This is a genomic window from Butyricimonas synergistica DSM 23225 (genome assembly GCF_000379665.1).
GTDB lineage: Bacteria > Bacteroidota > Bacteroidia > Bacteroidales > Marinifilaceae > Butyricimonas > Butyricimonas synergistica.
On record NZ_KB903368.1, the window covers coordinates 1 to 57,671 of the forward strand.

At 44.3% G+C, this 57,671-nt stretch carries 44 protein-coding genes, 1 rRNA gene and 1 pseudogene (1 of these 46 running past the window's edge); 35 read left to right on the forward strand and 11 right to left on the reverse strand.

Annotation, left to right across the window (positions count from 1 at the left end):
* The first annotated feature begins 135 nt into the window (after positions 1-135).
* Together rrf and A3CY_RS23430 are read left to right on the forward strand one after the other, a co-directional pair.
* Positions 136-246 (forward strand): 5S ribosomal RNA (rrf, locus tag A3CY_RS0114200).
* A gap of 209 nt (positions 247-455) precedes the next feature.
* Positions 456-587: a hypothetical protein gene (locus tag A3CY_RS23430; protein ID WP_018338594.1), complete on the forward strand. Its 132-nt coding sequence runs from the start codon at positions 456-458 to the stop codon at positions 585-587.
* Positions 588-636: 49 nt separating this feature from the next.
* Here the strand turns inward: A3CY_RS23430 and A3CY_RS0114210 are convergent, their stop codons facing one another.
* The 4 genes from A3CY_RS0114210 to rsmA form a co-directional block, all read right to left on the reverse strand.
* On the reverse strand, positions 637-1,986 hold the full coding sequence (locus A3CY_RS0114210) for a deoxyguanosinetriphosphate triphosphohydrolase (protein ID WP_148375191.1): 1,350 nt from the start codon (positions 1,984-1,986) through the stop codon (positions 637-639).
* Positions 1,987-2,102: 116 nt separating this feature from the next.
* The gene (locus A3CY_RS0114215) at positions 2,103-3,410 is read right to left on the reverse strand and encodes an acetyl-CoA hydrolase/transferase family protein (protein WP_018338596.1); all 1,308 of its coding nucleotides are present in this window, start codon (positions 3,408-3,410) and stop codon (positions 2,103-2,105) included.
* A gap of 138 nt (positions 3,411-3,548) precedes the next feature.
* On the reverse strand, positions 3,549-4,916 hold the full coding sequence (mgtE, locus tag A3CY_RS0114220; RefSeq protein ID WP_018338597.1) for a magnesium transporter: 1,368 nt from the start codon (positions 4,914-4,916) through the stop codon (positions 3,549-3,551).
* A gap of 27 nt (positions 4,917-4,943) precedes the next feature.
* Positions 4,944-5,732 carry a 16S rRNA (adenine(1518)-N(6)/adenine(1519)-N(6))-dimethyltransferase RsmA gene (rsmA, locus tag A3CY_RS0114225; protein WP_018338598.1) on the reverse strand — a complete coding sequence of 263 codons (789 nt, stop codon included), beginning with the start codon at positions 5,730-5,732 and terminating at the stop codon, positions 4,944-4,946.
* A gap of 130 nt (positions 5,733-5,862) precedes the next feature.
* Here rsmA and A3CY_RS0114230 point away from each other — a divergent pair, with 130 nt between their 5' ends.
* The 5 genes from A3CY_RS0114230 (at position 5,863) to nifJ (ending at position 14,516) form a co-directional block, all read left to right on the forward strand.
* Complete coding sequence (locus A3CY_RS0114230; RefSeq protein ID WP_026207689.1) at positions 5,863-6,858, forward strand: lysylphosphatidylglycerol synthase transmembrane domain-containing protein; 996 nt, start codon at positions 5,863-5,865, stop codon at positions 6,856-6,858.
* Positions 6,859-6,860: 2 nt separating this feature from the next.
* Entirely contained in the window at positions 6,861-7,487 is a 627-nt protein-coding gene (gene rsmG / locus A3CY_RS0114235; protein WP_018338600.1) for a 16S rRNA (guanine(527)-N(7))-methyltransferase RsmG, read from the forward strand.
* A 128-nt stretch (positions 7,488-7,615) separates the two neighbouring features.
* On the forward strand, positions 7,616-9,607 hold the full coding sequence (gene rho / locus A3CY_RS0114240; protein WP_018338601.1) for a transcription termination factor Rho: 1,992 nt from the start codon (positions 7,616-7,618) through the stop codon (positions 9,605-9,607).
* A 141-nt stretch (positions 9,608-9,748) separates the two neighbouring features.
* On the forward strand, positions 9,749-10,924 hold the full coding sequence (locus A3CY_RS0114245) for an AAA family ATPase (protein WP_018338602.1): 1,176 nt from the start codon (positions 9,749-9,751) through the stop codon (positions 10,922-10,924).
* 55 nt (positions 10,925-10,979) lie between these two features.
* Positions 10,980-14,516 carry a pyruvate:ferredoxin (flavodoxin) oxidoreductase gene (nifJ, locus tag A3CY_RS0114250; RefSeq protein WP_026207691.1) on the forward strand — a complete coding sequence of 1,179 codons (3,537 nt, stop codon included), beginning with the start codon at positions 10,980-10,982 and terminating at the stop codon, positions 14,514-14,516.
* A 78-nt stretch (positions 14,517-14,594) separates the two neighbouring features.
* Here the strand turns inward: nifJ and A3CY_RS0114255 are convergent, their stop codons facing one another.
* Positions 14,595-15,965, reverse strand: a complete 1,371-nt coding sequence (locus A3CY_RS0114255; RefSeq protein WP_018338604.1) for a TIGR01777 family oxidoreductase — start codon at positions 15,963-15,965, stop codon at positions 14,595-14,597.
* 158 nt (positions 15,966-16,123) lie between these two features.
* On the opposite strand from A3CY_RS0114255, the gene A3CY_RS0114265 reads away from it, so the two are divergent.
* Entirely contained in the window at positions 16,124-16,900 is a 777-nt protein-coding gene (locus A3CY_RS0114265; protein WP_018338606.1) for a glucose 1-dehydrogenase, read from the forward strand.
* A 178-nt stretch (positions 16,901-17,078) separates the two neighbouring features.
* Here the strand turns inward: A3CY_RS0114265 and A3CY_RS0114270 are convergent, their stop codons facing one another.
* Entirely contained in the window at positions 17,079-17,429 is a 351-nt protein-coding gene (locus A3CY_RS0114270) for a DUF1622 domain-containing protein (protein ID WP_051082743.1), read from the reverse strand.
* Between the two features lie 130 nt (positions 17,430-17,559).
* On the opposite strand from A3CY_RS0114270, the gene A3CY_RS0114275 reads away from it, so the two are divergent.
* From A3CY_RS0114275 to A3CY_RS0114295, 5 genes are all read left to right on the forward strand, one after another.
* Complete coding sequence (locus A3CY_RS0114275) at positions 17,560-19,527, forward strand: OPT family oligopeptide transporter (RefSeq protein WP_018338608.1); 1,968 nt, start codon at positions 17,560-17,562, stop codon at positions 19,525-19,527.
* Positions 19,528-19,614: 87 nt separating this feature from the next.
* Positions 19,615-20,832 carry a peptidase T gene (pepT, locus tag A3CY_RS0114280; RefSeq protein WP_018338609.1) on the forward strand — a complete coding sequence of 406 codons (1,218 nt, stop codon included), beginning with the start codon at positions 19,615-19,617 and terminating at the stop codon, positions 20,830-20,832.
* 107 nt (positions 20,833-20,939) lie between these two features.
* Positions 20,940-21,791 (forward strand): GNAT family N-acetyltransferase, encoded by an 852-nt coding sequence (locus tag A3CY_RS0114285; protein ID WP_026207694.1) that lies wholly within the window; start codon positions 20,940-20,942, stop codon positions 21,789-21,791.
* A gap of 49 nt (positions 21,792-21,840) precedes the next feature.
* Positions 21,841-22,689: an AAA family ATPase gene (locus A3CY_RS0114290; protein ID WP_018338611.1), complete on the forward strand. Its 849-nt coding sequence runs from the start codon at positions 21,841-21,843 to the stop codon at positions 22,687-22,689.
* Between the two features lie 9 nt (positions 22,690-22,698).
* Entirely contained in the window at positions 22,699-24,486 is a 1,788-nt protein-coding gene (locus A3CY_RS0114295; protein ID WP_018338612.1) for a cobaltochelatase CobT-related protein, read from the forward strand.
* A 73-nt stretch (positions 24,487-24,559) separates the two neighbouring features.
* Here the strand turns inward: A3CY_RS0114295 and A3CY_RS0114300 are convergent, their stop codons facing one another.
* Positions 24,560-25,759, reverse strand: coding sequence for a C1 family peptidase (locus tag A3CY_RS0114300; protein ID WP_040371871.1), 1,200 nt, complete (start codon positions 25,757-25,759; stop codon positions 24,560-24,562).
* Positions 25,760-25,825: 66 nt separating this feature from the next.
* The gene (gene crcB / locus A3CY_RS0114305; RefSeq protein WP_018338614.1) at positions 25,826-26,206 is read right to left on the reverse strand and encodes a fluoride efflux transporter CrcB; all 381 of its coding nucleotides are present in this window, start codon (positions 26,204-26,206) and stop codon (positions 25,826-25,828) included.
* A 128-nt stretch (positions 26,207-26,334) separates the two neighbouring features.
* Between crcB and A3CY_RS0114310 the strand changes: the two genes are divergently transcribed.
* From A3CY_RS0114310 to A3CY_RS0114355, 10 genes are all read left to right on the forward strand, one after another.
* Positions 26,335-28,440 (forward strand): M3 family metallopeptidase, encoded by a 2,106-nt coding sequence (locus tag A3CY_RS0114310; RefSeq protein ID WP_018338615.1) that lies wholly within the window; start codon positions 26,335-26,337, stop codon positions 28,438-28,440.
* Between the two features lie 117 nt (positions 28,441-28,557).
* On the forward strand, positions 28,558-29,043 hold the full coding sequence (locus A3CY_RS0114315; RefSeq protein ID WP_018338616.1) for a Dps family protein: 486 nt from the start codon (positions 28,558-28,560) through the stop codon (positions 29,041-29,043).
* A gap of 119 nt (positions 29,044-29,162) precedes the next feature.
* Positions 29,163-30,245, forward strand: coding sequence for an A/G-specific adenine glycosylase (gene mutY, locus A3CY_RS0114320; RefSeq protein ID WP_018338617.1), 1,083 nt, complete (start codon positions 29,163-29,165; stop codon positions 30,243-30,245).
* Between the two features lie 239 nt (positions 30,246-30,484).
* A complete protein-coding gene (locus tag A3CY_RS21120; protein WP_018338618.1) occupies positions 30,485-31,069 on the forward strand; it encodes a sigma-70 family RNA polymerase sigma factor in 585 nt (194 codons plus the stop codon).
* 86 nt (positions 31,070-31,155) lie between these two features.
* Complete coding sequence (locus tag A3CY_RS21125; RefSeq protein WP_018338619.1) at positions 31,156-32,313, forward strand: FecR family protein; 1,158 nt, start codon at positions 31,156-31,158, stop codon at positions 32,311-32,313.
* 105 nt (positions 32,314-32,418) lie between these two features.
* A complete protein-coding gene (locus tag A3CY_RS0114335) occupies positions 32,419-35,997 on the forward strand; it encodes a SusC/RagA family TonB-linked outer membrane protein (RefSeq protein ID WP_071596001.1) in 3,579 nt (1,192 codons plus the stop codon).
* 60 nt (positions 35,998-36,057) lie between these two features.
* On the forward strand, positions 36,058-37,524 hold the full coding sequence (locus A3CY_RS0114340; RefSeq protein WP_018338621.1) for a RagB/SusD family nutrient uptake outer membrane protein: 1,467 nt from the start codon (positions 36,058-36,060) through the stop codon (positions 37,522-37,524).
* A 30-nt stretch (positions 37,525-37,554) separates the two neighbouring features.
* Positions 37,555-38,475: a zinc-binding metallopeptidase gene (locus tag A3CY_RS0114345; protein WP_018338622.1), complete on the forward strand. Its 921-nt coding sequence runs from the start codon at positions 37,555-37,557 to the stop codon at positions 38,473-38,475.
* 38 nt (positions 38,476-38,513) lie between these two features.
* Positions 38,514-39,434 carry an ABC transporter ATP-binding protein gene (locus tag A3CY_RS0114350; RefSeq protein WP_018338623.1) on the forward strand — a complete coding sequence of 307 codons (921 nt, stop codon included), beginning with the start codon at positions 38,514-38,516 and terminating at the stop codon, positions 39,432-39,434.
* Between the two features lie 6 nt (positions 39,435-39,440).
* Complete coding sequence (locus A3CY_RS0114355) at positions 39,441-41,744, forward strand: Gldg family protein (protein WP_018338624.1); 2,304 nt, start codon at positions 39,441-39,443, stop codon at positions 41,742-41,744.
* Between the two features lie 89 nt (positions 41,745-41,833).
* On the opposite strand, the gene A3CY_RS0114360 is transcribed toward A3CY_RS0114355, so the two are convergent.
* Positions 41,834-43,408 carry an ATP-binding protein gene (locus A3CY_RS0114360; RefSeq protein ID WP_018338625.1) on the reverse strand — a complete coding sequence of 525 codons (1,575 nt, stop codon included), beginning with the start codon at positions 43,406-43,408 and terminating at the stop codon, positions 41,834-41,836.
* 128 nt (positions 43,409-43,536) lie between these two features.
* Here A3CY_RS0114360 and A3CY_RS0114365 point away from each other — a divergent pair, with 128 nt between their 5' ends.
* The 7 genes from A3CY_RS0114365 (at position 43,537) to A3CY_RS22995 (ending at position 52,079) form a co-directional block, all read left to right on the forward strand.
* On the forward strand, positions 43,537-44,076 hold the full coding sequence (locus A3CY_RS0114365) for an RNA polymerase sigma factor (protein ID WP_018338626.1): 540 nt from the start codon (positions 43,537-43,539) through the stop codon (positions 44,074-44,076).
* Between the two features lie 93 nt (positions 44,077-44,169).
* Entirely contained in the window at positions 44,170-45,339 is a 1,170-nt protein-coding gene (locus tag A3CY_RS0114370) for a FecR family protein (RefSeq protein ID WP_081619472.1), read from the forward strand.
* A 144-nt stretch (positions 45,340-45,483) separates the two neighbouring features.
* Positions 45,484-48,918, forward strand: coding sequence for a SusC/RagA family TonB-linked outer membrane protein (locus tag A3CY_RS0114375; RefSeq protein WP_240388163.1), 3,435 nt, complete (start codon positions 45,484-45,486; stop codon positions 48,916-48,918).
* A 5-nt stretch (positions 48,919-48,923) separates the two neighbouring features.
* A complete protein-coding gene (locus tag A3CY_RS0114380) occupies positions 48,924-50,609 on the forward strand; it encodes a RagB/SusD family nutrient uptake outer membrane protein (RefSeq protein ID WP_040371883.1) in 1,686 nt (561 codons plus the stop codon).
* Between the two features lie 6 nt (positions 50,610-50,615).
* Positions 50,616-51,251 carry a fasciclin domain-containing protein gene (locus A3CY_RS0114385; RefSeq protein ID WP_026207699.1) on the forward strand — a complete coding sequence of 212 codons (636 nt, stop codon included), beginning with the start codon at positions 50,616-50,618 and terminating at the stop codon, positions 51,249-51,251.
* Positions 51,252-51,254: 3 nt separating this feature from the next.
* Positions 51,255-51,791, forward strand: coding sequence for a hypothetical protein (locus A3CY_RS0114390; protein WP_018338631.1), 537 nt, complete (start codon positions 51,255-51,257; stop codon positions 51,789-51,791).
* Positions 51,792-51,911: 120 nt separating this feature from the next.
* A complete protein-coding gene (locus A3CY_RS22995) occupies positions 51,912-52,079 on the forward strand; it encodes a hypothetical protein (protein WP_018338632.1) in 168 nt (55 codons plus the stop codon).
* Positions 52,080-52,801: 722 nt separating this feature from the next.
* Here the strand turns inward: A3CY_RS22995 and A3CY_RS23535 are convergent.
* Positions 52,802-52,933 (reverse strand): annotated as a pseudogene (locus A3CY_RS23535) (Rpn family recombination-promoting nuclease/putative transposase); the annotation flags it as partial.
* Positions 52,934-53,205: 272 nt separating this feature from the next.
* Here A3CY_RS23535 and A3CY_RS0114415 point away from each other — a divergent pair.
* From A3CY_RS0114415 to A3CY_RS0114430, 4 genes are all read left to right on the forward strand, one after another.
* Positions 53,206-53,859, forward strand: a complete 654-nt coding sequence (locus A3CY_RS0114415; protein WP_018338635.1) for a radical SAM protein — start codon at positions 53,206-53,208, stop codon at positions 53,857-53,859.
* Complete coding sequence (locus A3CY_RS22140) at positions 53,831-54,748, forward strand: carboxypeptidase-like regulatory domain-containing protein (protein WP_155828360.1); 918 nt, start codon at positions 53,831-53,833, stop codon at positions 54,746-54,748. The genes A3CY_RS0114415 and A3CY_RS22140 overlap by 29 nt, the downstream gene beginning before the upstream one ends.
* A gap of 67 nt (positions 54,749-54,815) precedes the next feature.
* The gene (locus tag A3CY_RS0114425) at positions 54,816-55,184 is read left to right on the forward strand and encodes a hypothetical protein (RefSeq protein WP_148375196.1); all 369 of its coding nucleotides are present in this window, start codon (positions 54,816-54,818) and stop codon (positions 55,182-55,184) included.
* Between the two features lie 148 nt (positions 55,185-55,332).
* On the forward strand, positions 55,333-55,863 hold the full coding sequence (locus A3CY_RS0114430) for a hypothetical protein (RefSeq protein WP_018338638.1): 531 nt from the start codon (positions 55,333-55,335) through the stop codon (positions 55,861-55,863).
* A gap of 22 nt (positions 55,864-55,885) precedes the next feature.
* On the opposite strand, the gene A3CY_RS0114435 is transcribed toward A3CY_RS0114430, so the two are convergent.
* Complete coding sequence (locus A3CY_RS0114435) at positions 55,886-57,283, reverse strand: CCA tRNA nucleotidyltransferase (RefSeq protein ID WP_018338639.1); 1,398 nt, start codon at positions 57,281-57,283, stop codon at positions 55,886-55,888.
* Positions 57,284-57,416: 133 nt separating this feature from the next.
* Here A3CY_RS0114435 and A3CY_RS0114440 point away from each other — a divergent pair, with 133 nt between their 5' ends.
* On the forward strand, positions 57,417-57,671 hold the 5' portion of the coding sequence (locus A3CY_RS0114440; RefSeq protein WP_026207700.1) for an HAD family hydrolase. Its footprint extends 402 nt past the window's final position; only the first 255 of its 657 coding nucleotides appear in the window; its start codon is at positions 57,417-57,419; the stop codon falls past the right edge of the window.

Here is a 57,671-nt window from a genome sequence, read left to right on the forward strand (position 1 = left end):
ATTAACGTTCCAAGCGATTGTCAAAACAATCGCTTGAAGGCATGAATGAATAATGGACTTTAAAGATATTTGTCACGGTTGGCAAGAGTGCCACGCTGGAGTGACGTGAGTTGGAAACGACTTTGAATGGTATTAAACGGTGTCTATAGCGACGGTGATCCACCTCTTCCCATCCCGAACAGAGAAGTTAAGCCCGTTAGCGCCGATGGTACTGCCGAAAGGTGGGAGAGTAGGTCGATGCCAAATTTAGAGAGAGCGAGTTCAAATGACTCGCTCTTTTTTATTGTTTGAATTTTTAATTCGTTCACTACCTCCTCCGACTCCTCTTGGGTAAGCAGGGCTGTTAAGTTTTCCATGTTTTGTCATCCTGAGCTTGCGAAGGATCTCCCGCGACAACGTGAGATATTGGCAGGAGATGCTTTGCGATGCTCAGTAGGACAGCGAGATTGTAAATCATGGCAGAGTGGTTGCCCGAAGTAGCGAAAGCGATAAAAGAACAAGAGAAGGGAGAACTTAATAGTCCTGCCCTGTGTAAAGAGGAATTAGAGGGGGTAGTGTATAATACTTCTTCAGCTCCTCCTCAATAAACAGAGAAGGTTGCTGCGGAGCTGACGGAGAAGTTCATTTTCAATTGTTTTACCTGATTTCTGGTAGTTCTATTCCTTTGATTTTCCGGTATAGATTTAGGGCGTAAGAGTCTGTCATTCCGGAAACATAGTCTGTTACGGTTTGAATTTTTGTGTAGATGGAATCGTCTTTGTGTACTTTGTATTGTTCCGGCATAACAGAAAGAATGTTACGGGCGTAATAGGTCTCCGGTTTTAGAACGGCATCGATATATTCTTTCAATATAGTAGCCAGGATTTTGAAACCTGCAATCTGAATTTGGGTAACGATGTTGGTATGGTAAATTCGTGAGTATGCCACTTCTGTGCATGCTTCGTATGCCATTTTGTTGGTTCCGCTCAAGTGACTGATTAGACTGCCCTCAAAGGTGCCGTTCATGATCGCTTCATAGTTTTGGCAAAAGATGTCGGCACAGGCATTGATTAATTTATTGATGATTCCGGCACGCAAGAACGCTATATATTCGTTTTTATCTGTTACGATTTTAAAGGTGCGTGCAATGGTTTTTAGGTCGTCCTTGTCTGTTTCTTTATCGTAAAAATTGAGTAGGATTTTGGTTGTTTCTTCATAGGATAGAATTTTCAATTTGTGAGAATCTTCGATATCCATAATTTGGTAACAGATGTCATCTGCGGCTTCCACTAGAAAAACAAGGGGATGGCGGACGTATCTTAACGGTTTATCGCTTAGTTGAATAATTCCGAGTTCTTTGGCGACTTCCATGTAAATCTCTTTTTCACTTTGAAAAAAACCATATTTATGTCCTTTGGGGGAGGCTTTGGATTCAAAAGGATATTTGACAATGGAAGCAAGAGTCGAAAGAGTCATTGTATAGCCTCCCGGACGCCGTCCGTTAAAACTGTGAGTCAATAGGCGGAAAGCGTTTGCGTTGCCTTCAAAATGGCTGATATCAGCCCATTCTTCGTCCGTGAGGAGTTTCTTGAGATATTGTCCTTCTCCTTCAATGAAAAAATAAGATATGGCTTCTTCCCCCGAGTGTCCGAAGGGAGGGTTACCTAAATCATGAGCGAGGCACGCCGTGCTTACAATCGTGCCGATTTCTTCCAAAATTTCCGGATGTTCCAGTGTTTCTTTTGTTTTGATGAATTGGGCTATTTTGTTACCAAGGGAACGTCCCACGCTAGCAACTTCAAGGCTATGTGTCAGCCGGTTGTGCACGAAGATGTTTCCCGGTAAGGGGAATACCTGCGTTTTGTTTTGTAAACGACGGAACGGGGAAGAGAAGATCAGGCGATCATAATCTCTTTGAAATTGCGAACGGTCGTGTGAGCGAAACATGGTGATTGTGCTTCCCGGTTGATAGCGCCTTGATGATAATAGTTTATTCCAATCCATCATAATGGTCATAAGTTTACAGATTACGAGTTGCAAGTTATAGTTTTGAAACCTGCAATGAATAAGGCAAAAATAGTAATAAAAAAAAGAGGAAGCAACCGGCTTCCTCTTTATTGTTCTTATTTTGAAATGAAGTGGTAGTGGCTACCAAATCTTTCGAATGCTGCTTTATCAAGAGATTCCCTGTGATCGGGGTGAGCGATGTTGATAAGCGCTTTCGCTCTGTCTTGAAGGGTTTTCCCGTAAAGATCGGCGATCCCGAATTCCGTAACGATGTAATGGACGTCGAAACGAGTGGTAACGACTCCGGCTCCGTTCAAGAGGGTCGGGCAAATTTTGCTGACGCCTTTGTTGGTTACGGCAGGAAGTGCGATGATAGGTTTACCTCCTTCGCTGGCTGCAGCTCCGCGAATGAAGTCTAATTGACCACCGCAACCACTGTAGAATTTGATTCCGAGTGAATCGGCATTTACTTGTCCGGTAATATCCACGGAGAGTGCAGAGTTGATAGCCGTCATTTTCGGTTGTTGGGCAATGATGAACGGATCATTCGTGTAGCCCACGTCCATCATGGCAACTCCCGGGTTATCATCGATGAAGTCATAGACTCTTTTGGAACCCATCAAGAAGGTTGAAACAATTTTACCTTTGTCGAATTTTTTGTTCATGTTGTTGACAACGCCTTTCTCGTATAACGGTAATACGCCGTCAGCGAACATCTCGGTATGTATACCCAGGTTTTTGTGGTTGCCCAGCTGTGAAAGTACGGCATTCGGGATTGCACCGATACCCATTTGTAGGGTGGCTCCGTCTTCGATCAAGGAAGCCACGTTTTTACCGATGGCAATATCCTGTTCGGATAAGGTGGCTGGGTGTGCTTCGATAAGCGGGGTATTGTCTTCGCAGAAGATGTCGATGTCAGATAATCTGATAATAGCGTCCCCCCATGCTCTGGGAACGTTCGGGTTGATAACACCGATAACAGTTTTAGCGTTCTGTACGGCAGCTAATGTCGCATCCACGGAAGTTCCCATGGATACAAAGCCATGTTTGTCGGGAGGACAAACTTGAATCATGACTACGTCTACTGGATGAATGCCGCTTCTGATTAATTTTTGGGTTTCGCTCAAGTGAACTGGCACGTAGTCTGCATAACCTTCTTGGGTGGGTTTGCGCACGTTGCTACCCACAAAATAAGATTCCAGACAGAATATGCCTTCAAATTCAGCTTCTGCATAGGGGGCACTACCCTCGGTGTGTAGATGTTGTATTCTCACGTTTTTTAATTCACCAGCACGACCTCTTTTGCAAAGTGCCTGGATTAAACCTTGAGGGGCACAAGCCACGCTGTGAATGTGAATCCGGTCGTTGGATTTTACAACTTTTACAGCCTCGTCAAATGACACTGTTTTTATTCCCTGATACATAGTAATTTATTTTATTTCTATTCCTTATGATTTAATAATAGCTATCTCTTAAAAAAACGCTCGCAAGTTAGCAACACTCTTTTAATTAAACAATTTTTTCCGTAATTATTAGCTTCCAAATAAGACCGGGAATTGCGGTTACATTAGCCCCTTCAGAATGGCTTTTCCGATAAATAGGTAAATATTCAGTCCGATAATATCATTTGTCAACGTGATAAACGGTCCCGTTGCCAATGCCGGATCTATTTTCATCTTGTTGAGTAGTAGAGGAAATGCCGTGCCGAACATGGAGGCAAACATAATCACGATGAATAAAGAAATCGTTACTGTAATGGGCATCGCGTAAGAGTTCAGACCAAAAAAGAGGGATAGAATGAAAATTATAGAAGAGCAAATAGAAGCATTGATTGTAGCACACGATATTTCTTTCGTGATGCTTTGAAAGATGTTTTTCGGGTTTAGCGAATTGGAAGCAAGTCCTTTTACCACGATGGCGGAGGATTGGATACCCACGTTTCCGCCCATTGCCGTGATAACGGGAATGAACATTGCAGTGGCAGGGAATAGGGCAATATCCGCCTCGTAGAAGGAGATCATGTAGGCTGCCAGCATCCCCCCGAATAATCCGATAATCAACCAGGGGAGGCGGGCTTTGGTTTGATCCCATATCGTGTCCGAAGATTCTACATCCTGGGAGATACCGGACATCATTTGATAATCTTTTTCGGCTTCTTCCCGGATGACGTCTACCACGTCATCAATGGTGATACGTCCCACGAGCCGCCCGATGGAGTCGACCACGGGGATGGCTACCAAGTCATATTTTTGCATAATACGTCCCACGGATTCCGCGGGTTCGTCCGTTGTCACGTAAGTTACGTCCGGGTTGTAGATGTTTTTGATCTTCGTGGAGGTCGGGGTTAGAATCATTTTCTTTAAAGATAGCCTGCCCTTGAGAATATTGTCGTCGTCTACCACGTAAACGTAGAATATTTCGTCCAAATTTTCGGCTTGGCGGCTAAGTTCGCGGAGGCAGGTGAGTACGGTCCAATTCTCATTAACTTTGACTAACTCTTTTCCCATGAGTCCTCCGGCGGTGTCTTCGTCGTAATGCAACAAGTCGACAATGTCTCCGGCTTGTTCGAGGTCTTCCATGTGGGAGAGCACTTCTTGCTGCTGCTCGTTGGGCATACTCCCGACAAGGTCGGCGGCGTCGTCCGAGTCCATGTTGTCGACGAAACGTTTGGCGATGATTTCGGAGGGAAACGAATCGATGAAACGTTGCCGTTCGTCTTCTTCAATTTCAGCCAGCACGTCCCCAGCTTTTTCTTCATCTAGCAGTAGAAACAGGAATTGGGCTTCTTTGGTATCCAATTCTTCCATGATTTCTGCAATATCAGCCGGATGTAACGGTTCGACCAGTTTGGCTACGTCTTCTTTGTTATTCGCTTGAATGAGTTTCTCGAGATGGGAAACAAATTCTTCCGATAGTTCAAACTGTTGCATAATTTACTGAATTAGAGATTTAAAAGTCTATATCGTGGTGGCTTTTAAATGATTAAACGTTTCAATTTCTTTGCATAGTGCGATAAAATCCTCTACACTTAATTGTTCCGGGCGCAAAGATAAGCATTCTGAAACAAAATCGGGCGAAACTATTGGTTTTAAAGAATTGCGCAACGTTTTGCGGCGTTGGTTGAAGCCTGTCTTTACAACATTGAAAAATAGTTTTTCGTCACAGTCGAGTTTTTCTCTTTTGTTGCGAACCAGGCGGATGACTGCCGATTTTACTTTTGGTGGCGGATCGAATACTTGCTCCCCGACGGTAAAGAGGTACTCGATGTCATAAAAAGCCTGCAAGAATACGCTGAGTATCCCATAGGTCTTGTTACCGTGAGGGGCGCTGATGCGTTCCGCGACTTCTTTTTGAATCATGCATACCACTTGCGGGATAAGATCCCGGTTTGCCAAAATCTTGAAAAAGATTTGAGATGATATATTATAAGGCAGGTTCCCGATCACGGAAAATGGTTCCTGGTAAAATGACCGGATATCCGACTTTAAGAAATCTCCATATATGATCTGTTGCTTGTATTCGGGTAATTCTTCGTACAGGTAATCGATAGATTCTTGGTCGATGTCAATCGCTAACACGGAAAATTTAGTGTCAGCTAATAAATGACGGGTAAGCACACCCATCCCCGGACCTATTTCCAGAACCCCCTTGGTTACAGGTAATAAACTCTCCGTAATTTTGTGGGCGATATTCTGGTCTTTCAGAAAATGTTGTCCCAGATGTTTCTTGGCTCTAACAATACTCATAGAATGAAATCAGGGTGTTATGGGTTAAACTTCCAATTATTTATTTACTTTTGCATCCAGCTTACAAAATAATGATTTTATTTTGAGTTGTGAAAATTATTGGAATGCCAATCTTGACTAAAATTTGTTGATGAAGTCATTTTATAAACAGACTGTAAAGTTTTTTGCCTTCTTGTGCGTGACGGTGGTGCTGTTTTGGCTCGTGTACCGGGATCAGGATCCTGCCGAGTTGATGAAAGCGTTGCGGGAGGATGTGAATTACACGTGGATTTGGGTAGCTATCGTGCTAGGGATTCTTAGCCACGTGAGCCGCTCCCTGCGTTGGCAGATGCTGACGAAATCCATGGGATACCGGATTTCGTTCATGAATAGTTTTATGGGGGTGATGATCGGTTATTTTGCTAACTTGGCGATACCCCGGATGGGGGAGTTGACGCGTTGCGGGGTAGTGAGTAAATACGAGAAAGTGCCTTTCTCGAAATTGTTGGGAACTGTGGTGACCGAGCGGGTTTTCGATATGGTCATGTTGTTGTTGCTTACGTTGATCGTCGTGGTGACGCAGTTTAAACAGGTAGGGATATTTCTTGATAATAACGAGGATATAAAACAAAAGTTGATCGGGATGTTTTCCTCTCCCGTGACGTGGGTCGTGTTGGGAGTACTGGTACTGGGGCTGGTCGCTTTTATCTGGTTCTTGCGGAAAGGAACGTTCTTCACCCGGTTGCATCATTTTTTGACGGGAGTGAAAGAGGGGCTGCTGACAGTGAAGGATGTCGACCACAAGTGGCTGTTTATCGGGCATACCGTTTTTATTTGGCTGATGTATTATCTGATGCTGTACGTATGCTTCTTCTGCTTTAAGTTCACTTCCGGGCTGGGACCTATGGTCGGTTTGACTGTTTTCGTGCTTTCGAGTTACGGGATGGTGGCTCCGGTGCAGGGTGGAGTCGGGGCATGGCATTTTATGGTGATTGCCGCTTTGATGATTTATTTGCCGCACACGGAGGGCGTCGAGAGTATGACGAAGACTTTCGCTTTGTTGACACATGGCACGATGACTCTTTTGTACATTGTTGTCGGGGTGATTTGTTTATTGATATTGCCGATATATAATCGAAAAAGGTGACTATGGGAATTGTAGAGAAATATTTTACCGGATTGAGTGAAAAACAGATAAGCCAGTTCAACCAGTTGGAAGGGCTCTACCGGGAGTGGAACGAGAAGATTAATGTCGTTTCGAGAAAAGATATAGATGAATTGGAGATTCATCACGTGTTGCATTCTCTGGCAATCGCGAAAGTCATTTCATTCCAGCCGGGTACCCGCGTGTTGGATGTTGGTACGGGAGGCGGATTCCCGGGAATTCCTTTGGCTATCATGTTCCCGGAGGTGGATTTTTACCTGGTGGATTCTATCGGGAAGAAAATAAAAGTGGTCGAGGGTGTGGCTTCCGCACTAGGATTGAAGAATGTGAAGGCAGATCAAGTGCGGGTAGAAACCATGAAAGAAAAGTTCGATTTTATCGTTAGCCGTGCCGTCACGGCTTTCCCGTCGTTTATGACCCTTGTCCGGAACCGGATTCAAAAAGGAGGATGCAACGAGCTTCCGAACGGGATTATCTACTTGAAGGGGGGAGATTTTGAAGAGGAAATAAAAGATTTCAGGGAGCGGATTACCGTGTATAATATTCCGGAATTTTTTGACGAAGAATTTTTTGAGACTAAAAAGGTCATTTATATGAAATATCTTAAATAATTTTTCACTAACAATTTGTGAGTAAGAAGAATTCTTTATAAATTTGTCGCAGTTTAGCATTTCCACCTGGTTCATGCCGGGTGATTTTTACTTACTGAAAAGAAATAATCCAAATATAACGTAACTATATGTACGATATTTTAGAACTGAATGAAAAGTTGCTTTCAGAATTGCGTCAAATTGCAAAAGACCTGAATGTTAAAAGGATCGAATCCTATAAAAAGAAAGAATTAATATACAAAATTTTAGACCAGCAGGCGATGGTAACTACCGAGGAGACTGCTCCCGTGGAGCCAAAGGAGAAAAAGCCCCGGATACGTGTGATAAGAGGTGGTGCCGAAAAAGTGGGAGACTCTAAAGGCGGACTTCCTAAATTCAACAAGAACAAGGATAATAAAAAGGTAGAGGGCAAACCGGAACAACAGCAAAAAGAAGGAGTGAAGGAAGCATCCATGAAAAAGGAAGCAGTAGCAGTGAAGGAAGAAGTTCAGCCGGTAAATGTCGTACATAGTGATATCTTGGATAAGGATTTAGTCTTTAGCCGTACCGAGAGCGGGATTGTCGTGGAAAAGAAAGCGGAAGTACAACCGGAACCAAAAGCCGAAGTAAAAGCCGATGAAGTTGCGGAAGTTAAACCGGAACAAGCTGGTCAAAGACAAGAACGCAAGGTTTTTGACAAACGGAAGAGACAAGAGAATAAGAATGTCCCCGCGGTGGAAGAGAAGAAAGAGGTGAGCGTGGAAGAGAAACCGAAAGAGGAGCAAGGAGGCGAGAGAGTTCGTCCTAAATTTATAAAACGTAAACGTGTTGAGCGTGACGAGGAAGCTGTCCGTCTGGATGAAGAAGAGGATAATTTTGACGATTCTGAAAATAAGGATATTATTTCAGAGAGAGAGGATGGAAATGAGGTTTATGATAATGCTTCTTCGGAGAATGAAGATAGAAGAGATTACTCGAATAATAAAATGCGTTTTGACAAACGAGATAAATATTACGAGTTTGAAGGTATTATCTTAAATTCCGGGGTATTGGAAATTATGCCCGACGGGTATGGATTTTTGAGATCATCTGATTATAATTACTTGAATTCACCGGATGATATTTACGTGTCTCAAAGCCAAATTAAATTATTTGGTTTGTCCACGGGTGATACCGTGGAAGGTACGGTTCGTCCCCCGAAAGAAGGAGAAAAATATTTCCCGTTAATCAAAGTTTCAAAGATTAATGGAAAGTCTCCAGAGGCTGTGCGTGACCGTATTCCTTTTGACCATTTGACCCCCTTGTTCCCGAACGAGAAATTTAATTTGACTGGAAGCGGACGGGCTACTATTTCTACCCGCGTGGTAGATATGTTCTCCCCGATCGGTAAAGGGCAGCGCGGTCTGATCGTGGCTCAACCGAAGACGGGTAAGACCATGTTGTTGAAGGAGATTGCTAACGCTATTTCAGCTAACCACCCGGAGGTGTATCTGATCATTCTTCTGATTGACGAACGTCCGGAGGAGGTTACCGATATGGCACGCAGCGTGAAAGCGGAGGTGATAGCTTCTACTTTCGACGAGCCGGCAGAACGTCACGTGAAGGTGGCTAATATCGTGTTGGAAAAAGCGAAAAGAATGGTAGAGTGCGGACATGATGTGGTAATTTTATTGGATTCCATCACTCGTCTGGCTCGTGCTTATAATACCGTGTCCCCCGCGTCCGGTAAAGTACTTTCCGGAGGTGTGGATGCCAACGCTCTGCACAAACCGAAACGTTTCTTCGGTGCCGCACGTAACATCGAGAACGGCGGTTCATTGACCATTTTGGCTACCGCTTTGACGGAAACCGGATCAAAGATGGACGACGTGATTTTTGAGGAATTCAAGGGAACGGGAAACATGGAATTGCAGTTGGATCGCAAATTGTCCAACCGTCGTATCTACCCGGCTGTGGATATTACTGCTTCCAGCACGCGTCGTGACGATCTGTTACTGGATGAAAATGTGCTGAACCGTATTTGGATATTGCGTAACTATTTGACGGACATGAATTCCGTGGAAGCTATGCAGTTCGTGAAAGATCGTTTGGAGAAAACCCGGTCGAATGAGGAATTCTTGATTTCCATGAATGACAAATAATCGAATTTAGGGGAAATACCATAGTATATAACATAGAAAAGCAGGTTAAGCTATACTTAACCTGCTTTTTATATGTTTTGCAACATCCGGATTACAAAATCCGGCTTTTTTTATTACCTTTGCCTTGCAAAAGAATAAAAAATGGAGAGTTTACGCAACACGCATAATATTCTATTGAAAGAGAGAACGTCGGCTATCCGGCGCGGTCTGTTGGATACGATTGATTATCGTGCCCGTTTGATCGCGATAAAGGGGAGCCGGGGCGTGGGAAAGACGAATTTTCTGCTGGACTTTTGCAAAGAGCATTATAAAGGAGATCCCTCCTGCTTGTACGTGAATATCAATAATCTATTTTTCGCTATGGAGGGATTGTTCAATTTTGTGGAACGTTTCTACAAGCTCGGGGGAAAAGTATTGCTGTTAGACCAAATACACAAATACCCGAATTGGGATAAAGAGCTGCGCGAGGCTTACGACCGTTTCCCGGAATTGCAGATTGTATTCACTGTATCCTCCATATTAAGAGTAAAATCGAATAAATATCTTCAAGGTATCGTGGAGATGTATAACCTGAGCGGGTTATCTTTCCGGGAATTTTTGGAATTGGAGACGGGACACAAGTTTCCCGTGTATTCTTTCGAGGAGATCGTGGAGCGCCACGAGGAGATCGTGAATGACATTCTGGAAAAGGTACGTCCGTTAGCTTTTTTTAGTAACTATTTGAAATATGGTTATTATCCCATATATTTGGAGGAGAAATCACATATCGATTATTTGTTGAAAAATATCAACTTAACATTGGAGTTTGATATTCCGTATAATAATCAGATAGAACTGAAGTATTTGACGAAGTTGAAGCAATTGCTTTATATCGTGGCAAACGGTAACAGTAATATTAATATCAGCAAATTGAGTACGCAGATCGGGGTTTCCCGAGCAACGGTGTTAAATTACCTGCATTACATGAAGAATGCGCGGTTATTGTCGCTGTTGTTCGACAAGGAAAGTGACGACGAGAACGGGTTGAAGCCGAACCAGGTATTCCTGCATAATCCGAACTTGCTGAATGCGGTTTGTTTGGATAACACGGATTCGCTGATGGTTCGGAAAACTTTTTTAGTGAGTCAGTTGTGTGCCGTGGCGAAACTAAATTATTCGGGAAACGAGGACTTGCTCGTGAACCGGAAATATGAGGTTTCCGTGCGGCAGTCAGATGATAAAGGGCGGGTCAGGGATTCAGTGATTCTGATGACCGATATGATCGAACGGGGGGAGAAGAATATTATTCCCTTGTGGCTTGCCGGTTTTGTATATTGAGTGAAAAATAAAAATAAATAGAGTGATCAACTATTGTTAGTTAATGTTTAAAAAAATGGCAAAAGAAAAGAAATTTATCACATGCGATGGTAACGCTGCCGCTGCTCATGTAGCTTATATGTTCAGCGAGGTATCGTGTATCTATCCTATTACTCCGTCGTCCCCGATGGCAGAGTATGTTGACGAGTGGGCAGCGAAAGGTCGGAAGAACCTGTTCGGTGAGACTGTTCGTGTCGTTGAAATGCAATCGGAAGCCGGGGCGGCAGGTGCAGTTCACGGTTCTCTTCAAGCAGGTGCTTTGACCACGACTTACACTGCATCACAAGGTTTGTTGTTGATGATCCCGAATATGTACAAGATTGCAGGTGAGCTGCTTCCTTGCGTGTTCCACGTGAGTGCCCGTGCTTTGGCTGCTCATGCACTTTCTATTTTCGGCGATCACGCAGACGTTTACGCTGCTCGTCAAACCGGGTTCGCCATGTTGGCATCCGGCTCTGTACAGGAGGTAATGGATCTTTCTGCTGTATCTCACCTGACCGCAATCAAATCAAGAGTTCCTTTCGTGAACTTCTTCGACGGATTCCGTACTTCTCACGAGATCCAGAAGATCGAGGAGTTGGATATGGAAGCTATTCGCGGGTTGGTTGATATGAAAGCATTGCAGGAATTCCGTGACCGTGCACAAAGTTCAGAGCACCCGGAAACAAAGGGTACCGCTCAAAACCCGGATGTGTATTTCCAAGGTCGTGAGGCTGCTAATAAATTCTACGATGCCGTACCGGATATCGTGGCTTACTATATGGATGAAATGTCCAAGATTACTGGACGTATCTATCGCCCGTTCGTGTATTATGGAGCGAAAGACGCTGAGAACATCATCATCGCCATGGGTTCTGTCACTGAAACTATCCGTGAAGTGATCGACTACAAGGTGGCTAAGGGTGAAAAAGTGGGTATGGTTGCCGTTCATTTGTATCGTCCGTTCTCTGCTAAATATTTCATGGAAGCAATTCCTGCTTCTGTAAAACGTATTGCAGTGCTTGACCGCACAAAAGAGCCGGGAGCTAATGGTGATCCGTTGTACCTCGACGTGAAAGAGGTGTTCTACGGCAAAGAGAATGCCCCGATAATTGTGGGAGGTCGTTACGGTTTGGGTTCTAAAGACGTGACCCCGGGACAAATCATCGGTGTTTACAAGAATCTGGCGATGAACGAGCCGAAGGATCATTTCACGATGGGTATCGTGGATGATGTTACTTTCCACTCACTGCCTGTTGAGCCGGAAGTGAAAGTAAACTCGGATGCCATGTACGAGGCTAAATTCTACGGATTGGGTTCTGACGGTACGGTAGGTGCTAACAAAAACTCTATCAAGATTATCGGTGGTGCAACCAACAAATATTGCCAGGCTTATTTCGCTTACGATTCCAAGAAGTCAGGTGGTTTTACCGCTTCTCACTTGCGTTTCGGCGACGAGCCTATTCGTTCTACTTATTTAATCACCACGCCGGACTTCGTGGCTTGTCACGTGCCCGCGTACATCCATATGTACGATGTGTTGAAAGGATTGAAAAAAGGCGGTTCTTTCTTGTTGAACTCTCTTTGGGATGAAAACGAGGTTGCCAACCACCTGCCGAATCACATGAAACGTTACCTGGCTGAAAACGATATCAATTTCTATATCATCAATGGAACCAAGATCGGTCAAGAGTTAGGTTTGGGTAACCGTACTAACACGATCATGCAATCTGCATTCTTCAAGATCACGAACGTGATTCCTTATGATTTGGCTGTTAGCGAGATGAAGAAAGCGATCGACAAATCATATGGTAAAAAAGGAGAGGCTGTAGTGAAAATGAACTATGCCGCAGTAGATGCCGGAGGTATCGATACGAACGTGGTAAAAGTAGTCGTGCCCGCTGAATGGAAGAATCTGAAAGACGAGAATTGCGCTCCCGACACGAATCGCCCGGAATTCATCCGCAACGTGGTTGACGTGATGAACGCTCAAAAGGGGGATGATCTTCCCGTTAGCGCTTTTGCCGGACGTGAAGACGGTTCATTCCCTGCCGGGACTTCTAAATTCGAGAAACGCGGTATCGCTATCAACGTGCCGGAATGGCAAGTGAATAACTGTATCCAATGTAACCAGTGTGCTTACGTTTGTCCTCACGCTGCTATCCGTCCGTTCTTGTTGACTGACGCCGAGTTGGCTGCCGCTCCTGCCGGAACGGAAACGAAACCGGCTATCGGTAAAGAGCTTGCCGGATACAAGTTCAAGATCCAAGTATCCCCGTTAGACTGTACCGGTTGCGGTAATTGTGCCGATGTATGTCCCGCAAAAGAAAAAGCGCTTATCATGAAGCCGCTTGAATCTCAGGAAGCGGAAATTGCTCGTTTCAAATATATGGACGAGAAGGTAGGTTACAAACGTGTTGTTGAGCCTAACAATGTGAAGAATTCTCAGTTCCAACAACCCTTGTTCGAGTTCTCCGGGGCTTGTGCAGGTTGTGGTGAAACTCCTTATATCAAGTTAATCACCCAATTGTTCGGCGAACGGATGATGGTGGCTAACGCTACGGGATGTACTTCTATCTATGGTGGTTCCGCCCCATCAACCCCGTATTGCAAAAACTACGTTTCCGGACGTGGTGTGGCTTGGGCTAACTCCTTGTTCGAGGATAATGCCGAGTACGGCTTCGGTATGGCTGAAGGAGCCAACCGTTTGCGCGATCGTGCTAGAAGATTGTTGGAAGAAAATATGTCAAGTTTTTCTGCGGACACGCAAGCTGCTATCAATGAATGGATTGCCGCTTACGAGGATGGCGACAAGACTTTAGTGGCAAGCGACAATATGTCTGCTGCGCTGGCAAAGGAAACTTCTGCTGTTGCCAAGGAGATCATGACGTTGAAACCCTACTTCCCGAAGAAATCTCAATGGATATTCGGTGGTGACGGTTGGGCTTATGACATCGGTTACGGCGGTTTGGATCACGTGTTGGCAAGCGGTCACAACGTGAACGTGCTGGTGGTTGATACCGAGGTTTATTCCAACACCGGAGGTCAATCATCCAAATCAACCCCCGTGGGTGCTGTTGCTAAATTTGCTGCCAGCGGTAAACGCGTACGCAAGAAAGATTTAGGCGCTATGGCTATGTCATACGGCTATGTTTACGTTGCACAGGTTGCCATGGGATCAAATCAAGCTCAATATTTGAAAGCGTTGAAGGAAGCTGAAGCATATGACGGTCCGTCTTTGATTATCGCTTACGCACCGTGTATCAATCACGGTCTGAAAGCAAGCATGGGTAAATCTCAGGCTGAAGAGAAGAAGGCTGTTGAATGCGGATACTGGCAGTTGTATCGTTACAACCCGATGTTGGAGGAAGAAGGCAAGAACCCGTTCCAATTGGATTCCAAGGAGCCGGATTACAGCAAATTCCGTGAATATTTGATGGGTGAAGTTCGTTTCAACTCGTTGATAAAAGCTGCTCCGGAAGAAGCCGAGAAGCTGTTCGCAAAGACTGAAGCTGACGCTAAATGGCGTTACGAGGGCTACAAACGTCGTGCTGAGATGAAATACGGTGAATAATTTTCATGATTAATATTTTGATTACGGGGTCACTTTCGGGTGACCCCGTTTTTGTTGCTACTACTTTGCGGTTGCTATTCACTTATATAAGCTGGGCTTGCCGTTTTGGTACCCGGAAAAGGTCAGGGGAAATATTGATTTGCTTTGGTTTATCCATAGCAGATTACTCGTATCGTACCCGCGGCGTGTAGCGTTCGCAAGTAGTACTTCTTTTATCTCGTCGGACAGGTGGGGTGTCCGACTAAGAATCCACAAGTATTTATCGGATCTGCTGCCGATAAGGGCATATTTGTATCCTTCCTTGTCCAATTCAAGGATGTAATAATCGGCATAGAACCAAAGGAAGAATGCTACTTTTAGTTTACCCGGTTGGGTGGTATCGGGCATCTTGGCTCGTCCGACAGCACGCTTGAAATGATCGTTGCCGTTTTTGTCCGTTCGGTACCCGGCATTCTCCACCCGTACTTTTCCGTCGGGGAGTAGCGTGTAAGTTGCCGTTACGTTGGAAAGTCCTCGTTCAAACACGTGATCGTGGCGGGCGATCTCGTACCAGCGTCCCATGTAGCGGGACAGGTCGAGTTCGCCGATAGTACTGTGGTCTGTCTGCCGCAGGATTTGTTCTATCGTGGTATCAGCGAAATGGAAGCCGGACTCTATCAGCCGGGTGGGTTTCACGTCTTGTCCCGTGGTGAGAAACGTGGCTCCCTCTCCATATAGCACGCGAAAACAAAAGCGTGGAACGGTCACGGATGTCCAGGCATGACAAGCTTTTGCCACGGTACGAGTGAAGGCGTGCTGTGTGAGCCTTCCCGGTGACACTAGATTGACGACTCCCTCTATCAGCTTGTTTGCGATAATGAATGCCATCGCCCGACACAAATCATGGATACTGATCCATGGGAAAGGTTGTGTTCCCGGTGCGATGACCGTTGCAAATTTCATTTTCAAGGGAAGCAACATCTGTCGCATGACTCCCCCGTCGGGGGAAAGGACGATACCGAAACGGGTGATAACCAATCTCGTCGCCGGGGGACAATGCCGGGCTTCCTGTTCCCATGCTTCGCAAAGTTCCGGCAGAAAACCGTCCCCCCGTTTGCCTGTGTACTCGTCGTGTGTCCCTCCTGTCGGGTAGTACCCGACGGCGGATGCCGAAATCATCAATTCCGGTTTACGGGGGCAGGCGTTCAATGCTTTCGTGATGCTTCGTGTCACTTTGATACGGCTGTCCCGTAATTCTTTCTTATACGATGCGCTCCATCGTTTATTGATGGGTGCGCCCGCGAGGTTAATAACTACGTCACAGCGTGAAAGTGTTTGTACCAGTTGATCGAACTTTTTTTCTTGAAAGAATGACCTGTCCAGCGGGACAACCTCGTGTCCCGATCCCGAGAGTGATGTCGTGAGGTGTTTGCCGATAAAACCGCTGGCTCCGCTGATCGCTATGTTCATATCCCGTGAATTGTTGTTAATGTATGGTATGAAAACGTATTTCTTACACGGAAAGTTGCTTTCAAAGGATAAAATGAACCGGAAGGATGAACATTTTCGCTCTCGAGGGTAACCGAAAGAGGAGGAAAAGCGTAAGTTGTAAAAATAAAACAAAGAAAATGATGGATTTAAATAAAATGTTGAATTTGACGGGCATGGTGGCTCTCGTAACGGGTGGCGGTAATGGCATCGGGTGCGGGAGTGCACACGTTTTAGCCCAAGCGGGTGCCGACGTGGTGATCGGTGACGTGAATCTGGCAGACGCCGAGGTTGTAGCGGAAGATATACGGTCGATGGGACACCGGGCGTTAGCGGTGAAATGTGACGTGACGAGAGATGCGGATTTGATGAACCTCGTGCAGCGCACGATTATGGAGTTCGGGAAGTTGAATATCCTGGTGAATAACGTGGGTGTCGGCGGGGGAGGAAAAGAGAATCCTTTCCGTGTAACGGAGGAGTATTTTGAGCGTATTTTTAAAGTGAATGTTTTTAGTGCCTGGCGATTGTGCCAGTTGGCTGTGCCTTACATGAAACAGGCTGGCTCCGGCTCAATCGTGAATATAACTTCCATGGCGAGTATCAACCGGAGTCCGGGCATGAGTGCTTACGCCTCGTCGAAAGCGGCGTTGAACCACATGACGGCGAATCTGGCAATGGACTTCGGACCGGACGTGCGGATAAATGCCGTGGGTCCGGGTGCGGTGGAAACGCGAGCCTTGGAATCGGTGTTGACTCCCGAGATTGAGGAAAAGATGCTGGCACACACGCCCATCAAGCGATTGGGTGAAATAGACGATATTGCCGGAGCCGTGCTTTTCTTTGCCGCCCCTATTTCCGGTTGGGTCACGGGGCAGGTATTGTTCGTGAATGGCGGCGGGGTTCAGACGCTGGATTAGGGAAAAAAGGGGCGGAATCCGTGTTTGGTGGTTCCGCCCAATATGTTGACAGTGGAATCTTAATGAGGTTTACTTTGAGCTCGATTCTTTTCTTTAAGTGTATCCGGGATAAGATGAGAATCTTCTGTATCTGACTGAAAATGAGGATAGATGAAAGCAAGAATCAATATAAAGCCATCTAGTTCGTTTCTTTCTGTGATTGCAATTCCCGGATCTCTTTGTTAAGAAAGATGGAGAGAACGGTGCGTAGGACGACAATGCCGCCGAGGATGGCTAACTCGTTCAGTCCGGGTTCCAACACGGTTTTGAGTATATCGGATGCGATCAGAAATTCAAGTCCCAGAAGAAGATAAGTCCCCAAGTCTGCTCGGAGTTCACGAGTGGCAGTGAAAGAATATTGCCCCGTAATTCTTCGGGCTTCGTTGCGTAAAAAGGCACAGAAGGCGATAACCGCCCCGTAGATGACAATAATCAGACTGATGATGCTGATCGCCGTGGAAAGTATTTCCAGATAGTGCATGATTTTCATGATGTTGAGTTTATATCTATGGTTAAAAATACGGAATCGTTTGAGAAAGGTTGTTGCAATCTCCGTTTTTTCGTTAAAATCGTTATCTTTGGGGGCAGTATAAAAATAAATCATTTACTCATAATAAAAGATGGAGCAAGAAAACAAACAAATGAATTCACTCCCGGATAATGCTTACCGGGAACTCGCCCCGGGCGAGGAGTACAAGCCGATGATGCCGGCTAACACGAATCCCAAGGAGGTGACGCCTTACTCGGTGACGTTCGGTATTATCATGGCGATTATTTTTTCCGCGGCAGCCGCTTACCTGGGGCTGAAAGTGGGGCAGGTGTTCGAGGCAGCTATCCCGATTGCTATTATTGCCGTTGGTGTGGGCAACATGATGGGCAAGAAGAATATGCTCGGGCAGAACGTGATTATTCAGTCTATTGGAGCAAGTTCAGGCGTGGTGGTGGCGGGAGCCATTTTCACTTTGCCGGCTCTTTATATCCTGGGATTGGAAGCCCAGTTTTATCAAGTGTTCCTTTCATCTCTGTTCGGGGGATTCTTGGGCATTTTGCTGTTGATTCCTTTCCGGAAGTATTTCGTGAAAGATATGCACGGGAAGTATCCTTTCCCGGAAGCGACGGCAACGACCGAGGTGCTGGTGTCCGGCGAGAAAAAAGGTAACCAGGCGAAGTTGTTGGCGGTAAGCGGGCTTATCGGAGGTTTGTATGATTTCTGCGTGAGTACGTTCGGTTGGTGGGCTGAAGGGATCTCTACCCGTTTGATGGGGTGGGGTGAGATGCTTGCCGATAAAGTGAAAGTGGTATTCAAGATTAACACGGGTGCGGCTGTACTCGGTTTAGGATATATTATCGGTTTGAAATACGCGGCTATTATTTGTGCCGGATCTTTCACCGTGTGGTTCGTGTTGATTCCTTTTATCAGCCATTTTGCCGACGGGCAGACGTTGGCTGTCGGAGAGGGTGTCACGATGCTTTTGAGAGATATGAGCCCGGAACAGATATTCACGAATTACGCCCGTCATATCGGTATCGGTGGTATCGCTATGGCTGGGGTAATCGGTATCATCCGTTCATCCAGTATTATCAAACAGGCGTTGGGCTTGGCGGTGAGCGAGCTTGGCGGTAAGAAAAATATCGAGGGAAGCGTGGAGCGTACGCAAAGAGATCTTTCCATGCGGTTGATTCTCTCTGGCGTGATCTCTATTTTGATTGCTACATTCGTGTTCTTCCAATTTGGTGTGTTAGGAAATCTGATGCACACGATCATCGCTACCTTGATTGTGTTTATTATCTCTTTCCTGTTCACGACTGTAGCGGCTAACGCTATCGCTATCGTGGGTTCCAATCCGGTGTCCGGTATGACGTTGATGACGTTGATTCTGAGTTCGCTGGTGTTGGTGAGTGCTGGATTGAGTGGGACTAGCGGAATGATGGCTGCCATGATTATCGGTGGTGTGGTTTGTACTGCGTTGTCGATGGCGGGTGGTTTTATCACGGACTTGAAGATCGGTTACTGGCTGGGTACGACTCCCGCTAAACAGGAGGGATGGAAGTTCTTGGGAACTGCCGTTTCTGCCGCCACGATTGCCGGTGTGATGATGGTATTGAACAAAACTTACGGTTTCGTGGGTGACGGGGCTTTGGTTGCCCCGCAGGCAAACGCTATGGCTGCCGTGATTAAACCGTTGATGGAAGGTGGCGCAACCCCGTGGTTGTTGTATTTTGCAGGTGCCGTTTTGGCATTGATCCTGACTATGATCGGGGTTCCCGCCCTGGCTTTCGCATTGGGTATGTTTATCCCGCTGGATTTGAATACGCCGTTGTTGATTGGTGGTATCGTAAGTTGGTATGTAGGAAGCCGCAGCAAGGACGAGAACGTGAATAAGGCTCGCCGTGAACGCGGTACATTGATAGCTTCCGGATTTATTGCCGGTGGTGCATTGATGGGTGTGATTAGTGCTATATTGAAATTTGCCGGACTTGATTGGTTCATGGGATGGAGCGGAGCCGAGATGCTGGCAGTAGTGATGTATATCCTAATCATCGTTTACTTCATCTATGATTCGATGAAAGCTAAGCTAACGGATTAATTGGCGATTTATGATTTACGATTGAAGATTTCGATCTTCTCGTAAATCATAATCTAAATGAAATCATAAATCAAAAATATAGATAAGATGGATTTGAAAGATCGTTTTTTGAAATACGTGAGTTTCGACACGCAGAGTGACGAGGCAAGCGAAACATTTCCGTCTACCGAAAAACAGAAAGTATTGTTGAGGTACTTGGTAGAGGAGATGAAAGGACTCGGGTTGACCGAGGTGGAGATGGACGAACATAGTTACGTGATGGGAACTATTCCCGCTACACCGGGATATGAAGATCGTCCGGTGATCGGGTTTATCTCTCACGTGGACACCAGTCCGGATATGAGTGGGGCAAATATTAAGCCGCAGATCATCGAGAATTATGACGGAACGGATATTCGCTTGAACGAGAACTTGATGATGACCGTGAAGGATTTCCCTGAGTTGTCGGCATTCAAGGGACACACGTTGATTACCACGGACGGGACTACCTTGTTGGGTGCGGATGATAAGGCGGGAGTAGCCGAGATCATAACGGCTGCCGAGTACCTGATGGCTCACCCGGAGATTAAACATGGCAAGATTCGTATCGGTTTCACTCCCGACGAGGAAGTGGGACGCGGTGTGGATTATTTCAACGTGGAGAGATTCGGTGCTAAATTCGCTTACACGATAGACGGCGGTTTCGAGGGAGAGTTGGAATACGAGAATTTCAATGCGGCGAGTGCCAGAGTGGTTATCCAAGGACGTAACGTACACCCGGGATACGCGAAAGACAAGATGATTAATGCCTTGCAAGTGGCTGCCGAGGTCAATAGCCTGTTGCCGGCGTGGGAACGTCCGGAACACACGGACGGGTACGAGGGATTCTATCACCTCGTGGGTCTGAGCGGTTCAGTGGAAAATGCCGAGATCAATTATATTATCCGCGACCATATCCGTGAGAAGTTTGAAGCCAAAAAGCAATTTATCACGAAAACCGTGGAGTTGTTGACGAAGAAATATGGTGAAGGCGTGTTGACTTTGATATTGAAAGATCAATATTACAACATGCGCGAGATGGTGGAACCGCATCCGGAAGTGATCGAGAAGGCTTTCGAGGCTATGACTCAAGCCGGGGTGACCCCGATCGTGCGTCCTATACGCGGAGGTACCGACGGGGCACGTTTGTCCTACATGGGATTGCCTTGCCCGAACCTGTTCACTGGAGGTATGAATTTCCACGGGAAATTTGAATATTGTTCCTTGAATACGATGCATAAAGCAATGCAAACGATCCTGAATTTGGCTCAACTTTGGGCGAAGTAAGATTTTGGGGGATAACATGATAGAAGCACTTGGAATTTCACGATTTCAAGTGCTTTTATTTTGAGGAGATTGCAAGATTGCTTATTTTTAATGCAAAATATGAAAATATGGAAATTAAATCATTGGAAAATACGAGCTTCGACGAGTTGTTTGAGGCATTCGAGAAGGCTTTTGCCGATTATGAAATTCAACTGAATAAGGCGGAACTCGTGACTATGTTGAAACGGCGTGGTTTTGATCCGAGGCTTTCTTTTGCGGCGTTCGACGGGGATCAGATTGTTGCGTTCACCTGTAATGGAATCGGGGATTTTTACGGGACTTCAATGGCTTACGACACGGGAACCGGAACGCTGAAGGATTATCGGGGAAGGGGTTTGGCTACACGAATATTTGAATATTCTATTCCTTATTTAAGGGAAGCGGGGATAAAAGAATATTTGTTGGAAGTGTTGCAGCATAACACGGGAGCCGTTTCCGTGTACAGAAAATTGGGGTTCGAGGTGACACGCGAGTTTTATTACTTCAGACCGGAGAATGGGCAGATCAACCGAGAAATGAAGGCTATCGATAGCCCTTATTCGTTACAACCGATCGATATTAACGAGTATGAAGTGATACCCGGTTTCTGGGATTTCAAGCCTTCGTGGCAAAATAGCTTCGATGCTATTAACCGGGTGCCCGAGGATTTCGTTTGCCTGGGTGTTTTCATGGAAAGCAAGCTTGTCGGTTACGGGGTCTTTGAACCGATGTCCGGGGATGTTACCCAGATAGCAGTGGACAAGGAATATCGACGTAAAGGTATCGGTTCATTGCTGTTCCAAAAGATGTTGGAGTGCAATAAATATAGCTCTATCAAGATCGTGAATACGGACGTTTCTTGCGATTCGATTACTGCTTTCCTCAAGTCAAGGAATATCGAACCGACGGGAAAACAGTTTGAGATGATAAAGAAGTTGTGAGAATTTAAAAGTGTTAACTTTGGCGGTAAATTTAGTAGATAAATAAAGCATGACAAATAGTACGTATGTAGCCGGACAAGCTACTCTCTTTCCTTTTACACCCCCGAAACATTCGGAGGACTTGTGTATTCCCGTGCAGACGTGGGAGTTTATGTGCCACACGCTATACTTGAAGCGGTATCCTTTTCTGCTCGGACCTAAAGGATGTGGGAAATCATCCATAGCCAAAGAATTGGCGAGTGCCATGGGAATGGATTATTTCGCCTTCGATATGGGACAAGCCTTCAAACCGAAAAAGATGTTCGTGGGCGGATTGATTATCGGTGATGACGGAAAGACCAAGGCGGTGCGCTCGGAGTTCTTCAAGGCTTTCGTGTCAACGAAACCGACATTGATTTTTCTTGACGAGTTGACCCGTACACCGATGGTGGCTGCGAATTTTCTGATGACGATCCTCGATAGGCAACAGTCTTATATTTATGACGAGGATTCCGGAAAACGCTATAATAAAGGGGAGAACGTGTTGTTCGTGGCTGCTGGTAACGTGGGATTCGCTTACGTGTCCACGCAGCGGTTAGACACGGCTTTCGAGGATCGTTTTATCAAAATCCGGCTGAATTATCTTACCGCAACGGAAGAAGCCGATTTGATCCGGGCTTGCTTCCCGAAAGTATCCCGTGATGCGGCTATCCAACTGGCTCGGGTGGCTGAAATATTGCGTTTGGCGGAACAGAAGGAAACCTTATCCGTGTCGCTTTCTACCCGGCAGGTGTTGGATGCGGCGGCGTATATGCCTTTGGGGTATAGGTTGAGCGAGGTGATCGAGCGGGTGATCCTCACGAACTATGTAATCACGGGCGAGGAAACGATTGCCCGCTCGTTGATACAGACCCTTTAATCGGACGACATGGATTTCCGGCGGATAGAAGAAATATATGATGAACAGTTTATTGATCGGGATTGGTGGGGTGATTTCCCGACTGCCCGTAATTTGCTGGATCGGGATTTAGGAACGACCGATATATTGAAGTTGGTTCCGGTATGTGCCAAGATTGCTTATCACATCACGGGAGAGATTCCTAAAATGGTGCTTTCGAACAGGGTGCCCGCCTTGTCAATGAACCCGAAGCATATTGCTTTGAATTTGAAATTACTCCGTTTCGAGATTTCGGATGAAACCCGGGTATTTGTCTTTTTCGGGTATTTCGTGCACGAGCTGGCTCACTGGATTTACACGGGAAAAGATATTGCCGGATTGGACGAGAAGGATTTGCTTTATACCCCGATGCACTATGACATGATCCATTTCATCGAGGATCGGCGGGTAGAATCCAAGCTGGTAAAGGATTTTCCAGGGTATCATTACTATTTGTATGCCGCCCGGAAGTTGGGACTTGCCATGGGACTGAATATCGTGGAATCCCGCATGGGGTATTACGGGGGACAGAGTGATGACGGTTTTCACCGGGGAGGTGACGGCTCGGAGGCTCTCTATGACTATATCTGCACCAAGATATTATATCCTAATCTGTTGGACGAGAGCAGTTATATGCGGGCAGTCTTGGATTTTCCCGGTAATGACGTGAAGGTAAGGCAAGTAAACGCCATATTGAAGGGGATTAAGAGTTATGCCGACTTGACTTACAAAGAGGTGGTCTGGTATGCCGGGGCATTGGCTGATTTGTTCCATGATAAGGAGGTTTGCCCGGATAATTTCTTCTTGCAGGAGATGAAGAAGGCGATGAAGGGAATCGAGGATTTCAAGACGGATAAGCAGATCAAGATGGCGGAAACGGTGATCCGGGATTTGCGGACGACGTTGAACGAGAATACCGTGTTTTCCCCGCAGTTGTTCGTGAGTTCGGAACGTTCCAAGCTGGAATGGAAGGGTTCGTTAGGCGTGTGTGACCGATTGGTGGAAGTGGACGCGGAAGTGACGGAAGTTTCTGATGATATATTGAACCGGGCAAAAGGGTTGGCTGCCAAAATACAATTGAGTCTAGCCATGTTTTCCGGGAAGATGGATAGGACAAGGGTAATATACGAGCAGGATTCGGGGGAATTGGATGAGGACGAATTGTATCAGTCCCGCTATAACCGAAATATTTTTTTCGAGGAGGTAATGGCTCCTTCGGCAATTTTGGAAGTAGTTATCCTGTTGGATCTTTCCGGTTCCATGTGCACGAAAGATAAAATCCCTTTGCAGATAGAAATATCAGCCGGGTTGGCTTTGGCTTTCAACAAGTACCCGAATGTCGTGTATTATTCCATCTACGGGCATCGCTGTGGGGATGACGGGATTGAGATTACCCGTTTCCATGACCGGGGCGAGAAATTGCAGCTTGGGAAGTTGTTCTCGCAACAGGCATTGAACGCCAATGCCGACGGGTATGCCATGTTGTATTGCTTTGATAAATTCAAATCTGACGCGAAGAATAAATTGTTCCTTATGATTTCCGATGGAGCACCTTCTGCCACGGGATATGACGGAGAGGATGCCCGAGAGCACGTGTGGGTCGTGGTGCAGGAAGCCAAAAAGCGAGGAATAGAGGTCTTGTCTATCGGAATAGATAATTTCGATCAGGCGGATATGTACGAGGAGTTTATCCCTTATTCCGGTCCGGAGATCACGACAAAAATATCCCAATGGATTCGTAAAAAGTTTATGTCGATGGCGGATGACAATTCGTTTTGAATTGTAATTAGGAATAAAGTAATAAAGTCCATAGAATAGTTCTATGGACTTTATTACTTTATAGGTTGTAGGATTATAAACCCAATTTCTTACGGATAGCTTTCGGGATAGCATCTTTGTGAACCATGATTGCTACCGTTTGCAGACGGCAGAAAGGTTCGGACATGTAGAGGTAACCGCCGAAATCGCTTCTTTCCTCACCCCATGAATTTTTCGTTTTATAATACAGAGTTCCGTTTTGATCTTTGAGCAATCCGGTGATATGCATCAAATGGTCGTCCGTGGTTTGGCGGTTGTTGAATTTGAATTGACGTTTTGCATCATCCACTTTCATTTCCGGTACAGGGGATTCGAAAGATTGTATCTTATTTTTTCTTTCTTTTTCACTGAGGGTAGTCCATTTGTCGATCTCGGCGTTGATCATTTCTTCCGGGTTATCCGTCGGGAGAATAGCCAATCCGCTGGAATGGTTGAATCCGTTGTGGCTTACGTCGCCATCCCAACAAACGGTGTAACCGTTTTTGAGGGCGTTGTTCATCACTTCCATGAGTTCGTCGATCGGCAAGTTGTAGTACTGTCCGTGCAGCCAGTTGTCTGGGATGGGAAGTACCGTGGCTTGATAGAACGGGAAAGCCTCGAAGGACGTGAGTTCCACGTAATCGTCAAGGTTCAGGTCTAATGATTGGGCAAAACTTTGTGGCGTGTATTCTTTTCCCTCGTAAGTGAAAGTTTCGGGCGTATCGCCAAGATACGATTCGATGTATCTCATAAAGCCTTTTGTCCACACGGGAGTAATCTGGCGGTTCGGGTTTTTGTTGACCCCGTCAAGGATACCTTGCAGGGCTTCTACCATTTCAGCATGAATGTGAAAATCCCGCCCGTATTGTAGTCCGGTGTACACTTCTTCCGGAACAATACCGTATTTCTTGATCACGTGAATCACGTCGTGGGCTTGTCCACCTTCGCTGAAATTGGTCTTCCCGTGAAATTGAACGTAACGCAAACCTTTTTCAAAGTAAGCGTTTTTGGCAACGTAAAGTTCTGCCAGGTCGTAGACCGGTTTCCCTTTGCGTAATAATTCTGATTCAAGGAATGAAAGAGCCGCGTAATCCCAGCAAGTGCCGACGCTTTGTTGATTCTTTACTGGGGTTGTTTTTAAATCGGCAACTGTCGTGAATTGATAGCCGGAACGAGGTCCGCCTTTTTGGGCGAATAAGGTCGTGCTGATTGCGGAAAGCAAAACGACCAAGCATAAAGATAGATGTCTAATCATATTTGAGTTATTTTTAGCATTTTTGTTCGATCACAAAGCTAACGAAAATTCTTCACGGGCTAAATTTTATTTGGATAAACTTTGCATCAGGTAGTAGCCGGTCCATGTTGCAGCGAGCCCAAGTACCACGCTTAACCCGATATTAAGGGAAAGTAAAAAATAGGCTTTCGTGCTCAATAATTGCAGGTTATCCAACGAGAAAGTGGAAAAAGTGGTGAAACTCCCGCAGAAACCGACAGCCAGTAACAGGCGATGATTGTTCGTGAGAATATTGGCATGGGTTAATAATCCGGCGATGATGCCCATGAGAAAGCAGCCCGCGATGTTCACGATAAAAACTCCTATCGGGAACGCGGTATCGAAATTCTTTTGGATAAAACCACTTAACCAGTAACGGGAAACCCCGCCGAACATGGAACCGAGCGCAACAAACAATAGATTACTCATGTTATTTTTATAGATGGATAAAAAAATCTTTTCATCGCAAAATTAATGCTTTGTAGCGGATAATCTATATCTTTACCTTGTTTTTTGGATTTGTGTAGAAGAAGCGTTTAAAATATAAATTATCATCTATGAAAAAAAGAGTTATATTACTTTTGAGTGTTACCGCTTTGGTCGCCTCTTGCAAAGAGGGAGCCAGGCAGACGGAGAATCCGTTGATGCAGAAATTTGAAACCCCGTTTCAAGCTCCGCCTTTCGATAAGATCAAATTGGCTGATTACAAGCCAGCTTTCGAGGAAGGGATGAAACAGCATAAAGCTGAAATCGAGGCAATCGTGAATAACCCGGAGGCTCCGACTTTCGAGAACACGATCGTGGCTCTCGACCAATCCGGGAAATTATTGAACCAGACATCTGCTATCTTTTTCAATCTTTGTGAGGCTGTCACGAGTGACGAAATGCTGGCTTTGGCAATGGAGATCAGTCCGGCTGTTACTGCCCACGGGGACGAAATTAACATGAACCCGAAGCTTTTTGCCCGAATCAAGGCGTTGTATGATAAAAAAGAGTCATTAGGATTGGATTCTTTGGCATCGCGCACGTTGGAGAAATACTATAATGATTTCGTTCGAGGGGGGGCTAACCTGAATGATGAAGACAAAGCTAAGTTGATGAAAATTAACGGCGAATTGTCCAAGTTGAGTTTACAATACGGCAATAACCTGTTGAAGGAGACGAATGCTTTCACGTTGGTAATCGATAATGCCAAGGATCTGGAAGGACTTTCCGATAATGCAATAGCTTCAGCAGCGGCAGAAGCGAAGAACAGAGGCATGGAAGGGAAATGGGTATTCACGGTGCAAAAACCGAGTATGCTTCCTTTCCTGACGTATGCAAAGAACCGTGATTTGAGAGAGAAGTTGTATAAAGGTTACTACATGCGGGCGAACAATGATAACGTTAATGATAATAAGGCGGTGCTTGCTCAAATGGTAAATTTGAGAACCGAGAAAGCCAAATTGTTGGGCTTCGATACTTATGCCGCTTATGTAATTGACGTGAATATGGCAAAGACGCCGGAAGCCGTGCATTCTTTCTTGGAAAGAGTATGGACTCCCGCGTTGAAAGTTGCCAAGCAAGAATTGGCTGAAATGCAAAAGATCGCGGACAAGGAAGGCATGAAAGAAAAGTTGGAGAGTTGGGATTGGTGGTATTATGCCGAGAAACTCCGGAAACAGAAATATGACTTGGACGAGTCCGAGATGATGCCTTACCTGAAACTCGAGAATGTGCGTGACGGCATGTTCGAGGTCGCGAATAAACTTTACGGGATCACGTTGGAGAGACGTACGGATATACCCTTGTATCACCCGGAAGTGGAAACTTACGAGGTGAAGGATGTGGACGGTAGTTCTTTAGGAATCCTTTACCTGGATTATTTCACTCGTGCGAGTAAGTCTGCCGGGGCGTGGATGACAGAGTTCCGTCATTACACGAAAGAAAACGGTAAGGAAGAGATGCCGTTGGTATCCGTGGTGTATAATTTCTCACCTGCCGTGGGCGATGCTCCCGTACTGTTGACTTGGGACGACACGGAAACGATGTTCCACGAATTTGGTCACGCTCTGCACGGCTTCTTTACTCGTGGCGATTATCAGCGTATAGCCGGAACGATACCTCACGATATGGTGGAGTTGCCGTCACAGGTTATGGAAAACTGGGCGAGTGAACCGGAAGTATTGAAAATGTACGCTAAGCATTACCAGACGGGTGAACCGATGCCGGATGCGTTAATCAAAAAGATTCAGGAGAGCGGGCATTTCAACCAAGGGTTTGCCACAGTAGAATATGTTGCCGCAGCATTGTTGGATATGGATTGGTATTCTCAAGCCACGATACAAGAGTTCGACGTGAATGCATTCGAGAAAGCTTCGATGGATAAATACGGTTTGATTAAAGAAATCTTGCCTCGTTACCGTACAACGTATTTCTCGCACATCTTTGACGGAGGATATTCTGCCGGTTACTACGTGTATCTTTGGGCTGAAGTGTTGGATGCCGATGCGTTCCAAGCCTTCAAGGCTTCCGGAGATATTTATAACAAAGAGTTGGCTGCAAAATTCCGGAAATATATTTTGTCTGAAGGAGGGTATGACGATCCTATGGGACAATATATTAAATTCCGGGGGCAACAACCGTCCGAGGAGCCGCTTTTGATGAAAAGAGGTTTAAAATAGCCCTTGATCATCTAGGGATAAATAAAATAAAACGACCGGTATGAAACATTATCGGTCGTTTTTCGTTTCTATAGATGTTTACAATGAAATACAAAGAACTTTTAAATATTTATAGTTATGATGAAAGGAAATATTGGTTTAGACGCCGCGATGATCAAATCAAGCAAGACGATTTTAAATAACTTACTTGCCGATCATTTTGTTTTACTTGCTAAAACATGGAATTACCATTGGAATATGAAAGGTGCAAGCTTTAGATCTTATCACACATTCCTGGAAGATCTTTACAATGGTTTGATTGAAGATATAGATAGCATAGCCGAACGTGTTCGTGACTTGGACGAGCGTCCTATTGGTTCCTTGAAAGGATGCCTGGAACGCAACCGTATCAAAGAGCAAGACGAGGAAAAGCCGCTTCCCGATGCAAAAGGTATGTTAGCCGCTTTGTTGGATGACAATGCGGAAGTGATACGTCAGATTCGTTCTGACTTGGAGACGATGGATAAGGAAGGGTCAAAGGATTTCGGAACATCCAATTTCTTGGAAGATATGATTGAGAAAAAGGAAAAAGTAACTTGGATGATCCGTGCACATTTGGAATAAGGATAGATTTTTATGTTATGAGTGAATGGAAAGGGACTGCCTGAAAAGGTGGTCTCTTTTTTGTTGCCCGAATAGGATACCGATGTTTTTTGTATCTTCGTACCCGATAATTTGGCGATATGGAAGATAGAGAGATTAGCGGTATTTTAATTCACTGGTACGGGAAAAACAAGCGGGAATTACCGTGGCGGGAAACGAATGATCCTTACCTGATATGGATTTCGGAGATTATATTGCAGCAAACCCGGGTGGTGCAGGGGTTGGATTATTTCAATCGTTTCGTGCGGCGCTTTCCGGATGTGCGTTCCCTTGCCGTGGCGGATGAGGATGAGGTGATGAAATACTGGCAAGGATTGGGGTATTACAGTCGTGCCCGGAACCTGCACGCCGCGGCGAAGCAAATTATGTCTTCTTGCGGGGGAATGTTCCCGCGGACGAGAGAAGGCGTTCTGTCGCTGAAAGGAGTGGGGGACTACACGTCAGCGGCAATCTGTTCTTTCGCTTACAGGCAACCCTATGCCACGGTGGATGGTAACGTGTACCGGGTGTTGGCCCGGCTTTTTGACATTGATACGCCAATTGACAGCGGGGAAGGGAAAAAGTATTTCACGGAGTTGGCACAATCTTTACTGGATGAACGCCGTCCCGATCTTTTCAACCAGGCAATGATGGAATTCGGGGCTTTGCAGTGTGTGCCGAAATCGCCCGATTGCACCCGTTGCCCTTTGAACGGAAAGTGCTTGGCTCTGGCTTCCGGACGGGTGGAACGATTGCCCGTGAAAGGCGGGAAAACCACGGTAAAATCCCGTTATTTTAATTATTTGCATATCCATGGTTGTGGGAGAACTTTACTTGCCAAACGTACTGGAAATGATATCTGGCGTAATCTCTACGAGTTTCCGCTGGTGGAAACAATGTCTTCTGTCTCTTGGGGCGAATTGCAGCAAGTACCTGAATTTGGTATGTTATTTGACGGAATGGAAGGTGTTAGCGTGAAACGGGAGTTCGTGGCTAAAAAACACGTGCTATCTCACCGGGTAATCTACGCCGTGTTTTACGAGATTCTGGTAGATTCTTTTTCTCCTGCCATGCGAAAGTACCTTCTGGTGCCGGATGCGGAGGTAGGTAATTATGCGGTATCCCGTCTCGTGCAATGTTATTTGGAGGGGATAGGAGATGTTTGCGCCCCCATTGGTCTATAGATACGCTACCTTATAAACCAATTATGAACGAATCATAAACGAATCATGAACGCAAATTTACGTTTATGCTACGTTTATGGTTCGTTCATAATTGGTTTTTGGGGGCGGGCAAGGGGCAAGCAACGGTTAGGCAATTGTAGTTCGGATGTGGGCAAGAGATTGCGGGAAAAAGTAGTGTCGATAAATAAATTTTTTCTTTTTTGATGTATCACTGGTGAAAAAGATTTATTTTTGTGTTGATGCGAAAGGATGATCGAGATATACTTGATAGATTCATAAAGAATCGTAAGGAGGGAATTCGGATGTTGTTCGATCGTTACTATCGTCCTTTGGTGTTGTATGCCGGGACATTGATTAGTGACGACACGATGGCGGAAGATCTCGTCCAAGAGTTTTTCGTGCGTTTGTGGGAAGACGATTATCTTGAGCGTATCAGGAGCAAGGCTCTTAGTTCTTATCTTTTTTCTTCCGTTCGCAATAGTTGTTATACTTACTTGCACAAGAACGATGTGCTGCGAGCCCGGGTGGATTACATGTCTGTCGATGTGGCAGCTGATTCGGCTGCTTTATTGAGCCAGGAAATCGTGGACCGGGTGAATGCCGTGATTGCCCGGATGCCCGAGCAAACGGGACGTGTGTTGAATTGCGTGTTAATGCGGGATATGAAATACCAAGATACAGCCGATGAATTGCAGGTTTCTTTGAATACGGTGAAAACTTTGATGCGTAATGGTATGCGTGTTTTGAGGGAGGAGTTGCGGGGAGAGCAAGAGCTGATTATGTTGTTTATCGTTATAGCTTCTCCTGAAGTTACCCAAGAGTGAAAAGTTATATTTTTTGCAAAAAAAATCTTGTCTCATTCACCCGTTTTGATTTTTATTTAGTCCTACTTGTAGAAAAATAAACTAGTATGGCTATATCGGATTATATAGAAGATTTAATTTACCGGGTCTTGGCAGGGGATGCGAGCGAAGAGGAGCGGCAGGTGTTCGAGGAATGGGTACGAGAGAACGAGGAGCATCGATTGTTTTTCCGGGAGGTTGAGCGGGCTTGGTACACCGGAAAGTATTCCGTGAAATGGAGGAACGTGGAAGAAAGTGCGGCATGGCAAGCGGTAGAACATAAGCGGGAGAGTCGGCGTCGAAAACGGATAATACGTATTGGTTGGAGTGTGGCGGCGGCTATTGTGTTACTGCTGGGGATGACGTGGGTGTTTTTCCCTTCGGGAAAGAAGACGCCTGTCGTGGCGGTGCAGTCTGTGGTAAAGCCCGGGGGGGCGAAGGCGGTATTGGTGTTGTCGACGGGAGTGCAGGTCGTTTTGGGAAGCGAACGGGCAGATACGATCCAGGAAAAGGGTTTCTCTATTTTGAACGTGGCGGACTATATAGATTATAGTCGAAAAGATAGCGTGGCATTGGGACGCCCGGTTTACAATGAATTGCGAGTTCCAACCGGGGGAGAGTTTCGTTTGGTGCTTGCCGACGGGACAGTGGTTTACATGAATTCGGAGTCTAGATTGAAATATCCCGTGCGTTTCACAGGTGATGAGCGGTTAGTGGAATTGGAAGGAGAGGCTTATTTTGACGTGTCTCGGGATGAAGTGCATCCTTTTGTGGTTCGCACGGAACGATTAGATGTGACAGTACTGGGTACTGGGTTTAACGTGATGGCATACAAGAAGGGGGCTCGCACGGAAGTTACTTTGGTAAGCGGGAGTGTGGATGTGACGAGTGGGAAAATTAGCGAGGTGTTGACCCCAAACCACCAGTTCGTGATGAATAACGAGAGCCGGGAGTACGAGGTGAAAACCGTGAACGTGGACACGTATGTCGATTGGAAGAACGGCATTTTGAATTTTGACGCGATGCCGTTGGATGAACTGGCTGACAAATTGGGACGTTGGTACGAGGTGAGTTTCTTTTTCAGCAAGGAGAGTTTGAAACAGTTGAAGTTTACGGGTGCTTTCCGAAAATACAACGATATCGACTATATCCTTTTTTTGATAGAGTCAACCACGAATGTAACTTTTAAAGTGAATGGGAATGTAATTACAGTCAACGAGAAATAAAGTTTAAAATCACTTCTGACGGGAATAAAATACCGGAAAGTGTTGGGAGCACGATCCGGTAGTCACTCCCGGGGGAGTTTTAAGTATCACTTAATTTACAAATGTATGAAAAAAAGTAATGTCTTGTGGCTTATTTTGTCAAAAAATAAGCGGCAACAATTGTGGAGAATTATGAAATTGACTTGGATTTTGTGCGTCTGTTTCGTGTGTACGTTATCCGCGAACGGGCTGGCACAGCAAAAATTGAGCATGAACTTGGGAGAAACGTCTATCAAGACGGTTTTCGAGGAGATTCGCCGGCAAACGAACAAGATTGTGATTTATAATGACGACCGTTTGACGTTACAGCAAAAAGTGAAGGCAGATTTTAAGGATATGGAGTTATCTGCCGTGTTAGACCGAATTCTTGCCGGAAGTGGCATGACGTATCGGTTCGTGGATGATTATATCGTGATAACCCCTTTGTTGAAAATGGAAAATGACAGTGTACGAACTGTTAAAGTGAGAGGGCGAGTGTGTGACACGAAAAAGGAACCGTTGGTGGGAGTGACCGTTACCGTGAAAGGCTTGAAGATTGGGGTGGCAACAGATGTGGACGGGAAATATACATTAGTAATTCCTAACCCGCCAAAGAATTTTTCGTTGGTATATTCATTTGTCGGAATGGAAACGCGTGAAATCGTTTACGCGGGAAATGAGGTGATAGATGTGATTTTGAAAGAGGTGTCTGAGACGATGGATGAGGTTGTCGTTACCGGTTACCAGAGAATCCGTAAAACGGATATGGTCGGTTCCACGAATACGGTTAAGCGTGAGGATATGGTTTTCGACGGGACGAACAGCATCGAGCAAATGTTGCAAGGAAAGCTTCCCGGGGTGGTGGTAATGAATACAGGGGGGATGGTTGGTACGCGTCAGAAAGTGCGCGTGCGGGGAACTTCCACCTTGTTGGGGAATCAAGAGCCGGTCTGGGTGGTTGATGGCATTATTCAAGAGGATCCGATTCCTTTTGATGCACAGGCTTTAAATGACTTGGGAGATAACTTTGATATGATTACCAATTTCGTGGGAAACAGTATCGCGTGGTTGAACCCGAATGATATCGAGGACATCACGGTATTGAAGGATGCTTCGGCTACAGTGTTGTATGGTGTGAAGGCCGCGAATGGCGTGATCGTGATTAACACGAAACGAGGTAAGAATGGGCGTTTGTCTGTTACCTATTCGGGTGGTTTGAGTGTTACGGAGAGATTGAACTACAAGAAGATGAATTTGATGAATTCGAAAGAACGTATTGATTTTTCTCGCGAGATTTATGAAAAACGTTTGTTAGGTCAAATCCCGACTACTTCCGTGGGATACGAGCGGGAGATAGAGAGATACATTAACAAAGAGATTACGTTTGACGAGTTTAATGTTGCCGTGAAAGAGCTTGAAGAAATGAACACGGACTGGATGGATATATTGTACCAAACGCAAATGAGTCATAATCATAGTCTAAGTGTATCGGGCGGTAATGATAAAGTGACTTATTATAGTTCGTTGAATTATGTGCAGAATAAAGGAGCGGCTAAAGGAAATAAATCAGAGCAACTGGCTGCTTCTTTCCGTATGGATGCCCATTTAAGTCATAAAATTCGGGCTGGTATTGGAATGAATGCCAGTTATGGAGTGACGGATGGATTTTATACCGTTGATCCTTATTCTTACGCGTTGTCCACGAGCCGGGCAATCCCGTGTTTTGATAAAGATGGAGGTTTGTTTTTTTATAATCGGGCGGACGGCTATAAGTTCAACATATTGCATGAACTTTCCGAAACGGGAAACACGAATGACAGAAGAAGTGTTAATATAAACGCGAATTTTAATTATGACATTCTTCCGGGAGTACGTTTCGAGTCGTTGGCAAGTTTCGGTTCCAATAATACGGTGGGAGAGGCGTATGCATCGGAATATAGTTATTACATTACGGCGATTCGCGGATATGAATTCGGGGAGTATTTGAAGGGTGATTCTAAATATGAACAATCGAAATTACCTCATGGAGGAGAATTAAGTACCACGGAGTCCCGGAGTACCTCGTTCACGTGGAGAAATAGTTTGACGTATGGTCAATTATTTGGAAAGCATCGTGTCGGTTGGGTTATCGGTCAGGAGAGTCGTAGCACGAAATATGACCAGGTGTCGGCGGTAACTTATGGCTATTTCCCGGATAGAGGTAAAAATGTGACTCTACCACCGCAAATGATTTCTGCAGGAATAAATCCTATTTATCAGAAGATTAAAACGAATATAGTGGATCGGACTTCTAATTTCCTGTCTTTCTATAGTAGTATGACGTACTCTTTTGATGAGCGTTACGTGTTTACGGCGAGTGTGCGTTCGGATGCCTCGAATCGTTTTGGGCAGGATAGTAAGTCAAAATTTCTCCCGGTATGGTCGTTGGGAGCGCGTTGGAACGTGCATAACGAGGTGTGGATGCAAAAACAGAAGGTGTTTAGTGAATTGAATTTACGTCTCTCTTACGGTTGGCAAGGGAATGTTGCCGAGAATTTCGGTCCGGACTTGATTGCCAAGCTCCCGACAAACGTGGTGAATAACGTTACCGGTGAGTATGAGTTGGAAATTAGTTCATTGCCTTATGCCGATTTGCGTTGGGAAAAGACAAAAACGATTAATATCGGGGCGGACATGGGATTATTTAAAAATCGAATCATGCTGTCTGTCGAGTATTATATGAAGAAGGCGGAGGATTTGATTATTTACAAGGATGTTCCGGTTTCTTACGGGATAAAGCAGATGCCGATTAACGGTGGAACGATGAAAAATGATGGTATCGAGTTGAATTTGAGCACGACGTTGCTGCGCATGAAGGATTTTGTTTGGAATATTTCGTTGAATACGTCTAAAAACCGGAATCGGATTAAGAGTACGCTTCTTCCCAATAATTCTTGGTTGGCGGCAGTGAGTGGAGATTTGAACAAGGCGGGTTATCCGGTTTCTGCATTCTGGGCTTTCGAGTTGCAAGGACTTGATCCGCAGAATGGTACTCCCGTATTCAATATCCCGACCAAAAATAATAACGAGGAAGGTATTGGGGTCAATGATGCCACGGAGTACATGAAATATATGGGAAAGATGGAACCGGATTTTACAGGAGGTTTGTCCATGTCGATTAGATATCGGAATTTATCGTTGAGCGGTGGTTTTACTCTGAGCCTTGGTGGAAAACGATTCCTGCATTCGTTATTCCAGAGCAAGAATTTCCCCTATTCGTTGCCGAGTGCCTATGACAATTATTCAAAAGATTTCGTGAATCGCTGGAAAAAATCCGGGGATGAAAAATCTACGAACATACCGTCCATCCCTTCCGTGGGAACGGGAAACGTGAATATCAGTTTCCCCGGAGGAAATCTTGTTAGTAACGTGTATGAGATGTTTGATTATTCTGATGCGCGGGTGGTTGATGCCTCTTTTTTCAGATGCAACAATTTAACTTTGACGTATAATTTGCCGCAGAATTTGGTGAAATACATGACATTGAAGGCTGTGTCGATATCAGGGTCGGTAAGCAATCCATTCATGATTGTAAGTAAGGATTACAAGGGGGTAGACCCTGAGGTGGCAACCGGGGGACAACCTTTGGCGAGAAATTATTCAGTACGTTTAAATATTACTTTTTAATAGCATTTGAATATGATACGAATTGGTAAAAATATATGGTATTTAATATGTCTACTCGTTATGTGTGGATGTGGTGATTTCTTGGATGAGACGAGTCAGAACGAGATGAGGCCGAGTTCGGCGGATGATTTGCAGCAATTGTTGATGGGGGAGGTTTACGTTGCCGGACATAGTGAAAACGTGTTCCACATGTACCTGGATATGATGACGGATGATGTCACTTGCGTTTATTCTAAAGACCAGATGGTGCAGCAATATTATAAGCGGTATTTGCCGGTGTATGCCTGGCAGTCTGATATGTTTGAACAATTGGAGAGTGGCGGTGTGCAAGGAGCAGATACGTACGAACATTATTATCGGGCGATAAAAGGGTGCAATGTTGTTTTGGATATGCTCGACAAAGTGACGGGAACGGAAGCCCAGAAAGCCAATGTTAAAGGGCAGAGCTTGGCCATGAGGGGATATTTTTACTTCATGTTGGTGAATCTTTTCGCGAAGCCTTATAATGCGGAGGGTATTGATGTGGAAAAGGCACCCGGGGTACCTTTAATCACCTCATCGGAGGTTTCGGACGATTACCCGAAACGGGCTTCTATCGCCAAGGTATATTCACAAATCGAGAGTGATTTATTGGAAGCGTTGCCACTTTTGGAGCAATTTGGAGTGGGGAATAGCAAATTCAAGGCTTCGGATGTGTTCTGTTACAATTTGTTGTCGCGGTTATATCTTTATATGGAAAAGTGGGACGAGGCTGAGAAGTATGCTTCCTTGGGCTTGAAGAAAAAATCTTCGTTATTTGATTTGGCAAATGCCCCGTGGCAGACTTGGGGAATGATTTACGCCCCAAATGAAAATATATACGGGCGGAAAAGTGAAGAGGTGATATGGTTGGGATACGGGAATAGTTATCAGTATGATTTTGCTCAGTCTGGATTTACTTTTGTTCCCTCGACCGAGTTGGTGCAATTGTATGATTTTACGGAAAGTAACGTGAATAATCGGGGGGATTTACGTTTGCGCTATTATTATGAATACGCACGCGATTTTTTCTCCACGCCGGCTGTAATTAAGATCAAATATGGAATACGAAAAGAGTATACGGTGGAGACGAATTACCCGATTAAAGGGATGCGTGTGGCTGAACTTTATTTGAACCGGGCAGAAGCGAATATTCGTCGTTATCTTCGTGACGGAGATGAAAGTTTGAGGAAGTCAGCCTTGAATGATTTGAATACGTTGCGTTCTCATCGTTATGATACTCGTAACGAGAGTTATGATGATGTAGATTATTCCGGGGAGGCGTTGTTAACATTTTATCAAGAAGAACGTCGGCGCGAACTTGCGTTCGAGGATCATCGTTGGTTTGACTTGAGAAGATATGGAATGCCGGAGATTAGACACGAGTATCAAGCGAGTGAGACAGATGTGCCTGTTACTTACGTGCTTCCGCGAGGCGGAGATCGTTACGTGCTCCCGATTCCTCGTTCGGCTTTGGATAAGAATTTCAATTTGGAAGTAAATCCTTGATGAATATGGTATTAATTAATTTGGATGAAAATGGAAAAGATGAAATATAGTTTATTGATATTGTGCCTTGCTTGGGGTTTGTCAGGATGTTATCATGAAGACTCTTTACACGCTTCACCGGAAAAGGAAAACGTGTATAGCGAGTATGATTTGCCGCAAGGAGATCATGATTACGATAAGATAATCGTGGAAATGTTCGAGAAATACAATACGTTATTTCTCTATAAATATAATCCGGTAGATGTTTATTATGACAAAGATAAATATCTAAATGGAACGTATTTCCCCGAGCAAGACAGTACGGCAAGCGGACTTTTTTACGTGCCTTCGGATGAAGCGTGGGTGGGAAAACAGGTGGAATTGTTGCAGGAATTATGGTTGAAGTATTATCCCGATGCATTCTTGAAACGCTTGCCGCTAAAGGTTTTCTTGGCTGATAGTTTGTATTCGGCAAAAAGCGGATTGGGAACACCCGTGGAACTTTTGAATACAACTTATTTGGTGCGCCGCGGCATTGATTACATTATGGTTACTTATGGTAGCAGTCGGATAGAAAAGATGACCCAGGCTGAGAAATATGAATTCAAGAGATCGCTACATCGGGTATTCTTGGATCATTTGGATTTGCCGGTAACGTCGGAATTTGCCGAGGTTAGTAACTATACGATATTCTCGAATACGAATAATAAAAAGTATATTCACTTTTATGGTTTTCTTAACTGGGAAAATTCAACGACACCACAAGATGACTGGTTCTCGTATATCGACGCGATTGTAGATCATCCGTACGATGAGTTGATTTCTGACGGGGAGTATGGTTATTTGCACCCGAGCAAAGATACGCAAAAGAGAATACTTCAAAAGTATAATATGGTGATAGATTATTTTAAAAACAATTATCAAATTGACTTGCAAAAGATAAGCAACGATTTGTCAACTTTCGGGGAGTGAGAGTCGTTTGTGGGATGATTTTTTATATATAATAAATTATGGAGAATGCAGTTTTAAAGATCGAGAATTTATCGCATCGTTATAGTGTGCAATGGGCTGTAAAGGATATTAGTTTTGAGATACCGGAAAGGGGAATTTTTGGTCTGCTTGGTTCCAATGGAGCGGGAAAATCAACGATAATGAATATCATGTGTGGGGTGTTGAGACCCACGCAAGGGAATGTTTGGATAAAGGGTATCTCCATGACGGAGCATGCGGTGGAAGCGAAACGTTATATCGGATTTTTGCCTCAAAATCCGCCTGTGCAGACGGAATTGACCGTAAATGAATATCTCTCTTATTGCGCGGGATTGCGTGATGTGCCAAGAAGAGAGGTGCAAAAAGCGGTAGATAAGGTCATGGATCGTTGTGCGATTTCTCATTTTAAAAAGCGTGTGATAAAAAATTTGTCAGGGGGATACCGCCAACGGGTGGGGATAGCGCAAGCTATAATACACAATCCTGATTTCGTGGTGTTGGATGAACCTACCAATGGGCTTGATCCTAATCAGATTCTGGAAATTCGCCGTTTGGTGAAAGAAATCGCGGAAGAACGCACGGTGATGTTGTCGACTCACATGCTTTCGGAAGTTCAGGCATTGTGTAATGATATTCGTATGATAGAACAAGGACATGTTGTATTCGCGGGAACTGTTGATGATTTTAACAATTACATAACCCCTAATTCGGCGGTTGCGACTTTGATGGCTATGCCAACGAGGGTTGAATTGCTAAAACTCCCGGGGGTAATTCGGGTCGAAGAGTTGGGTGGTCCGCGGTATCGTTTATTTTTTGAACGTTCTTCCGATGCGCTGGAACAGATCGTGGAAACATGTGTGAATCGAGGTTGGAGGTTGACAGAGATTAATCTCGAGAAGAGTTCATTGAATGATATATTTGCAGAATTGTCAAAAAAATAATAGGGTATGAGGAAAATTTACGAGATTTCAAAAACGGAGTTACAGACATTGTTTTATTCACCAATTGCTTGGCTTATTATTATAATTTTTGTATTTCAAATTAGCTTGGCGTTTACCTCCGCCTTGGACATGCGTGTAACACAGATGATGTTGGGGTATCGTACTCCGATGTTGACTCAGGATTTATTTGCCAATCCGGCAGGAGGACTCCTGTTTAACGTTCAGAATTATCTTTACCTGTATATTCCCTTGTTGACAATGGGGTTGATGAGTAGAGAATTGAGTAGCGGTTCAATCAAATTGCTTTATTCGTCTCCGGTGACTAACACCCAGATTATTTTAGGGAAGTATTTCTCCATGTTGGTGTATGCTTTGATATTGATTGCTATTGTTGGTATATACGTGATTTTTGGTTGTTGCGTGATCGAAAACGTGGAATGGCGTTGGCTGTTGACCGGTATGTTGGGATTGTACTTGTTGATATGTACTTATGCTGCCATCGGACTGTTCATGTCAAGTTTGACCGCCTATCAGGTTGTTGCCGCAATAGGAACGTTGGCGATTCTTGCCGTATTAAACTATGTCAAGATGATGTGGCAAGATATTGAGTTTGTGCGGGATATTACCTATTGGTTTTCAATGTCAGGACGTTCAACTTCATTCCTGTATGGTTTTATAGGTAGCGAAGACGTGCTTTATTTTTTAATTGTAATATTGCTTTTCCTTTCATTGACGATTGTTCGTTTGCAGGCTTGTAGACAAAAAGCTACCTGGACGACTTCCATTAGTAAGTACGTTGTGATTTTTGTCATTACGGTGGCTTTGGGATATATTACATCCCGGCCGGTCATGAAATCTTATTATGATGCCACGACAACGAAAGCCAACACGTTGACTCCTAATAGTCAAAAAGTGATAGAACAGATGGATGGGGGATTGACGATTACAACTTACGTGAATTTGTTTGACGAAGTGGGGCAATCAATAGCTTTCCCTCGTTTTGTGAATATGGATATGTCTCGTTTTAGCCATTATTTGCGTTTTAAACCGGAGATCAAGTTGAAATATGTATATTATTATGATTCCATATATAATCCGAGTTTAGAGCAGCGCTTCCCTAACATGACAACTCAAGAACGGGCAGAGCGGTTGATGGAATTGTACAAGGTGAATCGTAAATTATTCTTGAAGCCGGGTGAAGTAGATAAATTAGTGGATCTTTCCGGAGAGGGTAAGAGATTTGTGCGGGAATTGGTCCGGGATAATGGTGAGCGGACGTTTCTTAGAATTTTTAATGATTTCGAGAAATTACCTTCTGAAGCGGAAATTACCGCGGCATTTAAACGAATCACGATGAAACTACCGGTCGTGGGTTTCTTGGGAGGGCATGGTGAACGCTCGATTAAAGAAGATAATAATCGCAGTTATTCCGCTTTTGTGAATTACAAGTCATTTCGTCCCGCGTTGATTAATCAAGGTTTTGATGTCGAGGAGGTAACTTTGGAAAAACCTCTTCCGGCGCATATCCGGATTTTGGTGATTGCAGATCCTCTGCAAAAGTTTACCGAGGAGGAACAACGTAATTTAGAACAATATATTGAACGTGGAGATAATTTAGTAATCGCGACAGAACCGAAAAGACGTGATATTACAAGTTCTTTGTTGGAACGTTTCGGGGTGAAGTTTGTGCCGGGAATTTTGGCAAATTCCGGAGAGTATTCAAATTTAACGCAATCCCGTCCGATGATAGGTGTGAAAGATATTTCTGAATTGTATTTGTTAGATGGATTACGTCGTTGGGGAGCTGTCGTTTCTATGCCTGATGCTGTTGGTTTGGAATATTCGACAGATAAGGGATTTCATGTAACAGAACTTCTCGCGACGGATTCACTTTCTTGGAATGAGTTGCAGACGACTGATTTTATGAACGAGGAGCAAAAGGCTACTTTTGACAGCAATCGTGGGGAAGAACAGAGAAGGCATGTGACTGGTTTGGTTTTGACTCGCAACGTGGGCGAAAAAGAGCAAAAGATTACTATTTTGGGTGATGCGGATTGTCTTTCCAATGGAGAATTAAGTTCGGCACGAAGAGGTGTGCGAGCTTCGAATTTTACTCTTGTTCAGAGTCTATTCTTTTGGTTGTCTGATGGGGAAGTGCCGATTGATGTGCGTAGACCGGTATTCCCCGATAATAATCTGCTTATCGGAGGAGATGATATGGGATGGATTTCCGTGGTATTTCAATGGCTCTTGCCTTGTTTTGTCTTGATTTTTGCAATAGTAATTTGGTTGAGAAGGAGAGGACGTTAAATTTTTTGAATAGGGAAATTTCTTTGATTTAAGGAAAAAAGTAAGGTGTGTTGCTATCCATGTAATAAAATGAGATGGGCGACACACCTTTAAAAGTCAATAATCCATTCCCCAAGGTTACGTGTTTCTTTATTGAATGAAACACCGACTTTTACAAGTTGCCGCTTGTCGACCGTGTAGGGGATCAGGTATCCTTTTTCTTCAATTTGGCGGAGGGCGGTTTCTGCCGAACCGTTAAGTTTGAACTCGAAGACATATATGTAGTCGTTTGTTTTGACTACGGCATCGGCTCTGCCACGGGCACTTCGAACTTCTGTTTGGGTGTATTGTCCTAAAAGTTTGAACACGATGAAAAAGATGACCTGGTAATGGCGTTCCGTTTGGTCGTTTAACTCGTAAGGAATGTCCCCAAAGAAGGAACGCAGGCGGGTAAGAAAGGCTTCCACGTCGCCTTCCCGGAGTTCTCGAATAAATTTGCCGATATAGAATGCCGTGTTATTCTCGGAAACAGGCGTGTAGAACGAAGCTGCGAAATTGAGGAAACCGTATTTGACTTCTTCATTGGGAAACCCCAGTGTATAGGTTTGAAATTCTTCCTCGTATTTTTTGATCGTGAGGTAACCGCTCTGGTATACCATGGGAATGGGGTTGTTGATGTCTGCCCGGTCGTCGCTGAGTGAGGCGGCGGGAACTTCAATACTATCCAATTGGCGTAAATCGAAATCGGTTTTCTTGAGCATTTCAACGAGGAAGGTCGGGGTGCCACTGGCGAACCAATAGCTGCCGAACATTCTCTTTTGTAGTGTGTTGAGCACGCTGAACGGGTTGAACATCGGGGTAAATTCCTTCCATGGAGTGAAGCGGTAACCGTCATACCGTCGGGCAAGTTCGTTTATGGCTTCTGCCGTGGTCATGCGGTTGTCTTGTGCCAGGCGTTCCAATTCGGGGGGAAATGTCGTTTCAATCTCCTTTTGGGTCATGCCGCACAAGGTATTGTATTCCACGTCAAAACTGATGTCGTTCAACTGGTTAAGGTTGCTGAATATTCCCATTTGGGCGAATTTCGTTACCCCCGTGATTAGAACGAATTGCAACCACGGGTCGGCATCTTTGAGAACCGTGTAGAAAGCGGTGAGTATCTCCCGGAAATCTTGTTGTAGTTGAGGGTTGTCAAAGCTTCGTAATAAAGGTTTGTCGTATTCATCAATAAGTACGACAACACGACGCCCTGTAGTTTCAAACGCTTTTTGAATTACCGTCATGAAACGAATGGAGTAACTGGAATTAATATCCGTGATACCATAACGATTTTCCCATGCTGTCAACTGGCTCTCGAGAAGATTGATTAGTTTTTCTTTCGCATCGTATCTTTCCGCATTTAAACTGAGATGTAGTACCGGATATTCAAACCAGTCCTGTTCTAGTTTTTCGATAGCTAACCCTTGGAATAATTCCCGTTTACCCAGGAAATACGCTTCAAGCGTGGATAACAACAAGCTTTTGCCAAAACGACGGGGACGGCTAAGGAAACAGGGATTTCCCATTTTTGCCAACCTGTAGACAAGAGCGGTTTTATCTACATACAAGAAATTTTCTTCCCGTAGTTTTTGAAAGCTCTGAATCCCGATCGGGAATTTAGGGGGTAATGTCCTTAGCGTGTCCATGGCTCCGTTTTTATGTTTGTTTTATGCAAAAGTAGTGTTTATATTTGAAATTTTGCCGGTGATTCGAGCAGAAAAGTTTGATCCTTCATTTGGGGATATTATGAGAGAATCATTACTTTTGCGATATCATGGGTGTTGTAATTAAGTCAGATAAGGAATTCGAGAAATTCTTCCGGGAGAATTTTCCAGCCGTGCAGGCGTTTATGCGGCGTTACACGGGTGACGATGAATTAGCGGCAGATTTGGCACAGGAGGCATTCATGCGGGTGTTCGAGCGGCGGGGAGAGATTGTTTCGGTGGAATTCGGGAAGGCTTTTTTATACACGGTGGCACGGCATCTATACTGGAACCATTGTAAACATCAGCGAGCGGTGGAGAATTATTTCGCGCAATTGGATGAAAATGATACGGATGATTACAATTTTTTGGAAGAGGTGACCCGGCAGGAAACCATACGGATTTTATATGCGGCAATAGAGCAATTGCCTCCCCGGACTCGTGAAATCATTCAAATGAACCTAAAAGGTATGAATAATACGGAGGTCGCCGAAGAGTTGCAAATTTCCGTGAACACGGTGAAAGATTTGAAAAAGTCGGCTTACGTAACATTAAGAGGTTTATTATCAAAAAATTATTTCCTGGTATTGACTTTCCTTTTGGGGGATTGAGTGTTAAAATCGTCTTTTTTTGAATTTTTTTTGTTGTTCTACCCACCCACTTTCGTGTTAAAGTAATCTCTAGGGTAAAATAGCAATAGATATATGGATTTATTAGAACGACGAATGAGGATTGCCCGGTTGATCGCGAAAGAACTGGCGGGAACGATCGGTGAGGGGGAACGGGAGGAATTATCCCGTTGGCTTGCGGAAGACGGGCGGCATCAAGAGGAGTACGGGCGATTGAAAATGTCGTTGGAAGCAAACGACAGGGTGTGGGAGGAACAAGCCGCGGGACGTCGGATGACGGATGCCTATTGGGAGCGAGCGAAACGACGGATCAGGAAACAACGGCGCATTGCGTGGAGTAAGTATGCAGCGGCGATTGTACTTCCATTGGCAATAACGGCTTTTTGGCTGATGAACCGGGAAACACCGCGGGTGCAAGTACCCGTGCGGACGGCTGCCATCACTCATGGCGTCGTGAAGGCTCAATTGCAATTGGCCGATGGGCGTAAGGTGGAATTGAACGACACGACACGCTTGCGTATAAAAGAAACGGGAGGTACCGAAATTCAAACATCGGACAAAATGGTGAAATACACGGGGTGTGATACCGTGGAGATGCCGTTGACCGGGGATAGGTATAACACGTTAGTCGTGCCTCGTGGAGGAGAGTTCGCCTTGGAACTGTCAGATGGTACCCGGGTTTGGTTGAATTCCGAATCAACCTTGAAATATCCCGTTCGTTTTGCGGGAAATCGGCGGGAAGTGGTGATGACAGGAGAAGGATATTTCGAGGTGGCAAAAGATGCAGGCAGGCCTTTTATTGTGGCGGTAAACGGGGTGAATGTGCGGGTCCTGGGTACGAGTTTTAATATTTCGGCGTACAATGAAAAAGTGGTTACTACCTTGGTCGAGGGAAAAGTCCAATTACAAAAGGGAATAGATAGCGTGACCTTGACGCCTAATCAACAAGGTATATGGCAGGCAGGGAAGTCCGGATTTGAGGTTAAACGGGTTGAGGCTCGGAATTATTCGTTGTGGCGTGAGGGAATTTTCTGTTTTGAGGATACGGACTTAGAAACAATTTTGGATGCTATGGCTCGTTGGTATAACGTGAATATTTTTTACGTGAACCCGGGTTTGAAGTCCATGAAATTCTCCGTGGAAGTGAAACGCTACGAGAATATAGAGCAGATATTGAGGAGAATAGAACAGACTAAACGTGTAAAATTTGAGATAAAAGATAAAACTATATGCGTGTGTGAATGAAAAAAAGACAGGCAACGCCCCCACGTTACCTGTCGGAATACATTCAATAATTAATTCAATGTAAAATTTAGAAACAAAGTTATGAAAAAAAAGTGTAACTCGAGTGGTCTTATGAAAATAAGGCTGCGAAAAAAGTTGTTGACTATGAAATTTTTTGTGCTTTTTTTCTTGTTGTCCGTGTCGGTGTCGGCAACGACTTATTCGCAGGATACAAGATTAACTCTTTCGATGGAAAACGTTTCTTTGACGGAAGTGTTTTCCACGATTAGAAAAAACACCTCGTTCACGTTTATTTATAACGTGGATGACGTGAGAAATTTACGGGTGAAATCCTTGAACGTGAAGGATGCCACGGTGCAACAGGTGTTGGACGAGGCGCTTCAAGGTATGGGATTTATTTACCGGATCGAAGATAATGTTATCGTGATTCAACCGCAAGAGGTGAAAGAGGAAAAGAAATCAGTTCGAGTGAAAGGATTCGTGTATGATATGGCAAAGCAGCCAATGCCGGGAGTGACTGTGAAGATCGTGGGGGTGTCTTTGGGTACGGCCACGGATGCGAAAGGATGGTTTGCGCTTGATTTGCCTTTGTTAAAAGGAGCTTTGGAATTTTCTTTCGTGGGTTTTAAGAAGCAAGTTGTAGAGTTCACCGAAAAAACAGATACATTACGTGTAACACTAGAAGAGGAAATTTCGGATTTGGATGAAGTCGTGGTTCGGGCTTACGGGACACAGAATAAACGGGAAATGATTTCTGCTATTTCATCCGTGAAAGCGGAAGAGATGAAAGAGCTCCCTTCTGCTAGTATTACTTCCATGCTACAAGGACGTTTGGCTGGTTTGCAGATCGTAAATCAGTCTGGAGCACCGGGTAGTGCTGCGGTAGTGGCCGTTCGTGGATTTAATTCTTTAATAGATGTACAGGGGGCTAGTGATGGACAACCTTTGTACGTGGTAGACGGAATCCCGATGAATTCATTCGTTTCTCCTGTAACGGGAACGAATACTCTAGCAGACTTGGATCCTTCTATGATAGAATCGGTTGAAGTGTTGAAAGATGCTGCCGCGGCTTCTATCTATGGGTCACGTGCCGGTAATGGCGTAATTATGATCACGACAAAAAAGGGCCGGGCGGGTAAAACAAGTTTTGCGGCGAATGTTTCTTACTCTGTCTCTCAATTAATGGCTTATCCGGAGCAAACCGGTGGGCGTATGGAAAGATGGCTCGATATTTTGTACATGCGAAATCACAAAGAAGCTTATTATGATTGGAAAAATAATTCCATGGTGTATCCGAGTTCTTATGTAGAAACTTATCAGGCATTTGGAGGCGTGTATGACGAGTTTTGGGGATACGGGCAAGAAGAAATTGCTTATAAACAAAAATTGCAAGATAGTTTAAATCCTTTTTATAACAATAGTACGAATTGGTGGAAGTATGCTTTTCGTACGGGAAAAGTCGTGAATGCTAATGTACAGGCTTCCGGGGGAACGGAAAAGTTCTCGTATATGGTGGGAATAGGTTATTACGATGAAACCGGAATCATGATTAACAGTAATTATTCTCGAGCCAATTTAATTTCTAATGTGTCTATTTCTCCCAACGAGAGTTTGCGAATGGAAGCTCGGGTTTACCTTTCTTACGTGAATAAGAACGTGAACTTGGGAAATAGTATTTCCCGCGGAGGTTACGAGGGAATCTCCGTGGATCCGCGTACGCAAAGCACTTTGTTGGAGGGGAACGGACAGATGGAAGATGAGTGGTTAAAATATTCTAAAGGGATGGTTACCAGGAGTGATGATTACCGTCTTTTGACTAGTGCTTTCCTAGAATATCGTTTGTGGAAAGGGTTGACAATCTCTGCATCGGCTAATGTGGATTACTCGCAAGCGAATTTGAACAAGTTTACACCGAGTACATTGAGCGGGACGGCCAATGAAAATACATCTGCTGGCAACGTATTCCGTACGGCACAGTTGTCTACGGAGGAGTTGTTGCATTATAACGCTTCTTTTAATGATGTGCATAGCGTGGACATTATGTTGGGATATAATGCCAACAAGGAGCAAAAAATGGGAATATTGGGTTATGGGCGTCGTCAGGCAACAGACAATATTTATTATTACAATGCTGACGAAAATAGTTCCATTTATAATTATGGGACGGAAAGTAATCCTAATTGGTTGTCTCTGACATCCTATTCATCGAGTTTCCGGGAAAAGTCGATGGTTAGTTTTTTCGGGCGCATGGGGTATAATTACAAACAACGCTATCTGCTAGAAGTGGGATTTCGTCGGGATGGTTCATCGACTTTCGGGGAAAATAATAAATGGGCAAATTTTCCTTCTGTTGCCTTGGGGTGGGCATTCTCTGATGAAAGTTTTGTGAAAAAATATACCGCTAATTGGCTGAATTGGGGGAAAATTCGAGCAAGTTTTGGAACTTCAGGACAGGTTTTTTCTGATGAATATTTGGCTTATGGGTCGCTCGGGCAGCAAACGGGAGTGTCGTTTGATGGGAATGCCGGAATTGTAGCGAAAGCTTCCGTGAGTCCCGATCTGACTTGGGAGAAAACGGAACAATATAATTTAGGGCTTGATCTAGATATGTTTGAATATCGTCTGGGAGTCAAATTGGATTATTATTATAAATTGACGAAATCATTGCTTTATACCGTGAATGCACCGGGTAACGTGAATGCTTTTAACGTGTTTATACGAAACGCCATGGAAATATCTAACGAGGGGCTGGAACTGGAAATGACAGGTGATATTGTTCGAGGGGAGAATTTGAACTGGAGAATGAAATTCAATATTTCTCGAAACTGGAATCGTTTTAGGAAATCGTACGATGATAAAGACAAAGGTTCTCTAATATTGGGTAAACCGCTTTATCAAATTAGTGTTTATAAAGATAATGGTTTTTACCAGTCAGAGGAGGAAGTCCCAGTTTATTACAAATCAGATGGACAGCCTGTGTACTTGGGGCAGAATTCCACGAACGGTCCGAGTGGATTGGTCGGTTCGTACAAAATTGAAGATTTGAATCAAGATGGGGCTGTTGGTTATGGAGATAATTATTATGCGGCTTCTGCTCTGCCTGTGGCTTATGGTGGATGGGTAAATGAGGTGAAATGGAGAAACTTTGATTTGAGCATGTTGTGTAATTATTCTTTGGGACGACATATCTTAAATACAGGGTGTGTTTCGCTTACTTCTATTGATAATGTTAAGAATGCGGATATTCGCAATTATACATTTTGGCAGGAAGAGGGTGCGCATGCTGATTTACCGCAATACGGAATTCCCGTTCAATCTTTACTTGCTTCCAAGATAGAGCGTGTCAATTATTTCAGTTTAAAGCAATTGACTTTGGGATATAATCTATCGGGGCAGGTCGCAAAACAAGCTCATTTTTCTGGGGTAAGAATTTTTGCCACAGTTGAGAATCTATTTTATTTAACTAACTATTCTTACAAGACAAACCCTGAGACAGTGGATATTTACACGGGATTGGATGACGGTAGTGCTTACCCGTTGCCTCGCAAATGGACTTTAGGTTTAACGCTTAATTTTTAATGAAAATGAGAATATATAAAAAAATAGTAGTAGTATTGACATTGTTCTTTACCGTGGGTTGTACGGATTTGATTGATCTTGCCCCGGAAGATACATTAACGTATGAGTCTTTTTTTCAATCAGAACGAGATGCTGAGGCTTTGTTAAATAGTTTGGAAAGTTCCATGAAGAATGTAGCTTGGGATGCTCATGATATGATCGGTTGTATTGCTGATAATATCACGAATTCTTGGTACGTGAATCTTCGGAATCTAGCAGGGTACACGAATAATTGGACATTAATGTATAACAAAACTTTATCCTATGCCGATATGATAATAGAGAATGTCAGTCGTTTCCCCGAGCCTGAAAAGATGCAGCCTTACGTGTTACAAGCCTATTTTGCGAAAGGATTGACTTATTTTCAACTGGCAAAATTCTGGGGGGAAGTACCGATCAAACGAGGGGCTACTTACGATTTGGAAAAATTACCTAAGAGTACGATCCCGGAGGTGTTAGAGGTGGCAACAGATTATGCGCTAAAAGCCCTTGATTTACCGAAATTTGAGGAATTAAAAGATTACACTGGAACGGCCCGACCCCAGAAACAATATGGAAGTAAGGGGGCTGCCGCTGCTTTGTTAGCTCATTTGTATGCTTGGCGGGCGGCGATCGAGGAGAAACCTGAATATTGGGCAGAGGCGGAAAAGTACTGCACGATGATTATTGAGGGAGAAACCGGGTATTATGAATTGGCGACGGATCCGGAAAAAGTTTGTACCGAAGTGATGTTGCGAAACAGTGGCGAGAGTATTTTTGAATTTAGTAATGACAGAAGTGTTAATCGTTTTTTTCAAAATACTTCTCTCTATCAAAGTATTGATTATGTAGGATTTCCGATTATGTCTGAAAGTTACAAGATGCCCAATACGTCATATACTTTTGAAATTTACAAGACGACAGTGAATGATATGTTTGAAAAGTCGGATAAGCGTAGGGATGCTTATTTTGGGGGTATAGATGCGGACTATTTTTACGTGGTTAGAGATACTCTTACGAATGTGGTGAAACAATGCTATAGTATAGATGATGGTTTGGAAACGAAGTATTTTTTGTATGATAGGGATGGACACGCTACGGTACAGATGAAGCAATTGTTGGAGAAAAATGAAAGGATTGATTCTCGTTATGCCAATGGTAGTATAAAAAAAGCATTGGTCGCTAAATTCCGTTATCCTTTTTATGTGAAATATGATTGGTCTCCGACAGAGAGTTTTGTTATGATGGACCAGGCCCGAATTCATTGGCGTTTGGCTGATATTATTTTGTTGAGGGCAGAATGCCGGGTTCGAAAGACAAATCCAGATAGGAATGGAGCTATCGAGGATTTGAATAGTATTCGCCAGCGGGCATACGGGAATAATAGTCGTGATTATCCTTGCGCAGACGATCAAGCAAGGGGATTAGCTAGTGATTTGCAAAAGGCAATTTTTCGGGAACGAGAGAAAGAGTTGATGTTTGAAGGGCATCGTTATTATGATGTCGTGCGGAATGGTTGGGACTACGTGCGCACGGAATTACCTCCAGCATTTGCGACGCTCACGGATCAGGATATTCACGACGGGGCTCTTTATTTGATAGTTGGTCAACAGGCTTTTGATAATAATGACTTGATGAGACAAAATGTATATTGGGATAGAAAAAATAATTAATGTGATATGAAAAGATTAGCTTTATATATAGGAATATTTACTTGTTTGTGGTTCACGGCTTGTACGAAAAACAATTATTACGATTCGGGAATCTGTAATGGACGACATGATTGTAGCCTCTTGGAATACATGGAGCAACATAGTTATGATTGGGATTCTACTGCTTTAATGGTACGTCATGCGGGGGCAGATATGGTTCAGCTCTTCGAGGGAAAGGATCTTGCTCATCCGGAAATCACTTTCCTTGGACCTACGAACCATTCTATTCGTCGTTATTTGTTGCAAAATGGGTATGGATCGATCAGCGAGTTGGATCCCGCTTGGTGTAAAAAGATTCTATTGCAACACGTTATCGATGGAAAACACATGATGGAAGATATTCCTGAGGGGGAAGAAATTGATGGGAGTATTATTGGTAAGGACGGTAGGATGTATACCACATTAAATGGTAATCGCATGTGGATGTGTACTTACACGGATGATTATAATGGGGCGATGGGACTTGGTTTGACAAGCATTCATTTGTCTTCCATTGATGGACGTAGGAAAATACAAATTGCTTCGTCTAACATCGAACCTAATAATTGTGTGGTACATTCGTTACATTATAGTTTTACATTAGGTCAAATGGTAATAGAATAAAATATGAGAACGTTGATAATTATTGTAAGTGTTTTATTTTTATCGCTTTATTCTTGTCGTGATATGACAGAGGGATATTTGATAACAGAAAATGCAGGCTATAATCCAGATAGTTTGATTGTATTGAAAAACGTGCCGGAATCCGAGTATATCACAATTTCTAATCCGGCTTATGAAGCTGGAATAGATGCAGGAAAAACTCCGCAAGAATTGGAACAAAACGGGATATTCCCAACAATTCAAAAAGAGAATGAATATTATGTTCGTGTAAAAAATAATTCTCCTTGGCAAACATTGTACTTGCAGGGGTACGAAGGCACGGAACCTATCACGTTTGAAGTTGAGGCTGTGACTTCTACGGCAGGGGATGAGGCTGCACGGGTATTTAAAAATGAATTGATTATCCGAGGAAAAGGTTACATGAGTTATCCATTGAAAAATAATGCTGTTCCGGGTAAGTATCATGTTTCTATACGTTTGACAAATGCTGGTTATAGTCAAGTCGTGACAAATGTGTTTACTTTTATAGTGATTGAGTAAATTGTAAATGATAGCGTTGTTTATTAATCCGTTGTACGATATGATTTGGTTGTGGAATTTTAATGCGACCCGTCGAGAGCTGGGAAATAGAAGGATATCGTTTACGGTGAACTAGAGCGGATGTGTCAGCAAGTGCTGTCCCGTGACGAGTTGATGATGGTGTTGAATTTCTCCCAGAAGAAGGAGAGAGAAGCTCGGGAAAGTAATGTCTACTGGCGGGAAAAACTGGTGTTGTATTACAAAACCGGGCTGAATCGGGCGGAACTAGGTCGATACGAGGTAGTTTGAGAAGGTCGTGGATGAACAGACACAGGGGATTTCTCGAGTTTGCGCGGGAGTTATGGAAGGATATGGATGTGATATTTGAACCGAAAAATTAGTTGTAAGGATTAGTACTTGCTATCTTTTCGAGAGAAAATTGCTTGTTTCTTATTTTCGCCGGGGCATCTTTTTCGCATATGCGAGGAAGGTGCCCTAGTTTTTGATAGCTAAAGACATCTGCCGGGAGACCTGTTGCTCGGGACATAATATTGCAATATTATGGAACAGAAACAAAATGATAAAGGAATGGAAAACAGCCTCCCGGCAAGTAATGCTGTTGTGGTAAGTGATCGTTATCTAAGTGATCGTTTTTTGTCTGGAAAATGACACTTACCGGATGGTCTTGTGCTCGAGAATTGCCTGGTTGCAAGCGGATCGGGATGATTGTTTTATTTATTTCAAGGACGGCACTAAAATGATCGTGGTCCACATGGAGAAAAATAACAGGTAAACATGTATAACCCGTCCCCGGAGACCGCCTCCCGTGCAGGTTAGTGAAAAACTAAAATTACAAGGCCTCAATTTCTTCTTGGGGTAGCCCCATTTGGGCGATGGATTCCGGTGAGATACCGAATGATTTCATGTTATGGACGATCGTCCTTTTTTCTTCTTCTCTTCCTTCCACTCTCCCTTTTTCCTCCCCGCTGGCTAATCCTCTCTGCTCTGCACTGTAGAACAATGTTTTCTCGGTACTCGATGTCCGAGATCTCCTGCCCGGGTGCGAGTGGAAGCAGGGCGTTGAGTAAACTCATCACCAAGTCGGGATGTTCCCCGAAGACGCATTTAAAGGGTAGGTCAGCCTTGGGATCCAAGTATTTCATGGCGTTATTTTATTTGTTAATTATTCAACAATCACAGAATTGTTGATCAAAGTTGAAATAGCAAAAATGGAAATCGAAAAAAGAACTAGTGAAATTGGATCGAAGTGCAATTTTTCGTACAATGCTTTTTGGGCGTTTATTTCAAGGATGATACTAAAATCATTGTGATTTACCCGTTGGAAAAAAGGTTTTCTCGTTTTATTTTTTTAGAAAAAGATTATTTTTGTGAAAATTGTATTATTGGAAATATAACCTTAAATGCTATGTGATAGATGAGTGATTCAGGATTATCGCCAAAAGTTATCGGAATTGCTCGTCACCGTCTTCAAACGGATGGCGAAGGAGTTTCCACGTTGGTGGCGTTTCACGGCTGCCCGTTGCGTTGTCGGCATTGCTTGAACCCCCAATCGAGGGACAAGGGAAGGCAATGGAAACGGTATGATTGTGCCGCGTTGTATGACGAGGTGAAGGTGGATGCCCTTTATTTTCTGGCAACTCGTGGAGGGGTGACTTTCGGGGGAGGGGAGCCGTGCTTACAGAGTGAATTTATCCGGGAGTTCCGGGAGCTTTGCGGGAGGGAGTGGCTGTTGACCTTGGAAACTTCGTTGAACGTGGAGCGGGAGCGTATAGAGCGTTTGCTTCCGGTGGTAGATCGTTTTATTATTGATATTAAAGATATGAATCCCGTTATTTACAAGCGATACACGGGGATGGATAACGAGGCTGTCATCCGTAATCTCTGTTTATTGATCGAACGGGGACGGGCGGGAGATATGATTGTACGCGTACCCCTTATTCCCGGTTATAATACCGATAGTGACCGGATGGAGAGTTGTCGGCAGTTGGAAGGGATGGGGGTAAAGCATTTTGATCTTTTCACGTATATAATAGACAGGTATGATGACTCCAGGAAAACAAACATGTAGAATCTTGAAAGAGATCCGCAAACAAATTGCCGAGGCGAACGACATAGAGTATATCGTTTCGGGATGCCAGTATAAAGGGGATTGTTTGGGTACTTGTCCCAAATGCGAGGAGGAGGTGCGTTATCTGACGCAAGCCTTGGAACACAGGCGTTTGGCGGGTAAGGTGGTCTCGTTGGTCGGGTTGTCCGTGGGGTTGTTGGGGCTTCCGCAAGCGGTGTGTGCTGCGGGAGAGGGGGATGTTGTCGGGGTGGAAACGGTTCACGTGAGAGCGGGGAAGGTACTCGTGAAAGGTCGGGTCACGGATAGCGTGGGGAATCCGTTGGAGAATGCGCATATCGTGGAAAAAGGAACTGCGAGGGGAACTTGCAGCGATAAGGATGGATATTTCACGTTGTGCGTGTCGGGATCGTTGCCGATATGTGTTTCGTTTGTCGGGTTTCAAACGAAGGAGATTTGGGTGCCGAGAGGGGGTATTCCTGATTTGCGGGTGGTGTTGGGGCGAGAGGTGTTCGTGATAGACGAAATTGGGGTGGATAGCTATTTTGAATATACTCGAAGATATGCTATTTCAGGTGTTGCAACTCTTAAAACGGATGACATTGTAACAAAACGTCGAAGAAGGTTTCATGTTGACGGGTGTGTCGTGGACGAGAACGGGATTCTCTTGTCTGGTGTCGAGATTTACCGGAAACGGTGTAAAAAGGAGATCCACGTGCAATATGTTTACCACCGGGGAATGTTTGATTTTTGGCAAAAAGGGCACAAGAAACTTTGGTTCGTCAAGGAGGGATATTTGCCGCAAAGGGTGAAAGTCAAGAAAAAGAATGCGAAAGGACTGCAAGTGGTGTTGAAAAGAGAAATCCAAGATAAAAAACGTAGTGTAAAGTAGCGATCAATTTAGAATGATTTCGTATCTTTGCATCATATTTTTCGTAAATAGTGGTATGAAAGCTTTCATGAAATATTGTATTCTGCTCATTTTAGCGGTAGTCTATCTCGGACAACAGATGGATACCTCTCGCTATGTGGAAAAGGCGGTGAGGCAGGAGCGGCTTGTTTCTAATGAAAAGGAGGCTTTCGAACGGTTAGCTATGCTGACGGCGATGAACGGGAACGCATTACCGGTGAACGTGGCACATGACGTTTCAAACGTACAGCCTACTTGCCGTTATTTGCAGAGGAATAGTTTTTCGCTTCAGGTCGAGGAATATAGAAAAATACTTACGCCTTATTTCAGGTATGTCGAAAATGATTATCTCGACTCTTTCGCGTTAAGACAGGACGGTGGATACTATGTCTTTGCCTTACGTGAAATCATTGTATGATTCAATTTTATTTTGTGGGAAAACTTTGCTCGCTCGTGAACGGGTAAAGGATGCTTTCGTGTGTCGCTATCGAATACACGGGACGGGACTGGTCTAAAGGAGTGTTGCCAGTATTCTGAATAAAATAATCATACATAAAATTAATATCATGGAAACTAAATTTGACTATATTGATGATGTCATCCTAAAAGTAGATGAAGGAAAAGTAGAGAAAAAGAAAAAATCACCCGTGAAACCTTTAGGGTTGTTGCTCGTGGGAGCTGCCATTCTTTGGGTTGGCGCAAATCATATTAATACGGCACAGAGCGATACGCTCTCTTCCATCATTATTATGATTGGGTTGGCTGTTGTGGGTTGGGGAATTATGGCATTTATTATCAAGAAAGAACGTTACGTGTACAAGCCGACGGGAAAAGCCATGAAGAAGCACAAAGTGTACGTGGCCGCGAACCAATCTTCTCAGTTGTACAATATTATCGAGCAAAACAAGTTTGATGATCTCCAGTCATTGAGCCGTGCCGACCAATCTAATTTGAGCCTGGAAGTTTTTTGTAGTGAAGACGAACAATACGCTTTATTGCAGGTGATGGAGTTTGTTCCTTACAATGATGTGCCGAGGACTGAGGTGAAAGTTTACGAGGGAACTCCAGCAAAACAAATAGCTTACTTCTTAAAATAGAAAATGGGGATAACCCCATTTTCTATTGTTTCTGAATTCCCAATTCGGCAGCTACCTTGAACATATATTCACGGGCTTCCGTGGGATCATTACCTATAATGCCCTCGAGGATAGCTTCCTTGATGGCATTTTTTATATCACCGATAGCTTTGCATGGTGGTAAATTGAAGGTTTCCATGATTTCCTCGCCGCTTACCGGAGGTTGGAAATTACGAATGGCATCTTTTTCTTCCACCTCTTTCAGTTTCTGGCGAACGATTTGAAAATTCTGCATGAAACGACGGACTTTTACTTCGTTTTTGGAAGTAATATCGGCTTCCGCGAGAGTCATCAGGTCGTCGATGTCGTCCCCGGCGTCAAATAGAAGACGGCGGACAGCCGAGTCGGTTACGATCTCTTCCGATAAAACAATCGGGCGCATATGCAGGGATACGAGTTTTTGCACGTATTTCATCTTCTCGTTCTGGGGAAGTTTAAGCCGATTGAATAGTTTGCCTACCATGCGCTCGCCGACATGGTTGTGCCCGTAGAATGTCCATCCCTGTCCCGGTATAAATTTCTTGGTCACTGGCTTGGCTATATCGTGGAGCAAGGCAGCCCAACGGAGCCACAGGTCGTCGGACACCCGGCTGACGGAGTCCAGTACGGTCAGCGTGTGATAGAAATTGTCTTTATGACCGATCCCGTCCACGGATTCCACGCCTTTGAGAGCCGTTAGCTCGGGAAAGAATACATCCAGCAATCCGGTTTGTTCCAATAACTTCAAGCCTACAGAAGGACGGGGAGATGCCATGATCTTATTGAATTCGTCCATGATACGCTCTTTTGACACGATTTTCAGGCGCTCTTTATTAGCGATGATGCCTTCAAAAGTAATAGCCTCGATCGTGAAATTCAATTGTGAGGCAAAACGTACCGCCCGCATCATACGTAACGGATCGTCCGAAAACGTGATGACGGGATCGAGAGGGGTTCGTAATATCCCGTCTTTCAGGTCTTGCATCCCGCCGAATGGATCGACTAATTGTCCGTAGGTTTCTTGGTTCAGGGAAATAGCTAAAGCGTTTATCGTGAAATCCCTGCGTTTCTGGTCGTCATCGACCGTACCTTCTTCCACGATCGGTTTGCGGGAATCCCTTTGATAAGATTCTTTGCGTGCACCGACGAATTCAATCTCCATTCCTTTGTAGCGGAACATAGCTGTCCCGAAATTCTTGAAAACGGAAACGTTGAGATTGCCGAGTTGTTTTGCCGCAGTTTCAGCCAATTCAATGCCACTACCCAAAACCACAATATCAATGTCCTTGGAAGGACGTCTTAATATAAGGTCGCGTACATAGCCTCCAATCACGTATATTTCCAACCCCTTTGCTGTCGCTATTTCGGATAAGACTTTAAAAATCGGATGAGTTAATTGCATATTTTATAGATAAACTTTATAAAGTTGTTCGCGTACAAAATTACCAAGTTATCCCTTACAGACCAAATAATTTGGTTTAGATTTACGGGAGGACTACTTTTTCGATATATTCGCGAATATTTTTAAGATTATGATGGGTAGAGAAAGACGATTGGCTGCATTATTTGATATGGATGGGGTGGTGCTTGACACGGAAGGGCAATACGACCTTTTTTGGATAGAACAAGGAAAGCGTTATCACCCCGGAATGCCTGATTTTTACAAGAAGATCAAAGGGATGACGACGGAGAAGATTTTGGAGGATTATTTCGGGGGTGATATGGATTTGCAGCAACAAATTTCTCGGGAATTGGACGAGTTCGAGAAGAAAATGAGTTATCCTTACGTG

Coding starts and splice junctions, on each gene's coding strand:
- A3CY_RS0114255 (WP_018338604.1), bottom strand. CDS start 15,965: ATGAACATAGCGATCAGCGGAGCCAGCGGTTTTATCGGCAAACACCTC.
- A3CY_RS0114345 (WP_018338622.1), top strand. CDS start 37,555: ATGGAAAAGATGAAATATAGTTTATTGATATTGTGCCTTGCTTGGGGT.
- pepT (WP_018338609.1), top strand. CDS start 19,615: ATGGATTTGAAAGATCGTTTTTTGAAATACGTGAGTTTCGACACGCAG.
- A3CY_RS0114290 (WP_018338611.1), top strand. CDS start 21,841: ATGACAAATAGTACGTATGTAGCCGGACAAGCTACTCTCTTTCCTTTT.
- A3CY_RS0114335 (WP_071596001.1), top strand. CDS start 32,419: ATGAAAAAAAGTAATGTCTTGTGGCTTATTTTGTCAAAAAATAAGCGG.
- A3CY_RS0114415 (WP_018338635.1), top strand. CDS start 53,206: ATGAGTGATTCAGGATTATCGCCAAAAGTTATCGGAATTGCTCGTCAC.
- A3CY_RS0114265 (WP_018338606.1), top strand. CDS start 16,124: ATGATGGATTTAAATAAAATGTTGAATTTGACGGGCATGGTGGCTCTC.
- A3CY_RS21125 (WP_018338619.1), top strand. CDS start 31,156: ATGGCTATATCGGATTATATAGAAGATTTAATTTACCGGGTCTTGGCA.
- A3CY_RS0114365 (WP_018338626.1), top strand. CDS start 43,537: ATGGGTGTTGTAATTAAGTCAGATAAGGAATTCGAGAAATTCTTCCGG.
- A3CY_RS0114360 (WP_018338625.1), bottom strand. CDS start 43,408: ATGGACACGCTAAGGACATTACCCCCTAAATTCCCGATCGGGATTCAG.
- A3CY_RS0114270 (WP_051082743.1), bottom strand. CDS start 17,429: ATGAAAATCATGCACTATCTGGAAATACTTTCCACGGCGATCAGCATC.
- A3CY_RS0114215 (WP_018338596.1), bottom strand. CDS start 3,410: ATGTATCAGGGAATAAAAACAGTGTCATTTGACGAGGCTGTAAAAGTT.
- A3CY_RS0114245 (WP_018338602.1), top strand. CDS start 9,749: ATGGAGAGTTTACGCAACACGCATAATATTCTATTGAAAGAGAGAACG.
- A3CY_RS0114355 (WP_018338624.1), top strand. CDS start 39,441: ATGAGGAAAATTTACGAGATTTCAAAAACGGAGTTACAGACATTGTTT.
- rsmA (WP_018338598.1), bottom strand. CDS start 5,732: ATGAGTATTGTTAGAGCCAAGAAACATCTGGGACAACATTTTCTGAAA.
- A3CY_RS0114300 (WP_040371871.1), bottom strand. CDS start 25,759: ATGATTAGACATCTATCTTTATGCTTGGTCGTTTTGCTTTCCGCAATC.
- A3CY_RS0114385 (WP_026207699.1), top strand. CDS start 50,616: ATGAAAAGATTAGCTTTATATATAGGAATATTTACTTGTTTGTGGTTC.
- A3CY_RS0114275 (WP_018338608.1), top strand. CDS start 17,560: ATGGAGCAAGAAAACAAACAAATGAATTCACTCCCGGATAATGCTTAC.
- crcB (WP_018338614.1), bottom strand. CDS start 26,206: ATGAGTAATCTATTGTTTGTTGCGCTCGGTTCCATGTTCGGCGGGGTT.
- A3CY_RS0114375 (WP_240388163.1), top strand. CDS start 45,484: ATGAAATTTTTTGTGCTTTTTTTCTTGTTGTCCGTGTCGGTGTCGGCA.
- A3CY_RS22140 (WP_155828360.1), top strand. CDS start 53,831: ATGATGACTCCAGGAAAACAAACATGTAGAATCTTGAAAGAGATCCGC.
- A3CY_RS0114340 (WP_018338621.1), top strand. CDS start 36,058: ATGTGTGGATGTGGTGATTTCTTGGATGAGACGAGTCAGAACGAGATG.
- A3CY_RS22995 (WP_018338632.1), top strand. CDS start 51,912: ATGTGTCAGCAAGTGCTGTCCCGTGACGAGTTGATGATGGTGTTGAAT.
- A3CY_RS0114390 (WP_018338631.1), top strand. CDS start 51,255: ATGAGAACGTTGATAATTATTGTAAGTGTTTTATTTTTATCGCTTTAT.
- A3CY_RS0114295 (WP_018338612.1), top strand. CDS start 22,699: ATGGATTTCCGGCGGATAGAAGAAATATATGATGAACAGTTTATTGAT.
- A3CY_RS0114230 (WP_026207689.1), top strand. CDS start 5,863: ATGAAGTCATTTTATAAACAGACTGTAAAGTTTTTTGCCTTCTTGTGC.
- A3CY_RS21120 (WP_018338618.1), top strand. CDS start 30,485: ATGCGAAAGGATGATCGAGATATACTTGATAGATTCATAAAGAATCGT.
- A3CY_RS0114430 (WP_018338638.1), top strand. CDS start 55,333: ATGGAAACTAAATTTGACTATATTGATGATGTCATCCTAAAAGTAGAT.
- A3CY_RS0114350 (WP_018338623.1), top strand. CDS start 38,514: ATGGAGAATGCAGTTTTAAAGATCGAGAATTTATCGCATCGTTATAGT.
- nifJ (WP_026207691.1), top strand. CDS start 10,980: ATGGCAAAAGAAAAGAAATTTATCACATGCGATGGTAACGCTGCCGCT.
- mutY (WP_018338617.1), top strand. CDS start 29,163: ATGGAAGATAGAGAGATTAGCGGTATTTTAATTCACTGGTACGGGAAA.
- mgtE (WP_018338597.1), bottom strand. CDS start 4,916: ATGCAACAGTTTGAACTATCGGAAGAATTTGTTTCCCATCTCGAGAAA.
- A3CY_RS0114370 (WP_081619472.1), top strand. CDS start 44,170: ATGGATTTATTAGAACGACGAATGAGGATTGCCCGGTTGATCGCGAAA.
- rsmG (WP_018338600.1), top strand. CDS start 6,861: ATGGGAATTGTAGAGAAATATTTTACCGGATTGAGTGAAAAACAGATA.
- A3CY_RS0114435 (WP_018338639.1), bottom strand. CDS start 57,283: ATGCAATTAACTCATCCGATTTTTAAAGTCTTATCCGAAATAGCGACA.
- rho (WP_018338601.1), top strand. CDS start 7,616: ATGTACGATATTTTAGAACTGAATGAAAAGTTGCTTTCAGAATTGCGT.
- A3CY_RS0114310 (WP_018338615.1), top strand. CDS start 26,335: ATGAAAAAAAGAGTTATATTACTTTTGAGTGTTACCGCTTTGGTCGCC.
- A3CY_RS0114285 (WP_026207694.1), top strand. CDS start 20,940: ATGGAAATTAAATCATTGGAAAATACGAGCTTCGACGAGTTGTTTGAG.
- A3CY_RS0114425 (WP_148375196.1), top strand. CDS start 54,816: ATGAAATATTGTATTCTGCTCATTTTAGCGGTAGTCTATCTCGGACAA.
- A3CY_RS0114380 (WP_040371883.1), top strand. CDS start 48,924: ATGAGAATATATAAAAAAATAGTAGTAGTATTGACATTGTTCTTTACC.
- A3CY_RS0114210 (WP_148375191.1), bottom strand. CDS start 1,986: ATGATGGATTGGAATAAACTATTATCATCAAGGCGCTATCAACCGGGA.
- A3CY_RS0114315 (WP_018338616.1), top strand. CDS start 28,558: ATGATGAAAGGAAATATTGGTTTAGACGCCGCGATGATCAAATCAAGC.
- A3CY_RS23430 (WP_018338594.1), top strand. CDS start 456: ATGGCAGAGTGGTTGCCCGAAGTAGCGAAAGCGATAAAAGAACAAGAG.